General features: G+C 55.4%; 49 protein-coding genes and 2 riboswitches (2 of these 51 only partly in view). Of the genes, 22 read left to right on the top strand and 27 right to left on the bottom strand.

Features of this window, described 5'->3' with window-relative positions; translation table 11 throughout:
- The 3 genes from M2418_RS21660 to M2418_RS21650 all read left to right on the top strand — a co-directional run.
- Positions 1 to 491, top strand: the 3' end of a protein-coding gene (locus tag M2418_RS21660) for an aldehyde dehydrogenase family protein (protein WP_192490503.1). It extends 943 nt beyond the left edge of the window; only the last 491 of its 1,434 coding nucleotides appear in the window; the start codon falls outside the window, past its left edge; the stop codon is at positions 489 to 491.
- Positions 492 to 656: 165 nt separating this feature from the next.
- The gene (locus M2418_RS21655) at positions 657 to 1,631 is read left to right on the top strand and encodes a threonine/serine dehydratase (RefSeq protein ID WP_259149025.1); all 975 of its coding nucleotides are present in this window, start codon (positions 657 to 659) and stop codon (positions 1,629 to 1,631) included.
- A gap of 227 nt (positions 1,632 to 1,858) precedes the next feature.
- The gene (locus tag M2418_RS21650; RefSeq protein ID WP_192490505.1) at positions 1,859 to 2,002 is read left to right on the top strand and encodes a hypothetical protein; all 144 of its coding nucleotides are present in this window, start codon (positions 1,859 to 1,861) and stop codon (positions 2,000 to 2,002) included.
- Between the two features lie 76 nt (positions 2,003 to 2,078).
- On the opposite strand, the gene M2418_RS21645 is transcribed toward M2418_RS21650, so the two are convergent.
- Positions 2,079 to 3,257 carry a M20 aminoacylase family protein gene (locus M2418_RS21645; protein ID WP_259149024.1) on the bottom strand — a complete coding sequence of 393 codons (1,179 nt, stop codon included), beginning with the start codon at positions 3,255 to 3,257 and terminating at the stop codon, positions 2,079 to 2,081.
- A 622-nt stretch (positions 3,258 to 3,879) separates the two neighbouring features.
- On the opposite strand from M2418_RS21645, the gene M2418_RS21640 reads away from it, so the two are divergent.
- Complete coding sequence (locus tag M2418_RS21640; protein WP_259149023.1) at positions 3,880 to 12,363, top strand: GH36-type glycosyl hydrolase domain-containing protein; 8,484 nt, start codon at positions 3,880 to 3,882, stop codon at positions 12,361 to 12,363.
- Positions 12,364 to 12,612: 249 nt separating this feature from the next.
- Here the strand turns inward: M2418_RS21640 and M2418_RS21635 are convergent, their stop codons facing one another.
- Entirely contained in the window at positions 12,613 to 14,373 is a 1,761-nt protein-coding gene (locus M2418_RS21635; RefSeq protein ID WP_259149021.1) for a glucan ABC transporter ATP-binding protein/ permease, read from the bottom strand.
- A 324-nt stretch (positions 14,374 to 14,697) separates the two neighbouring features.
- Between M2418_RS21635 and M2418_RS21630 the strand changes: the two genes are divergently transcribed.
- From M2418_RS21630 to M2418_RS21615, 4 genes are all read left to right on the top strand, one after another.
- Entirely contained in the window at positions 14,698 to 15,435 is a 738-nt protein-coding gene (locus tag M2418_RS21630; RefSeq protein ID WP_259149020.1) for a LuxR family transcriptional regulator, read from the top strand.
- A gap of 126 nt (positions 15,436 to 15,561) precedes the next feature.
- Complete coding sequence (gene pyc, locus M2418_RS21625) at positions 15,562 to 19,023, top strand: pyruvate carboxylase (protein ID WP_259149019.1); 3,462 nt, start codon at positions 15,562 to 15,564, stop codon at positions 19,021 to 19,023.
- 122 nt (positions 19,024 to 19,145) lie between these two features.
- Entirely contained in the window at positions 19,146 to 19,952 is an 807-nt protein-coding gene (locus M2418_RS21620; RefSeq protein ID WP_259149017.1) for a DeoR/GlpR family DNA-binding transcription regulator, read from the top strand.
- An 11-nt stretch (positions 19,953 to 19,963) separates the two neighbouring features.
- Positions 19,964 to 21,154, top strand: a complete 1,191-nt coding sequence (locus tag M2418_RS21615) for an MFS transporter (protein WP_259149016.1) — start codon at positions 19,964 to 19,966, stop codon at positions 21,152 to 21,154.
- 32 nt (positions 21,155 to 21,186) lie between these two features.
- Here M2418_RS21615 and M2418_RS21610 read toward each other — a convergent pair whose 3' ends face one another.
- Positions 21,187 to 21,483, bottom strand: coding sequence for a hypothetical protein (locus tag M2418_RS21610; protein WP_259149015.1), 297 nt, complete (start codon positions 21,481 to 21,483; stop codon positions 21,187 to 21,189).
- Here M2418_RS21610 and ispG point away from each other — a divergent pair.
- Together ispG and M2418_RS21600 are read left to right on the top strand one after the other, a co-directional pair.
- Positions 21,470 to 22,720 carry a flavodoxin-dependent (E)-4-hydroxy-3-methylbut-2-enyl-diphosphate synthase gene (gene ispG / locus M2418_RS21605; RefSeq protein ID WP_192490512.1) on the top strand — a complete coding sequence of 417 codons (1,251 nt, stop codon included), beginning with the start codon at positions 21,470 to 21,472 and terminating at the stop codon, positions 22,718 to 22,720. The two genes, M2418_RS21610 and ispG, sit on opposite strands and share 14 nt — an antisense overlap.
- Before the next feature lie 68 nt (positions 22,721 to 22,788).
- Positions 22,789 to 23,457: an OmpA family protein gene (locus M2418_RS21600; RefSeq protein WP_259149014.1), complete on the top strand. Its 669-nt coding sequence runs from the start codon at positions 22,789 to 22,791 to the stop codon at positions 23,455 to 23,457.
- Between the two features lie 55 nt (positions 23,458 to 23,512).
- Here the strand turns inward: M2418_RS21600 and hisC are convergent, their stop codons facing one another.
- Together hisC and M2418_RS21590 are read right to left on the bottom strand one after the other, a co-directional pair.
- A complete protein-coding gene (gene hisC, locus M2418_RS21595) occupies positions 23,513 to 24,577 on the bottom strand; it encodes a histidinol-phosphate transaminase (protein WP_259149013.1) in 1,065 nt (354 codons plus the stop codon).
- Position 24,578: 1 nt separating this feature from the next.
- Complete coding sequence (locus M2418_RS21590; protein ID WP_259149012.1) at positions 24,579 to 25,493, bottom strand: polyprenyl synthetase family protein; 915 nt, start codon at positions 25,491 to 25,493, stop codon at positions 24,579 to 24,581.
- Between the two features lie 200 nt (positions 25,494 to 25,693).
- On the opposite strand from M2418_RS21590, the gene mtgA reads away from it, so the two are divergent.
- A complete protein-coding gene (gene mtgA, locus M2418_RS21585) occupies positions 25,694 to 26,377 on the top strand; it encodes a monofunctional biosynthetic peptidoglycan transglycosylase (protein WP_259149085.1) in 684 nt (227 codons plus the stop codon).
- An 8-nt stretch (positions 26,378 to 26,385) separates the two neighbouring features.
- Here mtgA and M2418_RS21580 read toward each other — a convergent pair whose 3' ends face one another.
- Positions 26,386 to 27,408 carry an aldose epimerase family protein gene (locus M2418_RS21580; RefSeq protein ID WP_259149011.1) on the bottom strand — a complete coding sequence of 341 codons (1,023 nt, stop codon included), beginning with the start codon at positions 27,406 to 27,408 and terminating at the stop codon, positions 26,386 to 26,388.
- Positions 27,409 to 27,482: 74 nt separating this feature from the next.
- Entirely contained in the window at positions 27,483 to 28,400 is a 918-nt protein-coding gene (gene metA, locus M2418_RS21575; protein ID WP_250984201.1) for a homoserine O-succinyltransferase, read from the bottom strand.
- Between the two features lie 100 nt (positions 28,401 to 28,500).
- A riboswitch (SAM riboswitch) is annotated at positions 28,501 to 28,577 on the bottom strand.
- A gap of 89 nt (positions 28,578 to 28,666) precedes the next feature.
- On the opposite strand from metA, the gene M2418_RS21570 reads away from it, so the two are divergent.
- From M2418_RS21570 to M2418_RS21540, 7 genes are all read left to right on the top strand, one after another.
- Positions 28,667 to 29,320, top strand: coding sequence for a thiamine diphosphokinase (locus tag M2418_RS21570; RefSeq protein WP_259149010.1), 654 nt, complete (start codon positions 28,667 to 28,669; stop codon positions 29,318 to 29,320).
- A gap of 3 nt (positions 29,321 to 29,323) precedes the next feature.
- A complete protein-coding gene (locus tag M2418_RS21565) occupies positions 29,324 to 31,150 on the top strand; it encodes an ABC-F family ATP-binding cassette domain-containing protein (RefSeq protein ID WP_259149009.1) in 1,827 nt (608 codons plus the stop codon).
- Between the two features lie 96 nt (positions 31,151 to 31,246).
- Positions 31,247 to 31,639, top strand: a complete 393-nt coding sequence (locus tag M2418_RS21560; RefSeq protein WP_192490520.1) for a VOC family protein — start codon at positions 31,247 to 31,249, stop codon at positions 31,637 to 31,639.
- Between the two features lie 75 nt (positions 31,640 to 31,714).
- Positions 31,715 to 31,823: riboswitch (TPP riboswitch) on the top strand.
- Positions 31,824 to 31,864: 41 nt separating this feature from the next.
- Positions 31,865 to 32,887: a thiamine ABC transporter substrate binding subunit gene (gene thiB / locus M2418_RS21555; protein WP_259149007.1), complete on the top strand. Its 1,023-nt coding sequence runs from the start codon at positions 31,865 to 31,867 to the stop codon at positions 32,885 to 32,887.
- A 31-nt stretch (positions 32,888 to 32,918) separates the two neighbouring features.
- Positions 32,919 to 34,544 carry a thiamine/thiamine pyrophosphate ABC transporter permease ThiP gene (gene thiP, locus M2418_RS21550; RefSeq protein WP_259149006.1) on the top strand — a complete coding sequence of 542 codons (1,626 nt, stop codon included), beginning with the start codon at positions 32,919 to 32,921 and terminating at the stop codon, positions 34,542 to 34,544.
- The gene (gene thiQ / locus M2418_RS21545; protein ID WP_259149004.1) at positions 34,541 to 35,260 is read left to right on the top strand and encodes a thiamine ABC transporter ATP-binding protein; all 720 of its coding nucleotides are present in this window, start codon (positions 34,541 to 34,543) and stop codon (positions 35,258 to 35,260) included. The genes thiP and thiQ overlap by 4 nt, the downstream gene beginning before the upstream one ends.
- A 374-nt stretch (positions 35,261 to 35,634) precedes the next feature.
- A complete protein-coding gene (locus tag M2418_RS21540) occupies positions 35,635 to 37,059 on the top strand; it encodes a M48 family metalloprotease (RefSeq protein WP_246788154.1) in 1,425 nt (474 codons plus the stop codon).
- 87 nt (positions 37,060 to 37,146) lie between these two features.
- Here the strand turns inward: M2418_RS21540 and leuC are convergent, their stop codons facing one another.
- The 17 genes from leuC to rplU form a co-directional block, all read right to left on the bottom strand.
- Positions 37,147 to 38,556, bottom strand: coding sequence for a 3-isopropylmalate dehydratase large subunit (gene leuC, locus M2418_RS21535; protein WP_259149003.1), 1,410 nt, complete (start codon positions 38,554 to 38,556; stop codon positions 37,147 to 37,149).
- Positions 38,557 to 38,817: 261 nt separating this feature from the next.
- On the bottom strand, positions 38,818 to 39,633 hold the full coding sequence (locus M2418_RS21530) for an amino acid ABC transporter permease (RefSeq protein ID WP_250984194.1): 816 nt from the start codon (positions 39,631 to 39,633) through the stop codon (positions 38,818 to 38,820).
- 49 nt (positions 39,634 to 39,682) lie between these two features.
- On the bottom strand, positions 39,683 to 40,480 hold the full coding sequence (locus M2418_RS21525) for a transporter substrate-binding domain-containing protein (RefSeq protein ID WP_259149002.1): 798 nt from the start codon (positions 40,478 to 40,480) through the stop codon (positions 39,683 to 39,685).
- Positions 40,481 to 40,584: 104 nt separating this feature from the next.
- Positions 40,585 to 41,100 (bottom strand): RNA pyrophosphohydrolase, encoded by a 516-nt coding sequence (locus tag M2418_RS21520; RefSeq protein ID WP_259149001.1) that lies wholly within the window; start codon positions 41,098 to 41,100, stop codon positions 40,585 to 40,587.
- Between the two features lie 47 nt (positions 41,101 to 41,147).
- Positions 41,148 to 42,344 (bottom strand): divergent polysaccharide deacetylase family protein, encoded by a 1,197-nt coding sequence (locus M2418_RS21515; protein ID WP_250984191.1) that lies wholly within the window; start codon positions 42,342 to 42,344, stop codon positions 41,148 to 41,150.
- 65 nt (positions 42,345 to 42,409) lie between these two features.
- Complete coding sequence (locus M2418_RS21510) at positions 42,410 to 43,738, bottom strand: S41 family peptidase (protein ID WP_250984190.1); 1,329 nt, start codon at positions 43,736 to 43,738, stop codon at positions 42,410 to 42,412.
- Positions 43,728 to 45,152, bottom strand: coding sequence for a murein hydrolase activator EnvC (locus M2418_RS21505; protein WP_259149000.1), 1,425 nt, complete (start codon positions 45,150 to 45,152; stop codon positions 43,728 to 43,730). The genes M2418_RS21510 and M2418_RS21505 overlap by 11 nt, the downstream gene beginning before the upstream one ends.
- A 101-nt stretch (positions 45,153 to 45,253) precedes the next feature.
- On the bottom strand, positions 45,254 to 45,736 hold the full coding sequence (gene rlmH, locus M2418_RS21500; RefSeq protein WP_250984188.1) for a 23S rRNA (pseudouridine(1915)-N(3))-methyltransferase RlmH: 483 nt from the start codon (positions 45,734 to 45,736) through the stop codon (positions 45,254 to 45,256).
- Between the two features lie 162 nt (positions 45,737 to 45,898).
- Positions 45,899 to 46,327 carry a ribosome silencing factor gene (gene rsfS, locus M2418_RS21495; RefSeq protein ID WP_246788134.1) on the bottom strand — a complete coding sequence of 143 codons (429 nt, stop codon included), beginning with the start codon at positions 46,325 to 46,327 and terminating at the stop codon, positions 45,899 to 45,901.
- 101 nt (positions 46,328 to 46,428) lie between these two features.
- Entirely contained in the window at positions 46,429 to 47,082 is a 654-nt protein-coding gene (locus M2418_RS21490) for a nicotinate-nucleotide adenylyltransferase (protein WP_259148999.1), read from the bottom strand.
- A complete protein-coding gene (locus M2418_RS21485) occupies positions 47,057 to 48,343 on the bottom strand; it encodes a glutamate-5-semialdehyde dehydrogenase (protein WP_259148998.1) in 1,287 nt (428 codons plus the stop codon). Before M2418_RS21485 ends, M2418_RS21490 begins: the two co-directional genes overlap by 26 nt.
- Entirely contained in the window at positions 48,336 to 49,505 is a 1,170-nt protein-coding gene (gene proB / locus M2418_RS21480) for a glutamate 5-kinase (protein ID WP_259148997.1), read from the bottom strand. The genes M2418_RS21485 and proB overlap by 8 nt, the downstream gene beginning before the upstream one ends.
- A complete protein-coding gene (gene obgE, locus M2418_RS21475) occupies positions 49,502 to 50,572 on the bottom strand; it encodes a GTPase ObgE (RefSeq protein ID WP_259148996.1) in 1,071 nt (356 codons plus the stop codon). Before obgE ends, proB begins: the two co-directional genes overlap by 4 nt.
- 145 nt (positions 50,573 to 50,717) lie before the next feature.
- The gene (locus tag M2418_RS21470) at positions 50,718 to 51,311 is read right to left on the bottom strand and encodes a GNAT family N-acetyltransferase (protein ID WP_250984185.1); all 594 of its coding nucleotides are present in this window, start codon (positions 51,309 to 51,311) and stop codon (positions 50,718 to 50,720) included.
- The gene (locus M2418_RS21465; protein ID WP_259148995.1) at positions 51,308 to 51,943 is read right to left on the bottom strand and encodes a GNAT family N-acetyltransferase; all 636 of its coding nucleotides are present in this window, start codon (positions 51,941 to 51,943) and stop codon (positions 51,308 to 51,310) included. The genes M2418_RS21470 and M2418_RS21465 overlap by 4 nt, the downstream gene beginning before the upstream one ends.
- A 128-nt stretch (positions 51,944 to 52,071) precedes the next feature.
- Positions 52,072 to 52,341 (bottom strand): 50S ribosomal protein L27, encoded by a 270-nt coding sequence (rpmA, locus tag M2418_RS21460; protein ID WP_250984184.1) that lies wholly within the window; start codon positions 52,339 to 52,341, stop codon positions 52,072 to 52,074.
- A gap of 41 nt (positions 52,342 to 52,382) precedes the next feature.
- A complete protein-coding gene (gene rplU, locus M2418_RS21455) occupies positions 52,383 to 52,697 on the bottom strand; it encodes a 50S ribosomal protein L21 (RefSeq protein WP_192490541.1) in 315 nt (104 codons plus the stop codon).
- 333 nt (positions 52,698 to 53,030) lie between these two features.
- Between rplU and M2418_RS21450 the strand changes: the two genes are divergently transcribed.
- Positions 53,031 to 53,471: a metallopeptidase family protein gene (locus M2418_RS21450; protein ID WP_192490542.1), complete on the top strand. Its 441-nt coding sequence runs from the start codon at positions 53,031 to 53,033 to the stop codon at positions 53,469 to 53,471.
- A gap of 65 nt (positions 53,472 to 53,536) precedes the next feature.
- Here the strand turns inward: M2418_RS21450 and M2418_RS21445 are convergent, their stop codons facing one another.
- Complete coding sequence (locus M2418_RS21445; protein ID WP_259148994.1) at positions 53,537 to 53,743, bottom strand: DUF1737 domain-containing protein; 207 nt, start codon at positions 53,741 to 53,743, stop codon at positions 53,537 to 53,539.
- Positions 53,740 to 54,651: a CoA ester lyase gene (locus tag M2418_RS21440; protein WP_259148992.1), complete on the bottom strand. Its 912-nt coding sequence runs from the start codon at positions 54,649 to 54,651 to the stop codon at positions 53,740 to 53,742. The genes M2418_RS21445 and M2418_RS21440 overlap by 4 nt, the downstream gene beginning before the upstream one ends.
- Before the next feature lie 111 nt (positions 54,652 to 54,762).
- On the opposite strand from M2418_RS21440, the gene M2418_RS21435 reads away from it, so the two are divergent.
- The 3 genes from M2418_RS21435 (at position 54,763) to leuB (ending at position 57,112) form a co-directional block, all read left to right on the top strand.
- Positions 54,763 to 54,999, top strand: coding sequence for a hypothetical protein (locus M2418_RS21435; RefSeq protein ID WP_192490545.1), 237 nt, complete (start codon positions 54,763 to 54,765; stop codon positions 54,997 to 54,999).
- A gap of 166 nt (positions 55,000 to 55,165) precedes the next feature.
- Positions 55,166 to 55,771: a 3-isopropylmalate dehydratase small subunit gene (leuD, locus tag M2418_RS21430; protein WP_259148991.1), complete on the top strand. Its 606-nt coding sequence runs from the start codon at positions 55,166 to 55,168 to the stop codon at positions 55,769 to 55,771.
- A gap of 228 nt (positions 55,772 to 55,999) precedes the next feature.
- Positions 56,000 to 57,112, top strand: coding sequence for a 3-isopropylmalate dehydrogenase (gene leuB, locus M2418_RS21425; protein WP_259148990.1), 1,113 nt, complete (start codon positions 56,000 to 56,002; stop codon positions 57,110 to 57,112).
- A 58-nt stretch (positions 57,113 to 57,170) separates the two neighbouring features.
- Here the strand turns inward: leuB and M2418_RS21420 are convergent, their stop codons facing one another.
- Positions 57,171 to 57,671, bottom strand: partial view of a cytochrome-c peroxidase gene (locus tag M2418_RS21420; RefSeq protein ID WP_259148989.1) — the 3' portion only. 693 nt of this gene lie beyond the right edge of the window; only the last 501 of its 1,194 coding nucleotides appear in the window; the start codon falls outside the window, past its right edge — the gene reads right to left on this strand; the stop codon is at positions 57,171 to 57,173.

Below are 57,671 nucleotides of genomic sequence, written 5' to 3'. Positions count from 1 at the left end.
AGGACACCCATGTTGGTCCGGTTGTTGATGAAAAGCAGCTCAAGCAGGACACCGATTACATTGAAATCGGCAAGAAGGAAGGCGCAAAGCTGGCCTTCGGTGGCGAAGTGCTCAAGCGCGACACCCCCGGCTTCTTCCTGCAGCCTGCACTGTTCACCGAAGCGACCAACGACATGCGTATTTCGCAGGAGGAAATCTTCGGACCGGTTGCTGCAGTTATCCGCGTCAAGAACTACGACGAAGCGCTGGCTGTTGCCAACGACACGCCGTTTGGTCTGGCATCCGGGATCGCCACCACCAGCCTGAAGCACGCCACCCACTTCAAGCGCAATGCTGAAGCTGGTATGGTCATGGTCAACCTGCCAACCGCAGGCGTGGACTTCCACGTTCCGTTCGGTGGACGCAAGGCATCGTCCTTTGGTCCTCGCGAACAGGGCAAGTACGCTTCGGAATTCTTCACCACTGTGAAGACCGCTTACACTCTGGCCTGATCCGCCAACGAATTATGAGACAAGACGATCCCCGGCCAAGCGCCGGGGATTTTCGTTTGGCCACCTGAAACGCATCATCCTTTTGCGGTTTGACTGGCCGCAAAACCGTCTTATGGTTTTGCCGACCTACCCCGTACCCCATCCCCGCCTGAAAGGATCTCTCGCATGACCAGTATTGCAATGATTGAAGCCGCACGTCAGCGTATTGGAGATCAGGCGCGCCGCACACCATTGCTCTCCTCACCCTTTCTAGATGAGATTGCCGGGCGAAAAATCCTTGTGAAGGCGGAATGTTTGCAGCGAACCGGCTCTTTCAAATTCCGCGGAGGATGGTCCGCCGTTTCAGCATTGGATCCGGATGTTCGAAGCCGCGGCGTTATTGCCTTTTCCTCTGGTAATCACGCGCAGGGTGTTGCTCATGCCGCAGCGCTGCATGGTGTACCCTCCGTCATCATCATGCCGGCAGATGCTCCGAAGATAAAAAGAAACAATACCAGAGCATTTGGCGCAGAAGTGGTACTGTTTGACCGTGCCAAGGATGATCGTGATGCGCTTGGCGCCCGTCTGGCCAGTGAGCGCCAACTGACGTTGATCAAACCCTTCGATGAACCTCAGGTCATTGCGGGCCAAGGCACCGTTGGTCTGGAAATCGCAGAACAGGCGGCAGAACTGGGCATTCAAAAAGCTGACGTCCTGATCCCTTGCGGTGGCGGTGGCCTGACCTCCGGCATTGCACTTGCATTGGAGGCCAAGGCGCCGGGCCTGACCGCCCGCCCCTGCGAACCCGAAGACTTCGATGACACGACCCGCTCTTTGAAAAGCGGTCAGATCGAAAGAAATGGCAGATTGGCCGGTTCACTCTGCGATGCCATCATCACACCGCAACCGGGCAACATCACCTTTCCAATCCTGAAAGCCCTGTGTGGTGAGGGAATCGTGGTTACTGAAGAAGAAGCTTTGCAAGCCATGGTCTTGGCATTCACACGTCTCAAAATCGTGCTGGAGCCCGGTGGTTCCGTGGCACTTGCCGCCGCACTTTTTCGCGGCAATGCACTTTCTGGTGACGAAGTTATTGTTGTCGCGTCAGGCGGCAATGTCGAGCCGGACGTCATGCGCGACGCACTCTCCCGGTACGCCTGATGGATCGGGCAGCCTTAAACTTTATGCCAAATGAGCCAGCGACGGAACCGACTGGGCCAAGCGGCGTTCTTTAGACGGAGACGAGGACAGGCTTTGCTCGATCAAGGCCAAAAACATCAGTATTTTTCCGAAGGGGCCGCATGGTTGAAAATTTATCTCTACACAATTGGTAGAGATAAGATTAATCTTTGTTAACAGTCGGCAAAGCCACAATGGAGGAAACCGCGATGACCTATATGAAGGCAGAGAAAGTCAAAACTTTTTCGACATCGTCTACACCCCGTAGCACTTGGAGCACCACGCTCAACAGTGCACTTGTCGGCGCAAGCTTCCTGTTTGTCGCAGCTGTGGTCTGCGGACTGTTCGCCTAATAGTTTTTTAAAAAAATCCTCCCATATAAAAAAGGCCGGTTGTTAAACTGGCCTTTTTATTGTCCGCAAAATCGCTTCACGCCTTGAGGTAATCCTCGACAAGTTCTGCCCAGAACGCGGTGCCAATTGGCAGGATGTCATCATTGAAGTCATATTTCGGGTGGTGAAGCGGCGGATCGTTTTCAGTGCGTGCACTGCCCAGGAAGAAATATGCACCCGGTCGCTTTTCCAGCATATAGGCAAAATCCTCAGCCCCCATGGAGGGGCGCGGCATCTCGGCTACATTGTCATCGCCGGCAAAACGCCGAGCCAGATCAAAAATATAATCCGTTTCAACCTTGTGATTGATGGTGGCGTTATAACCACGCTGATAGTCGATATCGACACTCATGCCGTAGCTTGCGGCCTGTCCTTCTGCGATCAGTCGAATGCGCTTTTCCAGCTCATCACGTACACCAGGATCGAAGGAACGAATGGTCAGCGACATCTGCGATGTCTCGGGAATGACGTTGCTGGCAACACCGGCATGGAACGCCCCAACCGTCACGACGGCCGGCAGCTGCGGATGAATGTTGCGCGACACGATGGTCTGCAACGCCATGATGATGCTTGCACCCGCCACGATCGGATCTGAAGCATCCTGGGGCTCGGCTCCATGCCCTCCATAACCCTTTACGGTGATGGTGCATTCATCGACAGCCGCCAGCAGCGGTCCTTCACGCAGGATAAAATTGCCAAAAGGTTGGCCGGGATCATTGTGCAGGCCAAATACCGCATCACAGGGGAATTTTTCGAACAGGCCGTCCTCAATCATGATACGGGCCCCGCCGAAATTTTCCTCGGCGGGCTGGAAAATCAGGTGCACTACGCCGTCGAAATTGCGGCGCTCGGCAATGATCTTGGCCGCGCCCAACAACATTGCCGTATGACCATCGTGTCCGCAGGCATGCATCACACCGGGATGCTCGCTCTTATACTCGGCACCGGTTTCCTCGTGAATCGGCAGCGCGTCAATATCCGCCCGAATACCGACAGAACGCGTGGAACTGCCATTGCGAAGAGTGGCGACAACACCTGTACCGGCCAGACCGCGCGTTACCTCATAGCCCAGAGCCACCAGCTGTTCCGCGACAAAATCCGAGGTCTTGAATTCCGAAAGCCCGATTTCAGGAAACCGGTGCAAATGCTGTCGCGTGGCAACCACGTCGGGCATGTGGTTTGCAAATTTTTGCGAAACGAAGAATTGGCGCGTCATGATCTGCTTCCGGTTTATTCAGTCTTACGAACATGTGCTTGGACAATCGAGATCCGACACACTGAAGGATGAAGCTTTAGCAGCATCCGGACAGGCTTGTAAGGCCTCCACATGGTCCGTGAATATCACCAAAGCAGCGGGGCAAAAATGACTTTGCGGCCCCGACTATGTTTTGTCATGCAAAGGGGCCAATGCCATTGAAATGATTCAACTCTTGCATCCAAACGCAACAGGTGGCATGGAACTGTAAATGGTCCGGTTTGGTCTTTTGCTACAGGCGGTTAAATGCCCTTACGAGTGAAATGATGATCACGAAGGTAAAACCGGAAAACCATGTTGGCTTGGGGGGAGTTCGCCAGATCGCACGCGATTGCTGGGGCAGTTTGTCCTGAAGAATGCGCTTGCCTCAAACGACTGATATTCAACGATTTCCGACACTGCGACCCAAAAATGCCACTATCATGGGAAAGCAGAGTTGTAGTGAATTAATGACTGGCTGAACAAATAATCCATATTTTCGTTCAGACTGTAGACTGGCCTGCCCAAGCAACGCCGAAAGTCCTTTTTGGTGTTGCGAAGCGGGTAAACAATTAAATCTTTCATCACACAGAATTACGAGCCGATGTCCTTCCATATCACGCCGAAAGCCGCCGCCCGTGAAGCCGAGAGCAAGCAGATCGATCACAACGATTCGATCCGCTCTGACTATCTTGCTATGGAGGAGCTGAATGCATATGGCGCCTCTCTGTCGCGGGACGGTGCAAGTGACCTCCCTGGGTTCATGAGCTTCGATTTCTTCGCCCGCCACCGGGAGAATGAAAAGGAGATTTTACGCGTCTATCGCGCAACAGCGGCCGATGTGGAGAATGGCGCAACGATCACGCCAGCCGCCGAATGGCTGTTGGACAATCACTACGTCATCGAGGAAGCCATTCAGGAAGTTCGGCGCGATTTCCCGCGACGCTTCTATCGCCAGCTTCCAACCATGCAGATCGGTGATGTCACTATTCCACGCGTCATGGCGCTGGCATGGCTTTATGTTGCCCACACGCACAGCACGGTTTCCCGTGAAAGCCTGACGGCACTGGTTGAAGGTTACCAGACCACAAATACCCTGCAGATCGGCGAGCTGTGGGCACTTCCGTCCATCCTGCGTTTTGTGCTTATCGAAAACCTGCGCCGCATCGCGTTTCGCGTCGACCGCTCGCGTCGTATGCGCCAGAAGGCCAATGAGGTTGCCGACGAGATCATTCGCCTGAATGACCCGGAAGCATCCGTCGAGGTTCTAAAACGCATCGACAGTTTCGCTGAAGATCGCACCTTCGCGACCCAGTTCCTGTATCGCCTGCGCAACGGTTCGCAGAGCTCAGGTTTCGCCGTTTCCTGGCTGGAAGAGCGCCTGATCAGCGCCGGTACAGACGCCGAAGAAGTGATGATGGCGGAGCATAACCGCCTCGCCTCTGGCAACGTGACGATGGGCAACATCGTCAAGAGCCTGCGTGAAATCGACGATACCGAATGGTCTGTATGGTTTGAAGAGGTCAGCCATATCGACAAGGTGCTGCGTGAGCACACGGATTACAGCGTTCTGGATTTCGGTTCGCGCAACACCTACCGCAACACGATCGAGCTACTGGCGCGCCGCTCCGGCAAGACAGAAGTAGAAGTCGCGCAGCTGGCGGTCGACATGGTCACCGCAGCGGAACAGGCCAATGAACACCATCCGCATGTTCCTAACGTCGGCACATTCCTGGTTGGACGCCGCCGCAAGGAGTTGGAGGAAGCCATTGGCTATCGCCCGCTGATTGCCCAGCATGTCGTTCGTTCGGTGCGCAAATTCCATTGGATGGCAGTTGCGGTTCCAGTTGTTCTGCTGACAGTGCTTGCCATGACCGTGGCCGGTTGGCTGCTGGGTCGCGCCGGCATGGAATGGTACGTCATTCTTGCATTCCTGCTGATGTTTTCTCTGCCAGCATCCGAAGGTGCAACGGGACTGTTCAACACGTTGGTCACGCTGTTCGTCAAGCCATTCCGACTTGTCGGATACGAGTTCAAGGAAGGCATTCCGCAGGATGCCCGTACGCTTGTTGCGGTTCCCTGTCTGATTACCAACCGCGATAGCGTCGATGAACTCGTGCGTAACCTCGAAGTCCATTACCTCGCCAACCCGCATGGCGCGATTTCCTTTGCGCTGATCAGCGACTGGCGTGACGCTAAGACCGAGGAAATGGCCGGCGACCAAGAAGTTCTGGATTATGCCCGCAAGGAAATAGCGCGTCTCAATACGCGTTACCCATACAGTGACGGCCAGCGTTTCCACATTTTCCACCGCCGTCGTCTCTACAATCCGTCCGAAGGCGTATGGATGGGTTGGGAGCGCAAGCGCGGGAAACTGCACGAACTGAATCTGCTTCTGCGCGGCGACAAGGACACCAGCTTTATCGCAGGTCTCGAAAATGTACCGCTCGATGTCCGTTACGTCATGACGCTTGATGCCGACACACGCCTGATGCGTGAGGCAGTTACCAAGCTTGTCGGAAAGATGCACCACCCGATCAACCGCCCGATTCACGATCCAGAAACCGGACGTGTCATCTACGGTTACGGCCTTCTGCAACCGCGCGTGACGCCATCCCTGACCACCGGCAAAGACGCTTCGGTGTTCCAGCGCGTCTATTCGATCAACCGTGGTATCGACCCTTACGTCTTTACCGTGTCGGACGTCTATCAGGACTTGACCGCCGAAGGCACCTTTACCGGCAAGGGCCTTTACGACATTGACGCGTTTGAAACCGCCCTTAAAGGTCAGGTGGATGAAAACGCCGTTCTCAGCCACGACCTTCTCGAAGGTTCGTTTGCGCGCTGCGCCCTGATTACCGACGTTGAGCTGGTCGAAGATTTCCCGACCCGTTACGAAGTGGAAGTATCGCGCCAGCATCGCTGGGCACGTGGCGACTGGCAGCTGCTGCCTTACATTCTCGAAGCCAAGCGTGGTGTGACAGCCATTGGCCGCTGGAAGATGATCGACAACCTGCGTCGCTCGCTGACGCCAATCGCTTGGTTCTTCGCATCTGTTCTCGGCTGGTACTTCATGGACCCGCTCGGCGCGCTGATCTGGCAGATCCTGCTGATCTTCTCGCTGTTTGTGGCTCCGACCCTTTCCATTCTTTCGGGTATTGTGCCGCCAAGCACCGACATCATTCCGCGTGCGCATTTCCATACGCTTTGGTCTGAAATCCGCGCCACCAATGCGCAGGTTGCGCTGCGTATCGTGTTTATTGCTGATTCCGCCTGCATGATGACCGACGCGATTGGTCGCTCGCTCTACCGCCTGTTCGTTAGCCACAAGCTGATGCTGGAATGGAAAACGGCGGCAAGCGTGCAATCCAGCGCGCAGGGCAGTATTGCCGACTATTACCGCACCATGTGGCATGCACCGGTTATCGCGCTTTTGGGTCTGTTGTTTGCAGCCCTGCCGGGCGACAATGCTTTCCTCGTCGGCATTCCATTTGCTGTGCTGTGGGTATTGTCTCCAGTCGTCGCCTGGTATGTCAGCCAGTCGGCTGAAACCGAAGACCGTCTATTTGTGGCCGATCACGTCTCTGACGAACTGCGTAAGATCGCGCGTCGGACATGGCGTTATTACGAAGAGTTTGTCACCCCTGAACAAAACCACCTGCCGCCGGACAACTTTCAGGAAACTCCGCAGCCGTTGATTGCCGAGAGGACGTCTCCGACCAATATCGGCGTTTATCTGCTCTCGGTGATTTCGGCCCGTCATTTCGGTTGGATCAGCTTTGCAGACACCATCGACCGGATGGAAAAAACCATCACCACGGTCGAAAGCATGGAGAAATACCGCGGCCACCTGCTTAACTGGTACCACACCGATACGCTGGCGCCTCTTGGCCCGCATTATATTTCGGCGGTGGACAGCGGCAACCTTGCGGGCCATCTGATTGCAGTGTCGTCTGCGTGCCGTGAATGGTGCGAAGCGCCATCCGCTCACCTTCAGGGCAACCTCGATGGTATTGGCGACGTCGCTGGTATTCTTCAGGAATGCCTCAAGTCCCTGCCAGACGATCGCAAGAACTTGCGACCGCTGCACCGCCGTCTCGAAGAGCGCATCACCGGCTTTGCCAATGCTCTGGCATCGGTCAAGCGCGAACACGAGTTTGCATCGATCCGCGTCATCAATCTTGCTGTGCTGGCACGTGACATCCAGAAACTCGCTTTCAACCTTGATCACGAGGTCGATTCCACACAGAGCGCCGAAGTCACCCATTGGGCGGCACTTCTGGTCAATGTCTGTGAAGCACATATCTCTGACAGCGCCTTCGACCTGACCAATATTGAACCGGTACGTCAGCGACTGGCTGCTCTGCGTGACCGCGCGCGCTCCCTCGCCTTCTCGATGGACTTTACCTTCCTTTATCGCAAGGATCGTCGTCTTCTTTCGATTGGTTACCGCGCAGATAGCAAGGAATTGGACGAAGCCTGCTACGACCTTCTGGCGTCCGAATGCCGCCTGACCAGCCTCTTCGCCATTGCCAAGGGCGACCTGCCAACCGAACACTGGTACCGTCTTGGCCGTCAGGTCGTGCCGGTTGGTGCGCAGGGCGCGCTGGTATCTTGGTCGGGTTCCATGTTCGAATACCTGATGCCGCCACTGGTCATGCAGGAGCGTCAGGGTGGCATTCTCAACCAGACCAACAATCTGGTGGTTGTTGAACAGATGAACCACGGTCGCCGCCTCGGCACGCCATGGGGCATTTCTGAAGCGGCCTTTAACGCCCGCGACCACCAGATGAACTACCAGTACACCAACTTTGGTGTGCCGAGCCTCGGCCTCAAACGTGGTCTTGGCCAGAACGCGGTGATCGCACCTTATGCGTCGATCCTCGCGAGCCAGTACAATCCGGAAGCAGCGCTCGAAAACCTCGAGAAGCTGCGTAAACTCGGCGCACTTGGCCAATATGGTTTCCACGACGCCGTGGACTTTACGCCAACCCGCGTGCCAGATGGCAAGACCTGCGCCGTGGTTTACAACTACTATGCCCACCACCACGGCATGTCGATTGCAGCCATTGCCAACGTGGTGTTTGACGGCCGTCTGCGTGAACTTTTCCATTCCGATCCGGTTATCGAAGCCGCGGAACTGCTGTTGCAGGAAAAGGCACCGCGCGAAATCCCTGTCATGAGCGCCAAATACGAGCCGGAAACACCCGGCAAGGAACAGGCAGATCTCCTGCGCTCGGAAGTGCGCACCGTGACAGACCCGGCCATCAAGGACCGCGAAGTCGTGTTCCTGTCCAACGGTCACTATTCGACCATGCTGACCGCCACCGGTTCGGGTTACTCCCGCTGGAACGGCCTTGGCATATCCCGCTGGAAAGCCGATCCGACCGAAGACCGTTGGGGCACCTTCATCTTCCTACGCGACACGACGACAGGCGAATGGTGGAGCGCCACCACGGAACCAAGAGTAGCCGAGGGTGAAAAGACCAAGGTCGTGTTCAGCGATGACAAGGCCGAGTTCCACAAGACTACAGGCGACCTGACCAGCACCGTCGAGTGCATTGTCGCCACCGAGCATGATGCCGAAGGGCGCCGTGTAACATTGCTGAACGTTGGTTCGGAAGACCGTTACATCGAAGTGACGTCCTATATGGAGCCGGTCATTGGTGCAGAAGACGATGACAACGCACACCCTGTCTTCTCACGCATGTTCCTGCAAACCGAAATCGGCCGTCGTGGCGACGTCATTCGGGCATGGCGAAATAAACGCACCCCGAATGAACCGGGCACCGTTATCGCGCACTTGACAGCCGACACCACCGGTACATCGCGTCCGACAGAATTCGAAACCGATCGCAGACGCTTCATCGGCCGCGGCCGCACGCTTGCGGAAGCAGCAGCCTTTGATTCCGGCGCAAGCCTTTCAGGTTCGGACGGCGTTACGCTCGATCCAATCCTGTCTCTGCGCCGTGTTGTCCGCGTTCCGGCCGGCAAGAAAGTCAGCATCATCTTCTGGACGATTGCTGGACCAAGCCGCGAAGAAGTCGATAAGGCGATTGACCGCTACCGTCACCCGGATGCGTTTGCCCACGAGCTTGTTCATGCGTGGACAAGAACCCAGGTGCAGATGCGCCACGTTGGCGTTACCTCGCAGCAGGCTGCCGCTTTCCAGCATCTCGGCCGTTATCTGGTCTATCCAGACATGCACATGCGCATCGATGCGGCGACTGTCCAAAACACGCTCGCATCACAACGCAAGCTCTGGCCATTGTCCATTTCGGGCGATTATCCGATCTTCAGCCTGCGCATCAATGACGACATGGACATGGAAATTGCGCGTGAGGCGCTCAGTGCCCATGAATATCTACGTTCGCGCGGTGTGCTGTTCGATCTGGTAATCGTTAATGAACGCGCCACCTCTTACGCGCAGGACATGCAGCACGCGCTGGATGTCATTTCCGAAGGACAGCGCCGTATCAACCCGGCGGATGGCGGCAAACCGCATGTCTTCTCCGTCCGCAAGGATTTGACGGATGAGGAAACATGGGCAGCCTTGCTGGCTGCGTCGCGCGTCGTCCTGCACGCCCGCAATGGCAAGATTGTCGATCAGGTCAACCGTGCAGTGTCGCTATTTGCAGCGCACCGCACACCGGATGGCAGCGACAGCATTGTTCCACTGCCCGCCGAGCAGTTCCCGGCAGCCCAAGCCGTGGACGACAAGGGCGATCTGGATTTCTGGAACGGCTTTGGCGGCTTCAACAAGGTTGGTGACGAATACATCGTGCGTCTGCGCGGCGGTCAGTCGACGCCGCAGCCGTGGATCAATGTGATCTCCAATGAAAACTTCGGTTTCCACATTTCAGCGGAAGGCGCAGGATTTAGCTGGAGCCGCAATTCGCGCGACTATCAGCTGACACCATGGTCGAATGATCCGGTCAGCAACCGTCCGGGCGAGGCATTTTATGTGACTGATCTGGACAGTAGCAAACTGCACAGCCCGCTCGCCACGCTGTCACGCAATCAGGAGCTTGTCTTTGAAGCCCGCCACGGCTTTGGCGTTTCAAGCTTCACGGTTGAAGACAATGGTCTGGCGCTTGGCCTGACGCAAACGGTAGACCGCAAGCATCCGGTCAAGCTGTCACGCTTGACCATCAAGAACACCGGCGGCGAAACTCGCCGCCTGCGGACCTATGGTTATGTTGAATGGGTGCTTGGCAATAATCGCCAGAAAACCGCACCGTTCATCCTCAGTTCGCATGACGAAGAAACCGGTGCACTGCTGGCAACCAATGCCTACAGCATTGACTATAGCGGCAACTTCGCCGTCTTTGCGTCAGACAGCAGCAAAGCCGGCTACTCGACCAGCAGACGCGAGTTCATCGGTCGCCATGGCAGTGTTGTCAAACCAAAGAGTGCCGCAGCAGGTGCAAACCTTTCCGGCAGCATTGAGCAGGATGGTGATCCGTGCGCAGCACTGAGCCAGGATCTGACACTGGCGCCGGGCGAAGAAAAGAGTGTCCTGTTCTATCTTGGCGACGCCGACAGTGCTGACGCTGCCAAGGCACTGGTAAAAGATATTCGCGCGACGGATTTTGACGCAACCGTCAAAGCAAACCGCGATTTCTGGAATGACTTTACCGGCCGCCTGCAGGTTGAAACGCCAGACAAGGCGTTTAACCACATGGTCAATCGCTGGCTGCCCTATCAGGCCCTGTCTTGCCGTCTGATGGCACGCACCGCCTTTTACCAGTCGAGCGGCGCATTTGGTTTCCGTGACCAGCTGCAGGATACACTTGCCTTCCTCATCCAGCAGCCGGAACTGGCCAGAGGCCAGATCATTCGTGCAGCTGGCCGCCAGTTCGCGGAAGGCGACGTTCAACACTGGTGGCTGCCAAACAGCGGCGCGGGTGTACGGACACTGATCTCGGACGACGTTGTCTGGCTTGGCTTCGCCATCAATCAGTATCTGGCGGCAACGGGCGACACCGCTATCCTTGAGGAACAGATCCCGTTCCTGAAAGGCCAGCAGCTTCTGCCGGGTCAGCACGACGCATTCTTTGAGCCTGAAGTTTCGAGCGAAACGGTAAGCCTCTATGAACACGCGGCGCTGGCGCTTGATCTGGCAATTGCCCGCACCGGCGAAAACGGTCTGCCACTCATTTTGGGCGGCGACTGGAACGATGGCATGAACCGTGTTGGCACCAGCGGACGCGGCACCAGCGTGTGGCTTGGCTGGTTCCTGGCCGGTACGTTGCGTGACTTCATCGGTGTTGCCGAACAGCGCGGCGACCATAAACGCGCCAAAGCGTGGAAAACCCATCGCGATCGACTGCGTTCAGCACTCGAAACAGCCGGTTGGGACGGTAGCTACTACCGTCGTGGATATTACGACGACGGTACGCCACTCGGCTCCTCTGAAAGCGACGAATGCCGTATCGATTCTCTTGGACAGAGCTGGAGTGTTCTGTCCGGTGAAGGTGAAGATGCCCGTTCGCAGCAAGCCATGAATGCCGTGCTTGAGCAGCTGGTGGATAGTGAAAAAGGCATCATTCGCCTGTTCACACCACCGCTTTCCAAAACCGATCAGGATCCCGGTTATATCAAGGCCTATCCGGCCGGTGTGCGTGAGAATGGTGGCCAGTATACCCACGCAGCCACCTGGGTTGTGATGGCGCTGGCCAAACTTGGTCGCACGCAGGATGCATGGAAATGCTTCTCGCTGCTGAATCCGGTCAACCATGCGACCGATGCCACCTCGGCGGAACACTATCGCGTTGAGCCTTATGTCGTAGCAGCTGACGTGTACGGCGAAGGCGCTCTTGCCGGTCGTGGTGGCTGGAGCTGGTACACTGGCTCTGCCGGTTGGCTCTACCGCGCAGCCGTCGAGAGCATTCTCGGCCTGAAACGTGAAAATGGCGAGCTTCACATCAATCCTGCTATTCCGCAGGAATGGGATGGCTTCTCTGCCGACATCAACGTCGATGGCAAGGTCCGCAAAATCACGGTTAAGCGCTCCGGCGATACTGTGACTGTCTCGGTGGATGGCAAGCCACTGGACGCCGCAAAGCGTACAATCAAGCTCGGCTAAGTCTCCTCCCCGAACCGACACCGGTTCGGGATGAGGACGAACCTCAGACGATAACCGCCACCTGCAAGGGTGGCGGTTCTTTTTTGTCTGCAGTCTGCGTATTTCAAATGAGGGGCGCTCAATACCAGCCAGCAATACGAAGGTTCTGGCCGACCAGACAGCCTATGATGGACGGCACAAAAAAACCTCCGTTCGCAAACGGAGGTTTTCAGATTAATGACAATCGACAGATGACTGAGGTTCAACCCATCAGGTCAAGGCAGGAGCCGTTTGGCGATTGCCTTCTTCCGCCAGGATGCCACTGGTGCGCAGAAGCGATGCAAAGCGGCCGTCACGGGCACTCAGCTCATCAAACGTACCCATTTCAATGATGCGTCCGTGATCCAGGAACAGCACGAGGTCAGCGTCCCGCACGGTCGAAAGACGGTGGGCAATAATGAAGGTGGTGCGGTTCTTGCGCAGCGTATCGACTGCCGCCTTGACGCGAGCTTCTGTTTCAACGTCAAGCGCACTGGTCGCCTCGTCAAGAACCAGAATAGGCGCATTCTTCAAGATGGCCCGTGCGATCGCAACACGTTGGCGTTCACCACCCGACAGACGGTTACCGCGCTCACCAACATGGGTGTCATATCCCTCCAAACGACCAACGATAAAATCGGTCGCCGCAGCCGCTGTCGCAGCTTCAGCAATCTCGGCATCCGTTGCATCCATGCGGCCAAGACCAATATTGTCACGGATACTGCGGTTGAGAAGACCGGCATCCTGGAACACAGTGGCAATGTTGTTGCGCAAGGATTTGCGCGTCACCGTCGAGATGTCGATATTATCGATGAGGATTTTGCCCTGACCGGGATCATATACACGCTGCAACAGGTTGATGAGCGTGGTTTTACCGGCACCGGTTGGCCCGACAATGGCAATTGTCTGCCCCGCTTGCGCAATAAATGAGACGTTGCGAACGCCCTGCGTGGTATTGACAAAATCAAAGGACACATCGCGGAATTCCACCGTGCCTGCCGCATGGCCAAGATCCTTGGCATCCAGTGGTTCTTCACGGTCCTTCACGCTGTCTTCCAGCGTGAAGAAGTCTTCGAGCTTGGAGCGGGCTTCGAAAATCTGTGTCGCAAAGGCACGCATTTGATCAAGACGACCAATCAGAAGGTTGGCAAAACCGATAAAGGCAATGACATCCCCAACGCGCAGTTCGCCGCTGCGAACCAGAAGTGTACCGATAATCAGAATAATCATCATCGATACGGTGGATGCCGTGCGGTTCAACGCACTGGCCAGCGCCCACCAGTCTAGAACAGGATACTGTGCGCTCAACAGGCGCTCGGTAAAGCCCTTCAGTGCCTTTGTCTCTGCTTCAATCCGGTTATAGCTGTGCAGCACGGAGACGTTGCTGATCGAATCGCTGACATGCGAAAAAACCGTGTGGTAGTGTTTTTCCACAGCAGCCTGACCATTCTTGGTCCGCTGCATGACCATTCTGCCGATGATCCAGTAAACCACACCCAGCGCAATCAGCACGAAGCTAAGACGCAGATCCATGGAAATGGCTGTCGGGATAAGCAGCAGAAGGGCAACGGCCGTTGCCAGGTGCGTGCGCATGAATTCCAGCCACAGGCCAAACAGGGTTTCACTGGCGCGCAGAAGCGTGTGCAGCGCATTGGAAGTACCACGTTGCTGGTGCCAGGAAAGCGGCATGGAAATGATGCGCCCGAAGGCTTCTGTCAGCAGGGTAGCGCGCCGTCCATGCGCCAGCCGATCGGCCTCACGCGCCACAAGCACATAGGCAATGGTGTTGAAAACACCAAAGGCCGCCCAGATCATCAGGATGCCGGTTGCATCACTGCCGCTCGAAATCGCATCAATAATGCGACCGAACAGAATAGGCTCGGCAATGCTGATTGCCGCCAGGATGACGTTGGCGATCACAACGATCCCGACGCGCAAACGGTTTTCTGCGAGATAACGAAGGGCTCTTGCGTAAACCTGAAACAGTGTCAATTTCGTATCCAATCCTCATGAAGCCGGCTTCAAACTCCGGTATTCATTTTTCGCCTTCGGGTGCACGCGCAAATCGCACGCGAAGTTCAAAAAAAGTCCCTGTGCTGAACTATCAAATAAACCGCACAACTCATAGCATTTGATGGTTCAATGGTTTGTATTTCCTGGAGAGCATGGCAAGATTTAGCCGTTGTGTTTTAGGTATTGATAACCAAATGGGGTGAAACCTGACCGCGGTCTAACCTGCGTAACATGACGTCACCAAAAAACGGTTCGGGTCCATAGTTATGTAGGATTTATGCCAATTTCGGGACGTGCATCGTCATGCGTCATATAAATGAGTTTCTTTTCATCTGCTCGGAAGCCGACACGAGAGAAGAACTTCTGACTGGTTTCGGACGCCTTCTGGAACAGTATAACTTCAAGTTTTTCATATTTTTCAAGCGTTCGCAGGACGATGTGGACGATCTTGGCACTCCTCTCGGCGAAAAATTGCCTGAGGGCTGGCGCGATTATTATCACAGCCGCAAATACCCGCTGATCGATCCGACACGCAAAATGCTGGCCTCTTCCCATCGTCCGTTCAGATGGCAGAATAGCGTTGGCCCGTTCAAGCCAACCGCATATCGCAAGCGTATTGCCAGATTGTTTCAAGATAGTGCCCGTTACGGCATGACCGACGGATATGTCTTCCCGATCCACGGCCGTGGCGGCTTGTTGGGCAGCGTCTGGATTGCAGGCGAACCGGGCGACATGGCACCTTCGGAATTGGCACTTTTTGATGCCGCTACCCGCGCCACCTTCTGGCGCCTTCTGGAACTGTCACAGGACGATGCTGCAACGCTGGACATGCCGCTGCCACCGGAAATTCGTCTCACCCAGAGAGAGATGGATATTCTGATTCTGCTGTCAAAGGGCATGACGTCCCCAGAAATGGGCAAAGAGTTGTCGATCTCCAGCCATACCGTCGACTGGTATATCAACGGCATTCAGCGGAAGCTCCATGCCCGCAATCGCCAACATGCCATCGCTCTGGCATTCCGCTACGGACTTATTTCCTGATCTCAACCGATTGGTCTTCCGTCGAGCGAACGCTTTGGCGCTGAATAGCCCTTCCCAAGACAGGGTTTTGCTGCTTAATTTCGCGCTGCAACATATATGCATCCGCGACGATTTTGGGAGACCGTCTTGAAGATATCGAAAATTCTTGTAGCGAACCGATCCGAGATAGCGATCCGTGTATTCCGTGCAGCCAACGAGTTGGGAATAAAAACGGTGGCGATCTGGGCTGAGGAAGACAAACTTTCGCTGCACAGGTTCAAGGCGGATGAAAGCTATCAGGTTGGTCGCGGCCCGCATCTGGCCAAGGACATGGGACCAATCGAAAGCTACCTGTCGATTGAGGAAATCATTCGCGTTGCCAAACTTTCCGGCGCCGATGCCATCCATCCAGGTTATGGCCTCCTGTCCGAAAGTCCAGAGTTTGTAGAGGCCTGTAACGTTGCAGGTGTCGTTTTTATCGGTCCTACCGCCGACACGATGCGCCAGCTTGGCAACAAAGTAGCGGCCCGTAATCTGGCAATTTCGGTTGGCGTTCCCGTCGTACCGGCAACCGACCCGCTGCCTGAAGACATGGCCGAGGTCGAGCGTATGGCCGAACAGATCGGTTATCCAGTAATGCTGAAAGCCTCCTGGGGCGGGGGCGGACGCGGCATGCGCGCCATCCGCAAAAAGGAAGATCTGGCGCGTGAGGTTATGGAAGCCAAGCGCGAAGCCAAGGCTGCCTTTGGCAAGGACGAAGTTTACCTGGAGAAGCTGGTCGAGCGTGCACGCCACGTTGAAAGCCAGGTGCTTGGCGATACACACGGCAATGTCGTGCATCTATTTGAGCGTGATTGCTCCATTCAGCGCCGTAACCAGAAAGTCGTCGAGCGCGCTCCTGCTCCTTACCTTTCGGAAGAACAGCGTCAGGAACTGGCCAATTACTCGCTGAAAATTGCCGCTGCCACCAATTACATCGGCGCGGGCACCGTCGAGTACCTGATGGATTCCGACACCGGAAAATTCTACTTCATCGAAGTTAACCCGCGCATTCAGGTGGAACACACGGTTACCGAAGTTGTGACCGGTATCGATATCGTCAAGGCGCAGATTCATATTCTCGAAGGTGAAGCGATCGGCACGCCCGAATCGGGCGTACCAAAGCAGGCTGACATTCGTCTCAATGGTCACGCACTGCAGTGCCGTATCACCACCGAAGATCCGGAACACAACTTCATTCCTGACTACGGCCGTATCACCGCCTATCGTTCGGCAGCCGGCTTCGGCATTCGTCTGGATGGCGGCACGGCTTACACCGGCGCTATCATCACCCGTTATTACGACCCGCTGCTGGTCAAGGTAACAGCATCAGGCGGAACACCACAGGAAGCCATCAGCCGCATGGACCGCGCGCTGCGCGAGTTCCGTATTCGCGGCGTTGCAACCAACCTGACCTTCCTTGAAGCCATCATCGGCCATGAAAAGTTCCGCAACAACACCTACACGACACGTTTCATCGACTCGACACCAGAGCTGTTCCAACAGGTCAAACGGCAGGACCGTGCCACCAAACTGTTGACCTATCTGGCTGATGTGACCGTCAACGGCCACCCGGAAACCAAGGGTCGCGCCACACCATCGGACAAAGCTGCCAAGCCGATTGTACCTTACATCGACAAGGCCATTCCCGACGGCACGAAGCAACTGCTGGACAAGCTAGGGCCGAAAGGTTTTGCCGAGTGGATGCGCAATGAAAAGCGCGTTCTCGTCACTGACACCACCATGCGCGATGGCCACCAGTCGCTGCTGGCCACCCGTGTGCGCACCCATGACATTGCCAGCGTTGCCAATGTTTACGCCAAGGCACTGCCGCAACTGCTGTCTCTGGAATGCTGGGGCGGCGCGACATTTGACGTATCGATGCGCTTCCTGACGGAAGATCCTTGGGAACGCCTGTCGCTGATCCGTGAGGGCGCACCGAACCTCTTGCTTCAAATGCTGCTGCGCGGTGCCAATGGCGTTGGTTACAAGAATTACCCGGACAATGTCGTCAAATATTTCGTGCGTCAGGCTGCCAAGGGTGGCGTAGACCTGTTCCGTGTGTTCGACTGCCTCAACTGGGTTGAGAACATGCGCGTCTCGATGGATGCCATAGCCGAAGAAAACAAGCTGTGTGAAGCAACCATCTGCTACACGGGCGATATCCTGAATTCGGCGCGCCCGAAATATGACCTGAAATATTATACCAACCTTGCAGGCGAACTCGAAAAGGCTGGCGCCCATATTATCGCCGTCAAGGACATGGCCGGCCTGCTGAAGCCAGCAGCCGCAAAGGTTCTGTTTACCGCGCTGCGTGAAGCAACATCCCTGCCAATTCACTTCCATACCCATGACACGTCAGGCATTTCGGCTGCGACCGTTCTTGCCGCTGTCGATGCAGGTGTGGACGCGGTGGATGCAGCCATGGATGCGCTTTCCGGCAACACATCCCAGCCTTGCCTGGGTTCAATTGTCGAAGCCCTCTCCGGCACCGAGCGTGATACCGGCCTTGATCCGGAATGGATCAGACGTATTTCCTTCTATTGGGAAGCGGTACGCGGCCAGTACGCAGCCTTTGAAAGCGACCTTAAGGGACCAGCTTCCGAAGTCTACCTGCACGAAATGCCCGGTGGACAGTTCACAAATCTCAAGGAACAGGCCCGTTCGCTTGGCCTTGAAAGCCGCTGGCACGAAGTGGCGCAGGCTTATGCTGACGCCAACCGCATGTTCGGTGACATCGTCAAGGTAACGCCTTCGTCCAAGGTTGTCGGTGATATGGCCTTGATGATGGTCAGCCAGGATCTAACGGTTGCGGATGTCGAAAACCCTGACAAGGATATCGCGTTCCCTGAATCTGTTGTCTCCATGCTGAAGGGCGATCTCGGACAATCACCAGGCGGCTGGCCGGAAGGCCTGCAGAAAAAGGCTCTGAAGGGCGACAAGCCCTACACGGTACGTCCCGGTTCACTGCTGGAAGATGCTGATCTGGATGCAGAACGCAAAACCATCGACGCGAAGATCGGTCGCACCGTCAATGACTTCGAATTCGCATCCTATCTGATGTATCCGAAGGTGTTTACGGACTTTGCTTTGGCATCCGAGCAATATGGGCCTGTTTCAGTTCTTCCCACCCACGCCTATTTCTACGGCATGGCAGATGGCGAGGAACTGTTTGCCGATATCGAACGCGGCAAGACATTGGTTATCGTCAATCAGGCGATGAGCGGCACCGACGACAAGGGCATGGTCACCGTGTTCTTCGAAATCAACGGTCAGCCACGCCGCATCAAGGTGCCAGATCGTGCCCATGGCGCATCCGGCTCTGCTGTCCGTCGCAAGGCCGAGCCAGCCAATGGCGCACATCTGGGCGCACCAATGCCAGGCGTCATCTCTCGCGTCTTCGTCAACCAGGGCCAGACGATCAAGGCCGGTGATGTATTGCTGTCAATCGAAGCCATGAAGATGGAAACAGCACTGCACGCAGAAAAGGACGGCACAATCGCTGAAGTTCTGGTGCGCGCAGGCGATCAGATCGACGCCAAGGACCTGCTGGTCATCTACGGCGAGTAACAGAATTGCCACTCATGACGCTTCAACATCATGCCCGCTGAAAAGCGGGCATTTTTGTTCTTGCTGTTTTAACTCAATCGATTTATGCGTGTTTTTGCACGTTTATTCACGATTGATAATCAATGTCCAAAACAGAGCATTTTGTAAGCGAAAGACAGGCCTTCATTCTCTCGGAACTCGAGACGAAAGGTCGTGTCATTGCGCAGGAACTCGCCCAGACCTTCAGCACCTCGGAGGACACCATCCGCCGTGACCTGCGTGAGATGGCCGCCCGCGGTGAATGCGAACGCGTTTATGGCGGTGCGTTAAAGACAACGGGTATCACCACGCCACTGCAGACACGGCTGACCGAAAAAACCGATCGCAAAGCGCTTCTCGCACAAACGGTCGTCTCCCTGCTCAGCGAGGGGATGGTTGTCTTTATCGATGCCGGCTCGACAAATCTCGCGGTCGCACGTCAGATACCGCAGGATTTGCGTCTGACGGCAATTACCAACACACCCATCATTGCCGCAGAACTTGCCAGTAAATCTGGTGTTGATCTTATTGTGATTGGCGGCAAGGTCGACGCCAATGTCGGCGCCTCCATTGACGCCACGGCCCTGCGGCAGCTGGAACAGGTACGTCCTGATCTGTGTATTCTCGGCGCCTGCGGCGTGACTCTGGAACATGGCCTTGCTGCAGACATTTACGAGGATGCGGTTTTCAAGCGCTTGGCATGCCAGGCAAGTGCAAAAATATTGGCCGCCATTACCCGTGAAAAACTTGGCCACAAGGCCGCCTTCAATGTGTGTGATCTCGGTGATCCGCTGTCGCTCATTCTCGAACATCAGGCAAATCCGGTCTTCAGCGATGCGTTGATCGCTCGCGGCATTGAAATTCACTTGGCCGCATCCGCTTCATTACAACCCGTAATCCCCAATTCCTGAGGATAACTCCGATGTCTGGCTCTGCCATGAACACCACCTTGCCCGTCCGCACGCCCTATATGACGAGAACCCGACTGGCCATTTCTCTGCTGTTCCTGATGAACGGTTTCATGATGGGTTCCTGGGCACCAATGATCCCGGAATTTGCCCACCGGCTTTCCTTGAGTGAAAGCCAGCTCGGTCTTGTCATCTTGATGTTCGGCGTCGGATCACTGCTGATGATGCCAGTGGCAGGCGCAAAAATCGCCCGTTACGGCTCCAGAAAAGTGTCACTGACAGCCGCCGTTGCGTTTCTGCCGACCCTTCTGCTGATCACTCTCACCAACAACGTCTGGAGCGGTGTGGCTGCAGTGGTGTTGTTCGGTGGTCTTACGGGCGCCATGGACGTGGCGATGAATGCCAACGCTGTCGCAACAGAGCGCAGCATGCGCCGCTCGATCATGTCGTCTTGCCATGCCTTCTGGAGCCTTGGCGGCTTGCTCGGTGCTGGTCTTGGCGGCTTGCTCATCAAACAGATCGGCGTTTATGGCCATGCTATAACCCTGACGGTGGTCGCCGCAATCCTGCTGACAATCGCATGGCCACGTGTTCTTGCCGATCCTCCGCATCCTGAACAACACCACGAAAAGCTTCGCTTGCCGATGACACCACTACCTTGGATCATTGGTATCATGGCGCTGTTTTCCATGGTGCCGGAAGGTGCGATCCTTGACTGGGGTGCACTTTATCTGCGCAATGAACTTGGCGCTTCGGTCACCGCCTCGGGTTTTGCCTTCGCCGCATTCTCCATGACAATGGCCATCATGCGTTTCGCCGGCGATCTGGTGCGTGACCGGTTCGGTGCCGTAAACACCTTGCGTGTCTGCTCGGTGATCTCGATTATCGGCCTGTTGATTGCTGGCGTCGCCACCAACCCGGTTATCGCTATCACCGGCTTTGCCATCGCCGGCATCGGTATTTCCAACATGGTGCCAATTGCCTTCTCGGCGGCTGGCAACATGCCCGGCCTCGCACCGGGAATTGGCCTCTCGGTTGTCACGACCATGGGGTATTCCGGTATTCTGGTTGCTCCGTCTGCCATCGGCTTCATTGCCGAGCATATCGGGCTTGGAACAGTATTCATCGGCCTGCCGGTACTGCACGTTATCGTACTGCTTCTCTCAAGGCTGGCCCGCCACGCAGATGGTGCCAGCGGCCACTGACCGGTTTCAACCGCAAAAAAATGTCCGCCACATCAACTGGCGGACATATCGACACCGTTTAAGACGCCTTTTTTTTTCATGACCTCAATCAAAGATTGCAGCGCAGGAAAATCTGCAGCCTTTATGTATTTCATTTTTTGTGATTGATGATAATTCCTGACAATGATCATCAAAGCGCCTGAAATAGGCGACAAATCAGCACTTCCTGGCGGCAGGTAATGCCACTCAAAGCAAAACGTGATAGGTATAATATTGACAAGGCACGCGCCTTGATCCACCTGAATAGGCGCATTTGTCGCGAGCGTAGAGATAACGATGTCATCACCCACTGATTTTGATCCCAAGCCACGCCGTGCCTCGGTTGCCGTCGATGTGGGGGGCGTCATCGTCGGTGGCGGAGCGCCTGTTGTTGTGCAGTCGATGACCAACACCGATACGGCCGACATTGACGCAACTGTTGCGCAGGTTGCCGCGCTTTATCGCGCTGGCTCTGAAATCGTTCGCATCACCGTTGACCGTGATGAAAGCGCTGCCGCTGTACCGAAAGTACGCGACCGGCTGTTGCGCCTTGGTCTTGATGTACCGCTGGTTGGCGACTTCCATTACATTGGCCACAAACTGCTGGCGGATCATCCCGCCTGTGCAGAGGCGCTTGCGAAATACCGCATCAATCCCGGCAATGTCGGCTTCAAAGACAAAAAGGACAAGCAGTTCGGCGATATCGTCGAAATGGCGATCCGTTATGACAAGCCGGTTCGAATCGGCGTCAACTGGGGGTCTCTCGATCAGGAACTGCTGACCACATTGATGGACAAGAACCAGGCTGAAGGTTTTCCTCTGTCTGCCCGTCAGGTCACCCGCGAAGCCATCGTTCAATCGGCATTGATTTCCGCCGAGCTGGCCGAAGATATTGGCTTGCCACGCAATCGCATCATCCTGTCGGCCAAGGTCAGTCAAGTGCAGGACCTGATTGCCGTCTACTCCATGCTGTCAGAGCGTTCTGACCACGCCCTGCATCTCGGCCTGACCGAAGCGGGCATGGGCTCCAAGGGCATTGTCGCCTCGTCTGCGGCCATGGGTTATGTGCTGCAACACGGCATTGGTGACACGATCCGCGTTTCTCTGACGCCGGAACCCAATGGCGACCGTACCCGTGAAGTGCAGGTTGCGCAGGAACTCCTGCAGGTCATGGGCTTCCGTCAGTTCATTCCTGTTGTTGCGGCGTGTCCTGGCTGTGGTCGCACGACCTCGACGGTGTTCCAGGAACTGGCGCAAAACATCCAGAACGACATCCGAAAAAACATGCCGATCTGGAAGGAAAAATATCCCGGCGTCGAGGGTCTCAACGTTGCGGTCATGGGCTGCATCGTCAACGGCCCGGGCGAAAGCAAACATGCCGATATCGGTATTTCCTTGCCCGGCACCGGTGAAACTCCGGCCGCTCCGGTCTTCATTGATGGTCAGAAAGCCCTGACCTTGCGTGGTCCAGATATTGCAGCAGATTTCGAAGCGCTGGTCATCGACTACATTGAAAAGCGGTTTGGACACAAACACGCAGCAGAATAATCAACACCCGCCGGGATTTTGCCCGATTCGTGGTATTTCAGGTCCATCAATCAAGGAGCCATGATTCGATGATCAAAAAGTTTGCAATCCTTGCGCTTGCCGCAACATTCCTTTCAGCCTGCACCACGACGGACCCCTATACTGGCGAACAGAAGATGTCCAACATGGCAGGCGGCGCCGGTATCGGTGCTGTTGCAGGTGCGCTTGGCGGTCTGGCTGTGGGCGGCGGATCTGGCAAGTCCGGCCGTAATGCCATCCTGCTGGGCGCAGGTATTGGCGCGCTGGCTGGCGGTATGGTCGGCAACTACATGGACAACCAGGAGGCAGAACTGCGTCAGCAGCTTCAGGGCACCGGCGTTTCAGTGACCCGTCGTGGTGACAGCATCGTTCTCAATATGCCATCCAACATCACTTTCGCAACCGATCAAGATCAGGTGATCCCACCGTTCTACGACACACTGAACTCGGTCGCCATTGTTCTGAACAAGTTCAACCGCACGCTGATCGATATCAATGGCCATACCGATTCCACCGGTAGCCTTGCCCATAACCAGGGTCTGTCTGAGCGCCGTGCCGCGTCTGTCGCCAACTACATCGGCGCGCGTGGCGTAGACCAGCGCCGCATTTCGACACTGGGTTACGGCCCGTCGCAGCCGGTGGCATCGAATGCATCGCCAGAAGGCCGCGCGCAGAACCGCCGCGTTGAAGTGCTGATCTCTCCGCTCACCCAGAGTTGATAGAATTCACATACAAACTAATTGAAAAACGCCGCTTTATGCGGCGTTTTTTGTGTCAGACAGATGCAAAAACCTGATCCAGCGCCGTGATCAGTGCCTGGCACTGCTCTTGCGTGCCAATGGAAATACGCAGGAAATCCGAAATACGTGGCTTGTCGAAATGGCGCACCAAAACGGCACGTTCACGCAAAGCAAGAGCAAGTGCCTTGCCCGCCCATCCATCCTTGCGGGCAAAGATGAAATTGGCCTGCGATGGCAAAATATCAAAACCACGTTCGCGCAGTGCCTGTTCCAGCCCCTGGCGATTGTCGATCAGCTTCTGGCGGTGGTCCATGAACCAGACATCGTCCTCGATCGAGGCAACAGCCGCGACCTGCGCCAGCCGGTCGAGCGGATAGGAATTGAAGCTGTCTTTCAAGCGTTCCAATGCGTCGATAAGCGGGCGCTGCGCAATTGCATAACCGACCCGCATCCCAGCCAGCGAACGAGACTTGGAAAAGGTCCTGATAACGATCAGATTGTCATGGTCGCGGACAAGCGGAACGGCCGTTTCACCGCCAAAATCAATATAGGCTTCGTCAATCGCCACCACCTGATCGGCATGGGCGCTGACCAGTTTTTTGATATCGGCAAGCGGCAATCCGATACCGGTCGGCGCATTGGGGTTTGGCAGAATGATCGCACCACATTCACCTTCGTAATCCTCCAGACGGATCTGGAAGTTGTCGTCCAGCGGCACGGTTGTGGTTTTAACGTCGAAAAACCGGCTGTAGGTCGGATAAAAGCTGTAGGTGATGTCAGGGTAAAGCAGCGGCTTGTCATGTTTCAGAAGGCCTGCAAAGATAAATGCCAGAACCTCATCCGAGCCGTTGCCGACAAAAACTTCATCCGGCGACACACCATGATAGGCGGCAATCGTCTCTCTCAGCTTTTTGGCTGAAGGATCAGGATAGAGCCGCAAATCATCCGTCGCAGCATCCTTGATGGCTTCCACGACACGCGGAGAAGGCCCCCACGGGTTTTCATTGGTGTTGAGTTTGACCAGATTGGCGATGGCTGGCTGCTCTCCCGCCACATACGGATGAAGCGATGCAACAATAGGAGACCAGAATTTGCTCATCTCAACTCTTTCTTTCCGCGATAAACCGCGCCGCCGCGGTTAGAATATCGGCACGTTCGCCGTAAGGCTCCAGAAGCTGTGAGGCCTCATCAACCAGTTCACCCAGACGCTGTTCAGCCCACGCCTGCCCACGCAGAGCAACCAATGTACCCTTGCCACGTGCCGCGTCCTTGCCAGTTGCCTTGCCCATGGTTGCGGCATCGGCCGTCAGGTCAAGAAGATCGTCAGCCAACTGGAACGCAAGTCCAACGCGCTCGCCGAAGGTTCTGAGCCGCTGACGCGTCTCGGCATCAGCGCCAGTAATGATCGCACCGGCCTCACAGGCAAAACGCAACAATGCTCCGGTTTTCATGGCCTGCAGGGTGATGATACCCTGCTCGTCCGGCGCCTGTTTTTCAGCCGCCAGATCAAACGCCTGCCCACCGGCCATGCCACCGATACCGGCTGCTCGTGCAAGCGCCAGTACAAGAGCCGTTTTGGAAGCGTCCGGCAGCGGAGTTTCTGGTGCTGCAATAATGTCGAATGCGATTGTCAGCAGGCTGTCGCCAGCCAGAATGGCGGTCGCCTCATCAAACTTGCGATGCACGGTTGGCTGTCCGCGGCGCAGATCATCATCATCCATCGCCGGAAGGTCGTCATGGACAAGAGAATAGCAATGCAGGCATTCCAGCGCCGAGCCGACACGCAAGGCCGCCAGCGCGTTGCCACCCAGCATCTTGCTGCTCTCGATCACCAGAAACGGCCGCAAACGTTTGCCACCATTCAGTACGCCATAACGCATCGCTTCCAGCAGGTTGTCCGGTCTGGTGATTTCATCGCTGCGATGGGCTGGGGAAAGAACGTTATCCAGCAGATTTTCCACCTGCTGCGCGTTTTCACGCAATGCGCGTTCGAATAAGGTTGTTTCTGGCTTCATGGGCGCTCTTTGCCATGAGAAGTTAACACAGGCAATGAAAATCAGGCTTTTTGCAGCATCTGCAAGGCTTGATCGCATCTTGCCAATGTGAAACGGTTCGGCGAACAAAAAGGCACAGGTTTGAAAGATTGGCAGTCGCACCTGAAAACCAGAATGATGACGTTGTACTGTCGCAGGATGACGATGCGCAGGATACATCCATGCTGAAGGGAAGCAGTCTCAGGCAGCGTCTGATCATGGCGATCTTAATCTTCCTTGCCCTGCCCTATTTTCTCATTCTGGTTTACGCACTGCCATTCATGCGACCGGTCTCTACGCTGATGCTTGCCGATCTGGTGACGTTACAGGGCTATGACCGGCAATGGGTATCGATCGATGACATCTCACCAAATGTCGTTCGGTCCGTCATGATGTCGGAGGACGGCCAGTTCTGTTTCCATGGCGGTGTTGACTGGAAGCAGATGAGCGGAGTGATCGAGGGCACATTGCAGGGTGATACCACGCGTGGTGCCAGCACTATTCCCATGCAGACCGCAAAGAACCTGTTCTTGTGGAATGGTCGTTTCTTCGTTCGTAAAATTCTGGAAATTCCATTGGCCATGACCGCCGACTTCGTCTGGTCGAAACGGCGGATGATGGAAATATATCTGAACGTCGCCGAATGGGGACCGGGTATTTACGGCATCGAAGCGGCGGCCCGTTATCACTTCAAGACATCAGCCTCCAAGCTCAGCACCAGACAGGCGGCACTTCTGGCCGTCAGCCTGCCGAACCCAATCGAACGTGTAGCCTCCAAACCGGGACGTGGCACGCAGCGGCTGGCGACGCTCAATGAGCGCCGCGCCCGTGCATCCGGCGGCTATGTCGGATGTGTTCTCGATTGACTGGCTGATCAGCCGCGCGTGAAGATATAATCGGTTTCCTGACGCAGAATCTCGCCTGGACGCAAGATGCCGTTCGGAAAATCGGGATGATTCACGGCATCCGGCCAAATCTGTGTTTCAAGGCAGAAGCCAGCAAAGGCACCGTAATGACGGCCATCGAGACCGGGAACGGCTGTGTTGAGCTTGAAGCCGGAATAGAACTGCACGCCCGGCTCCGTGGTGTGCACCTCAAGTGCAACGCCGGAAGCAGGTGCAAACACCCGTGCCACCTTGCGCTTTTCGCGGCGCTCAGGCGACAGGCAGAAATTATGATCGTACAGAACCTGCTCGCCATTGTCCTCACGCTTCATCGGCGTGGATGAGCGCAGGTCAAATGCAGTGCCTTCAACAGCACGAATTTCACCGGTCGGGATCTGCCGTTCATCCGTCGGTAGATAGTGGTGAGCCGCAATCATGATCTCGTGATCGAGTGCAGTGTCTGCACCATCCAGATTGAAATAGGAATGCTGGCAGATATTGGCGATTGTTGGCTGGTCAGTGGTTGTCTCATAGAGAACCGAAAGCACACCACCTTCACGGATTGTGTAGGTCACGTTTACCGTGCAATTGCCGGGATAACCGGCACGGCCATCGGGATCAATGATCTGCAGCACGACGTGGCTTGGGCCATGTTCCATGATCAGCCAGTTGCTTTTACCGATACCATCACTGCCGCCATGGATATGGGTGACGCCTTTTTCGTTCAGTTCAAGCTGGTATTCTTTGCCGTCAATCGAGAAACGCCCGCTATCGATACGGTTGGAGTTACGGCCGGGCGTTGCACCGAAATAAGAGGAATATTGCGGATAGTCCTCAAACTTATCAAAGCCGAGAACCAACGGTGGCTGATGGCCATCGAGGCGCAGATCCTGAATGACTGCGCCCCAGGTGATAATATTGGCGGTCAAACCGCCTGCCGAAATAGTGACGCGCTCCACTTTTTCGCCGGTGGGCGTTACGCCGAAGTTTTCCCGTGCGGCACCATTCGTCATTATATCGACCTCCGTTTGCAAGAATTACGGGCCAGACGTTGCGTCATTTCCCGTCGCTTCGCAATCAGCAAATTTCACTTTCCGATTTCGTTCAGATCGTAATAGGTCGTCTGATAGATTTCATTGATCCAGTTGCCGAAAAACAGATGGGCATGGCTGCGCCAACGGTTCTGCGGGGTGATATCAGGATCATTGTGCGGGAAGTAGTTATGCGGCACCTTGATCGGTATACCGGCATTCACATCCCGGAAATACTCATCGGAAAGCGATGTGGAATCATATTCCACATGGTTGAACATGTAGAGACGGTTGCCCTTCTTTTCATGCACCAGGCAGACACCCATCTCCTCCGACTCCATCAGGATTTCAAGCTCGGGATGCTTTTCAATGTCCTCGCGACGGACTTCGGTCCAGCGTGAAACCGGCACCTGGAAATCGTCGGAAAAACCGTTCAGATAGATGGACGACGGGCAAAGATTGCGGTGACGATAAACACCAAACGCCTTTTCCTTGAGCGGATGTTTTGGCACGCCATGGAAATGGTAGATGGCCGCCATCGCGCCCCAGCAGACGTTCAGGGTTGAATGGACATTGGTCTGCGTCCACTCAAAAATCTTCTGCATCTCGTCCCAGTAGGTCACATCCTCGTAAGCAATGGTCTCGACCGGTGCGCCGGTAATGATGAAACCGTCAAACTTGCGATGCTTGACCTCTTCCCAGGTCTCATAGAACGACAAGAGATGCTCTTCAGAGGTGTTCTTGGCACGGTGTCCGCCAATACGCACCAGCGAAAACTCGACCTGCAAAGGGGATGCGCCGACTAGGCGCGCCATCTGGATTTCAGTTTTGATCTTGTTCGGCATGAGGTTCAAAAGCCCGATCTGCAACGGGCGGATATCCTGACGAACAGCCGCCGTTTCGGTCATCACCCGCACACCCTCATTGATGAGGGTTTCAAAAGCAGGCAGCGTATCGGGTATTTTGATGGGCATATTAGAACACTCTCATCCGGCGGGTAACCAAGGCAGACAGCCCGGACAAACCGCACAAAACAAAAAAACCGGCAACGAAATCGCAACCGGTTCTTGGAAAATCCACGTTTCCTCGACCCTTTAGCAACTTCTTTAAAGTGGCTGCAAGCCGGTCGGCAAATCACCACTAGAAGATTACATAATCCCGCATGCCACGAAAATCAATATAGCCGCATTTGCAGGCGCTGGCCGTTCCCTTCTGCGAACATTTGGGCTATTGGCGGGGCATGGAAAAAACGGGCTTTACAATTCTGCTGGGCGGCAACCTGTCGGTAACCGAGCGCGTGCGCAAAGCCGCAGACGGAACACGCGTCATCGCAGCTGATAATGGCATGCGCCATGCGCAGCCGCTGTCGCTGACACCGGAATTGTGGGTGGGAGATTTTGATTCCACCGACACCGCTCTTCTCACCAAATGGCCGGATGTGGAGCGTCACACCTTTCCCGCAAGCAAGGCCGCAACAGACGGCGAGATCGCTGTCTCGCAGGCGATTGAGCGTGGCGCCCAAAGCCTCGTTCTGATTGGCGCACTGGGTGGCGACCGAACCGACCATGCCTTTCAGCACATGCTGAATGCCATCAGCCTTAAGGAAAAAGGTTACGATGTCACCCTTCTATCGGGTGAAGAAGAGGCCTACCCCTTGGTATCCGGTGGCGAGAAAGCACTCGACTTACCCGCCGGTTCGCTGTTTTCCGTTCTCGGTTTCAGCGATCTTGACGGCCTTGACATCGAGAACGCCCGTTATCCGTTGAATGACTATTCGCTGACCTTCGGCACATCCCGCACAATTTCCAACGTTGCGGAAGGTCCGGTGCGCTTCTCCCTGAAAAGCGGTAGAGCCATCATCCTTGCCCGCCCTTATGACATGACTGGAGCCTGAGCCTTGGCGCCTCCCATTTTGAAACTTGACGATATCACGCTGACCTTTGGCGTTACACCACTGCTGAACGGTGCCAACCTGCAAGTGGAACCGGGTGACCGTATCTGCCTCGTTGGTCGCAATGGTTCCGGCAAGTCCACGCTGATGAAAATTGCCGCCGGCCTGGTCGAAGCGCAATCCGGCGAGGTGTTCAGACACCCATCCTCGACCATCCGTTATCTTGAGCAGGCACCGGATTTTAGTGGTTACGACACCGTACAGGCCTATGCCGAAGAAGGGCTTGGACCGGGCGATGATCCTTATCGGGTTACATATCTGCTTAACCACCTTGGCCTAACGGGAAAGGAAGACCCCAAAAGCCTGTCCGGTGGTGAAGCCCGTCGTGCGGCGCTTGCTCGCGTCATGGCACCTGAACCCGACATCCTGATGCTGGACGAGCCGACCAACCATCTGGATCTGCCGACAATCGAATGGCTGGAAGACGAACTGCAGAAAAGCCGCAGCGCACTGGTCCTCATTTCGCACGACCGTCGGTTCCTTGAAAAAGTTTCCAACTCCACTGTATGGCTTGATCGCGGTACTTCGCGTCGCCTCAGCCGCGGCTTTGCCCATTTCGAGGAATGGCGCGACAAGGTGCTGGAAGAGGAAGAACTCGAGCAGCACAAACTCGGCAAGGCGATTGAGCGCGAAGAACACTGGATGCGCTATGGTGTAACCGCCCGTCGCAAACGCAATATGCGCCGCGTCGGCGAACTTCAGGCGATGCGCGCTCAACATCGTGGCCACAAGGGACCGCAAGGTTCCGTGCAGACCACAGCTGTCGATACCCGTGAATCCGGCAAACTGGTGATCGAGGCCGACAGCATTACCAAGTCCTATGGTGATCGCACCATCGTGGCACCCTTCTCACTGCGCGTGCATCGTGGCGACTGTATTGGTCTGGTTGGGCCAAACGGAGCAGGCAAGACCACGCTTTTGAAAATGCTGACCGGACAGCTGCAACCAGATAGCGGCACGGTCAAACTTGGCACCAATCTCGACATCGCCACGCTCGATCAGAAGCGTGAAGAACTGAACCCGAATGACACGCTAGCGCACTATCTGACTGACGGACGTGGTGAAAACCTGCTGGTCAATGGCGAACTGAAGCACGTAACCGGCTATATGAAGGATTTTCTGTTTCAGCCGGAACAGGCCCGCACACCGATCAGGAATCTCTCCGGTGGTGAACGTGCTCGTTTGATGCTGGCGCGTATTCTCGCCCGCCCGACCAACCTTCTCATCCTCGATGAACCGACCAACGACCTCGACATCGAGACGCTTGATCTGTTGCAAGAAGTGGTCGCCGGATTTGTCGGCACCGTCATTCTCGTCAGCCACGACCGTGACTTCCTCGACAGAACAGTGACCTCGACCATTGCGCCAGCCAACCCCGATGCGCCGGATGGCCGCTGGATCGAATATGCCGGCGGTTATTCCGACATGATGTCACAACGCAAGGGCGCGGCCGAGGAAAAGCGCAGGGCGGAAAAGCAGGAAAAGGCAAAAAGCACCTCCTCTTCAGCTGCGTCGGATGATGCACCAAAGGCCAAGGGTAAATTGTCCTTCAAGCAGAAGTTCGCTCTGGAGAACCTGCCCAAGGAAATGGAAAAGGCCCAGATCGAAATCGCCAAGCGCGAAGAAAAGATGGCCGACCCCAACCTCTTCACCAAAGACCCCACAGCTTTTGGCAAGCTTGCCGACGAAATGGAAAAGCTGCGACACAAGCTGGTCACCATGGAAGAAGAGTGGTTGGAGCTTGAAATGCTGCGTGAGGAACTGGAAGGCTAAAATTCCTTCCACCATACCGGAACCTCTATTCTTCATCCGTCTTTGACAGGGAAGCGATTTTACGTTTTCCTTGGCAAAGATGGAGGAGTTCAGAAAATGCGTATGATTTTCGTCAATCTGCCTGTTCGCAATATCGAAACGACAAAAGCTTTCTTCACCGCACTCGGCTTCAGCTTCAATCCCGAATATTCGGACGAGAGGACGCTGTGCATGATCGTGGAGCAGAACATTTTCGTCATGTTGCTTCAGGAAGAGCGTTTCCGTGATTTCATCAACGGCGATATTGCCGACGCCACCCGCACGACCGAAGTGTTGACCTGCCTGACGGCAGAAAGCCGCGAAGACATCGACAGGATGATTGCCACAGCATTGTCCTCCGGCGGCCGCGAATGGAAACCGATTCAGGATCATGGCTTCATGTATGCCGGAAGTTTTCAGGATCCCGACGGTCATGTCTGGGAACTGGTCCATATGACCGGGCAGTCCTGACACCATCGGATCAAACACCGACTGTTGCCATGACTGGCTATCTTGCCAAGTGATGACAGTAAGATTACACCTTGCCTTGCTCTAACGGGGTGCTTTGTCTTTGTGGACAAGGCTGAGAGGCTTCCGCCAACCCGAAGAACCTGATCCGGTTAACACCGGCGGAGGGATTAGACGGCTCATTATCAGCGCCCTATTCCCGTTCAACATATGAAAGAGGAGGCGCGGATGCGCAGCATTTTGAACAATTCCCTGATTGCCAAGGCACTGGTGCTTGCGGCATTTGCCGTGCCCGGCGCAGCATTTGCAGCCGACAAGGCACTGACGGTCTACACCTATGAAAGCTTCGTGTCCGAGTGGGGTCCTGGCCCCAAGGTCAAGGAAGCATTTGAGAAAAATTGCCAGTGCACTGTCAATTTTGTCGGTGTTGCCGATGGCGTTGCGCTTTTGACGCGCCTCAAGATGGAAGGTGAAACATCCAACGCCGATGTCGTTCTGGGGCTCGACACCAACCTTGTTGCTGAAGCCAAGGAAACCGGCCTGTTCGAGGCAAGCGGCATCGATACGTCAGCTGCCAAGATTCCAGGCGACTTCAAGGATGATATCTTTGTTCCCTACGACTACGGCCACTTCGCCATCATCTATGACACCCAGACCATCAAGAACCCGCCACAGAGCCTGAAGGATCTGGTCGAAGGTGATCCTTCCCAGAAGATTGCAATTCAGGACCCGCGCACCTCTACCCCCGGCCTTGGCCTGCTCCTGTGGGTGAAGTCCGTTTATGGTGATCAGGCACCGGAAGCCTGGGCAAAGCTCAATAACCGTATTTTGACGGTCACGCCGGGCTGGTCTGAAGCCTATGGCCTGTTCACCAAGGGAGAAGTGCCAATGGTGCTGTCCTACACGACCTCACCTGCCTACCACATGGTCGCAGAAAACACAGACCGCTATCAGGCAGCCAGCTTCGCGGAAGGTCATTACATTCAGATCGAGGTGGCCGGCCTGTTGAAAAATGCCCCAGAGAAAGACCTTGCCAAGTCATTCCTCTCCTTCATGCTGACACCGGGCTTCCAGGACGCCATACCGGAAAACAACTGGATGATGCCGGCTGCGGCAACCAGCGCACCGCTGCCCGAGGCGTTTTCCAAACTTGTTGTTCCCACCAAGACATTCCTGATGTCACCTGAGGAAGTGGCCAAGAACCGCAAGGCATGGATTGATGAGTGGCTGACAGCCATGAGCATCAACTAACCTTTGCAAATCGGAAATTCGGGCCAGCGCCATGATTTCAAAGGCCGAACAACGGCAATCGATAGGCACGGGAATGGCGGCTTTTGCCGCTGTTCTCGCATTCATTGGCCTTGGCACATTTGCCCTTCTGTCTTTTGATGCAGGTGCTGCAAGCGATGAGCTGTTCGGTACCTACACCTGGCGTATCCTGCGCTTCACCCTCTATCAAGCAACGTTATCGACCGGACTATCGATCCTTTTTGCGCTGCCTGTCGCACTGGCTTTGGCAAGACAAACTGCGTTTCCCGGTCGTATCTGGATTATCCGCCTTATGGCCGTTCCCATGGGGCTACCGGTTATCGTCGGTGCGCTTGGCCTTATTGCCATCTGGGGAAGACAGGGCTTCCTGAACACCACACTGACATCACTCGGTGTTGAACAACCTTTCAGCATTTACGGCCTGTCAGGAATTCTGCTGGCACATGTCTTCTTTAACCTGCCGCTTGCTACCCGTTTGCTGCTGGCCGGGCTGGAGCGTATTCCCGGTGAATATTGGCGTATGGCGGCAAGCCTTGGCATGCCATCCTGGTCCATTTTCCGATTCATTGAATGGCCGGCGCTGATAAAACTGGTTCCCGGTGTCGCCGGGCTGATTTTTATGCTTTGCGCCACCAGTTTCACCCTTGTGCTGATGTTGGGCGGCGGGCCTGCGGCGACAACGCTTGAAGTGGCGATCTATCAATCGCTGCGCTTTGATTTCGATCCTCCACGCGCCATTGCTCTTGCTACTCTGCAAATCGTCATGACCGGGTTGTTGCTCGCCTTATTAAGCTGGCTGCCCAGACCTGACGACGAGGGTTTGAGCCACGGCCGAGCAATCCAGCGCTATGATGGAAAACGGCTTCAGGTACGGCTGCGCGACGGTATTCTAATTATCGCCGCTGTGGTTTTTATGGTGGCACCCATGCTTAGTATCGCCATATCCGGCTCGACCGCCAACTTATCACGCCTGTTGGCGGCCGATGTGTTCTGGCGGGCAGCCGGAACCAGCCTGTCCATTGCGCTGGTTTCAGCCAGTATTGCCATTGGCATTTCCGTCGCCCTCATCAACGCGCGCTCGACGATCCGTGGCAACCGCAAGGCAAACCTGACACTACGTCTTATGGCCTCCACGATGTCCGGTGGCGCATCCATGGTGCTGCTGGTGCCACCAGTGGTGCTGGGGAGTGGCTGGTTCCTGCTGTTACGGCCGCTTGGCGACATCACGCTGTTTGCACCGGCGCTGGTTGCCTGCATCAACATGCTGATGGCGTTGCCCTTCGTTATGCGGGTACTTGAACCGGCGTTCCAGACCCACCAGGCGCGAACTGGAAGACTGTCAGCCAGTCTCGGCATGCATGGTTTTGCCAGATTGCGTTACCTCCATTGGCCAATCCTGCGTAAACCCCTGGCAACGGCCTTCAGCTTTGCAATGGCGCTGTCACTTGGCGATCTTGGCGCAATCGCCCTGTTCGGCTCGCAGAACTTTATCACGCTGCCTTGGCTGGTTTACAGCAATATGGGCAGCTATCGCACCAATGACGCCGATGGGTATGCGCTGATCCTGGGTGTGATCTGCCTGATATTGGCCATGGGCGGAGCAGGCACCGCACAAACCCGCAAGGAGCAAACCCAATGACTGAACCCGCTCCTTCCGGCATTCGTTTTAATGATGTAGCGCTGAAACTTGGATCGCAGGAGTTTTCCTTTGATTGCCAGTTGCCGCAGGGCACGATCACGGCAATTACCGGCCCATCCGGCTCAGGGAAATCAACCCTGTTGAATCTGGTCGCTGGTTTTGAAACACCAGATGCCGGCACTATCATGATTGACGGGCAGGTCGTCACACACCTAGCCCCGGCCGAGCGACCGGTCTCGGTGATCTTTCAGGACAACAACCTGTTTTCGCACCTTGATGTGTTCACCAATATAGCGCTCGGCATCAATCCTTCGCTGAAACTTTCCGCGCAAGAGCGGCAGTCCGTTTCAAATGCCCTGCAGCGTGTCGGTCTTGCGGGCTTTGAAAAGCGTCTGCCGCCAAATCTGTCGGGTGGAGAACGGCAACGCGTTGCCATGGCACGGGCTCTGGTGCGCCACCGCTCGGTTCTGTTGCTGGATGAGCCCTTTGCCGCTCTTGATCCCGGTTTGCGCGCCGGGATGGCTGAATTGCTGTCCAGTTTGCATCAGGAAACCGGCAACACTGTATTGCTGGTCACCCACAAACCCGAGGAAGTACAACAGTTGGCCAAACATGTCGTGTTCATGGATAAGGGGAAAATCCTGTTCCAGGGCACCCCGGAGATTTTTTCCGAGAACGGGAACATCCCCCAAATTCGTACGTTCCTGAGGGGATAGCTGCGGCACACGCCGTTCGCCACAATTTCGACGCGGGCAAGTGGCAATCGGCTTAGTACGGCTTCAACAGGGGATTGAGTTTATTTGATCGTCTATTTGCTAATTTACTTTGGTTGCCTGATGAGCCATGCAAGATGGTCAAGAATATTGAAAAGATTCGTCATCGATAATAGCACACCACAAGGCGTGACAATTTGTGTCCATTGATGGACAGTATTCGCACAATAAACTAGCAGTGCGTAACATCAGGGGCATAGGAACTGACTGACAAGATGACGATTTCCATAATAGCAAGGCCGGCAAGGACATCTGATCCGCGCGCGCAGCGTTATGGCAAACTTGTGCGCTCTGTTGCCGGCCTGACAATTGCTGCGATGACGCTCAGTGCATGCCAGTCGCTGTTCAGCCAATCCTACCAGGCAAGTGTTCGCCCGTCGGACAACCCGCAGACTGTTGAAGAAGTTCAGAAAAATGACCCGCGTGCCCAAATGGGAGCACGCGAACACCCGCGTATTGTTGCAAGTTATGGCGGTGAATACCGCGATGAAAAAACCGAAAGGCTGGTTGCCCGCATTACCGGCGCGTTGACGGCCGTTTCGGAAAATCCGCAGCAATCCTACCGCATTACCATTCTCAATTCCCCGGCGATCAACGCATTCGCGCTGCCCGGTGGCTATCTTTATGTGACACGCGGACTGTTGGCGCTCGCCAACGACGCGTCGGAAGTTGCCGCCGTTCTGTCGCACGAAATGGCCCACGTCACTGCCAACCACGGCATTGAACGCCAGCGCCGAGAAGAGGCGGAGGTGATTGCCAGCCGTGTTGTGGCGGAAGTGCTGTCCAGTGATCTGGCTGGAAAACAGGCATTGGCGCGCGGCAAGCTGCGATTGGCAGCATTTTCTCGCCAGCAGGAGTTGCAGGCAGACGTCATTGGTGTACGCATGCTGGGTGAGGCGGGGTATGACCCCTATGCCGCAGCGCGCTTCCTCGATTCCATGGCCGCTTATGCCCGTTACACATCAGTTGAGCCGGATAGCGACCAGAGCCTCGACTTCCTTTCCAGCCACCCCAATGCGCCACAGCGCGTTGAATTGGCACGTCGCCATGCCCGCGCATTTGGGCAGGAAGGTAGCGTCGGAGATCGCGGTCGTGAATGGTATCTGAACGGCATTGACGGCCTGCTTTATGGCGACAGTCCGCAAGAAGGCTATGTACGTGGCCAGACATTCCTGCATGGCAGCCTTGGCATTCGTTTCGATGTGCCGGAAGGTTTCCAAATCGACAACAAGGTTGAAGCCGTTCTTGCAACCGGCCCCGGCGAAATGGCCATCCGTTTTGATGGTGTGGCAGATGCCAAGCAGACCGATCTTGCCAATTACCTGACCAGCGGCTGGGTGGCCGGGCTTTTGCCGAATACCGTGCGCAAAACGCAAGTCAACGGTCTAGAGGCGGCAACTGCACGCGCCACAGCTGAAAAATGGGATTTCGACGTCACTGTCATCAGGCAGGGTCAGCAGATTTTCCGCTTCCTGACCGCTGTGCCGAAGGGCAATCCACAGCTTGATACGGTCGCCAACGTCTTGCGTACCAGCTTCCGGCAGATGACCAGTGCAGAAATCGCCTCCCTGAAGCCATTGCGCGTGCGCGTGGTAACGGCAAAGCCAGGCGAAACCATAGCCACTATGGCGGCGCGCATGATGGGCACGGACCGCAAACTAGATCTGTTCAAGATGATCAATGCGATGGGCGCTGGCGCAGTGTTGCAGCCCGGACAGCGCGTGAAGATCATCGCGGAATAACCGGCGAATTACGCCTTCTATCCGAACAAAAAGCCCTCAGGAAACTTCGTTTCCTGAGGGCTTTATCATATTCGGCAGTCTTAAATCTTATTTCCACTCACGCACGTCAACGAAGTGGCCAGCGATGGCAGCGGCAGCGGCCATGGCAGGCGACACAAGGTGCGTACGGCTCTTGTAGCCCTGACGTCCCTCGAAGTTACGGTTCGAGGTCGACGCACAACGCTCACCCGGCTGCAGGCGATCATCATTCATCGCAAGACACATCGAACAGCCAGGTTCGCGCCATTCAAAACCGGCGTCGAGGAAGATCTTGTCGAGACCTTCGGCTTCCGCCTGTTCCTTTACTAAACCGGAACCCGGAACAATCATAGCCGAGACGGTTGGTGCAACCTTGCGACCATCGACCATCACGGCAGCAGCCCTTAGATCTTCGATACGTCCGTTGGTGCACGAACCGATAAAGACCCGGTCAATGGCAACGTCAGTCATTTTGGTGCCCGGCTGCAAGCCCATATATGCCAGCGCACGCCACTTGGAGTTACGCTTGTTTTCGTCAGCGATGTCATCCGGGTTTGGAACAGTGCCCTGAACCGAAACAACGTCTTCGGGCGACGAACCCCATGAAACGATCGGCGGTAGATTGGCGCCATCGAGAACAACGATCTTGTCGTAATGTGCGCCTTCGTCAGACTTCAGAGTCTTCCAGTAGGAAATTGCCTGTTCCAGCGTTTCACCCTGCGGTGCACGTGGCTTGCCTTTGATATACTCGAAGGTCGTTTCGTCCGGAGCAATCAGGCCCGCACGTGCGCCGCCTTCGATTGTCATGTTGCAGACCGTCATACGGCCTTCCATTGACAGCGACTGAATGGCTTCGCCTGCAAATTCAATCACGTGACCGGTACCACCGGCTGTGCCGATTTCACCGATGATGGCGAGGATGATATCCTTGGCTGTTACGCCTTCCGGCACCTTGCCATCGACACGCACCAGCATGTTCTTGGCCTTCTTCTGGATCAGCGTCTGGGTCGCCAGAACGTGTTCCACTTCCGAAGTGCCAATACCGTGCGCCAAGGCGCCAAACGCGCCATGCGTCGATGTGTGGCTGTCACCGCACACAATCGTCATGCCGGGCAGGGTAAAGCCCTGTTCAGGACCGACGATGTGAACGATACCCTGACGTTTGTCGCGCTCGGAATAATATTCAACACCGAATTCCTTGGCATTTTGTGCCAGCGCTTCAACCTGAATACGGCTTTCTTCGTTCTTGATGCCTTCAAGACGGTCAGCAGTGGTTGGAACATTGTGGTCGACCACGGCCAGTGTGCGGGTTGGCGAATGAACGGGACGACCCGCCATACGCAGACCTTCAAAGGCCTGCGGCGACGTCACCTCGTGAACAAGGTGACGGTCGATGTAGAGAAGACAGGTTCCGTTCGGATCACTATTAACGACGTGATCATCCCAGATTTTATCATAGAGGGTGCGGGGTGCGCTCATGGCTTTATCCATCGGATATTGAAAAAGGGAAATGGGCTTCGCAAAAAGGCTGACAGCCTTGAAGGGCTATCAGGCGAGCGTAAGTCGGCTATTGAGCGCCCCGGACAAGCGCGCGAAGAAACGTGCCGGCAGACGCTTATGATCCTGCAGCACGAAAATATTTTGCGCGAGACATCCGAATTTCGATCCCATGGCCATTTCATTAGCAGATTGCTGCCTGCGCTTCAATATCAATGACACGCAGGAACACGGGGGCTCGCCTTATCCAGCCGGAGCCCGCCGCATGGCCTTTTCAATACGCCTGAGAACAAGCGACAAACCAACCGTGAGGATCAGGTATATATAGGCAACGATCGAGTACGTTTCGAAGAAACGAAACGAGCCAGCTGCGTAGACCTTGGCCATCTGGGTTATGTCGGCAACGCCAAGCACCGACACCAACGAACTGTCCTTCACCATCGATACAAAGTCGTTGGAAAGTGGCGGAAAAACCGTCCTGACCGCCTGCGGCAGAATGATCAGCCGAAACCGTTGGTAACGATTAAGCCCAAGAGCCTTTGCGGCCTCAATCTGTCCTTCGTCAACGGACTGAATGCCAGCGCGAAAAATTTCCGCGAGAAACGATGCGTAACCAATCGTAAGCGCGATAATCGCCCGCCAGACCAGCGAGAAGTCACGCACCAGAACCGGCTCCAACCAGCCTGCCGACACAAGCGGCGTAGTCACCCAGTTGTAGAGACTGACAAGACCCGGCGCCCCGACAAAAGCAATATAGAACAGCAAGACGAGGATGGGGATGCCGCGGATAACTTCAATGTAAAAGCGCGCAATCTGCCGCAGCACCACATTGTCCGACAGACCGAGTAGCGCAATGCCGAGGCCAAACACGACAGCAAGAAAAAAAGCTGCGAGCGTCACGAAGATGGTGATACCGATGCCTTTGACAACGGTGGAAAAAACCTGCGCGTAAAGGTCTGTGGCAATGATTGTCACAGCCAGTCCGGCACCGATCACGACCAATGCAACGAGCCACCACGGAAAGTCCTTCTCCGTGGTGCTGTGTTTGATAAAACTCATCGTGACAATTTCCGATAAACGGAAATCAGCATGCAGGCGATGATTTCACTCATTCGCCAAGCTTGTAGTCGAGGAACCACTTCTTATCGAGCGCGGTAATGGTGCCGTCTGCCTTGAGGGCCGCGATACCTGCATTGATCGGTGCGACGAGGTCCGAGCCCTTTTTGAAGATGAAGCCAAAATCATCGCCACCCAAAGGCGCACCAATCAGCTTCAAGGTGCCGTTGGACGCGGCTACGTAACCATTGCCGGCAACTCCATCGGTCAGGACCAGATCAACGTCGCCGGTCTTGAGCGCCTGTACGCTGGCACCGAAGGTTTCCAGCAGCTTGATACGCGGGTTCTGCTCGTTGCCGTCGAGAACATCATAAACGGCGGTGTAAAATGGGGTTGTTCCAGCCTGCGCGCCAACAAGGCCTTTGTCGAAGCCAGCAAAGCTCTTGGCATCGGTAAAGCGGTTTTCATCAGCCCGCACCAGCATGAACATTTCCGAGCGCATGTAGGGGTCGGAGAAGTCGACCTTTTCCTTGCGGTCATCCTTGATGCTGATGCCGGTCATGCCGATGTCATATTGGCCATCCGAAACCACCTGGATCATCGCGTCCCAAGAGATGTTCTGATATTCGACCTTGAAGTTCAAACGCTTGGCAAGCTCGGCAACCGCATCATATTCCCAGCCGATAGCCTTGCCAGACTTAGGATCGACAAACTGCAGCGGCGGGTAAGCATTTTCCGTGACCACGACCACCGTACGCCCTTTAAGGTCGGGAAGATCGGCAGCAAAACCCGTGAAAGGGGCAACAATTGCGGCCATGATGCCGGCAAGCAGCGTACGTCTGAAAAACATGTCTTTCTCCTGTGGCGGGAGCGGTGAAAATGTCACATTTCAAGCCGCAAAGACAAGAAACAAATTGGCTTGAAACATGCGGCTTTTAAAACGATCCGGTTAAATCAGGCCTGCGGAGAGAGGTGCCGGAATTCGGCGATAACCTGCTCGTACACACCGCGTTTGAACGGCACGATAAGGTCCGGCAGGCTTTCCATCGGCTTCCAGCTCCAGGCATCGAATTCCGGATGATTGCCGGTTGGTGGCGGATTGATCTCGATCTCGCTTTCGTCGCCGTCAAAACGGAAAGCAAACCAGCGCTGCGCCTGCCCACGGAATTTTCCTTTGAGACCAATGCCAAGAAGATGAGGCGGCAGGTCGTAATGTATCCAGTCGCGCGCTTCGGCGAGCAGGGTGATGCTACGCATGCCGGTTTCTTCATAAAGCTCGCGAATGGCAGCATTCAACGGCTTTTCGCCATCATCAATGCCGCCCTGAGGCATTTGCCACAGCTGGTTGGAGCCATCATATTCCGAGTTCTTTTCAGGGATACGTCGTCCGGCCCAAACCAGCCCTTGCGCATTCAGCACCATAATCCCGGCGCAGGGACGGTAAGGCAAATCTTCAGGCTTGATTGTCATGAACAGTCCTCACGGAAAACGGCATCCGATAGCCGCAGCAGCGATCTTTACTGTCCCGGCCTGTCAGAAACAAGCGCCGAAACCGCAACGATCTCAATGCCGCGTGATGTCGCTTCGGAGACCCAGTCGGACACCGCGGTAATGCTCTCATCAAAGGCCGAGGCAACGCCAATCGCCGAGCCGTTGCGACGCGCCAGACGTTCAAGATCATCAAGCCGTGTCATGATGGATGAACGGTTCACCTGTTCGTCGATCTGTATATCGCCAAACGCGTGCGGCATTGCCAAAGCTTTGGCGACCGCGCCGGTCTGGGATTGCGCCGAAGAACCATCATCAAGGAACAGCAGCCCGCGCTCGCTGACGTCACGCAAAACAGGTTCCAGCATCTTGGCATCAGCCATGTAGCGGCCGCCAAGGTAATTCATCACACCGGTATAGTTGGTGATCTTGGCCATGGAACGGTGTAGGCGCTCCATATTGATCTTCTGGCTGTCGCCAACCAGCAAGGTATCAGGACCGGGATTGTTACCGGGATAACCGAACGGTTCAAAAGGAACCTGCAGCAGAATTTCATGCCCCTCACGCCGCGCCTCCTGCATCCAGCGCTGCAAGCTGTTGCCGCTGGCTGCAAAGGCAAGCGTGATTTCCGGTGGCAATGTTCTGATAGCGTTCTGGGTGCCGGTCTGGCTAAGGCCAAGTCCGCCAATCACAATGGCAATACGTGTACCACGCGCGCCAGACCATGGACGGGCATATTGTTCCAGCGAACGCAAACCATCGGCTCCTGTTTTCGGCAATTTGCCAAATGCAGAATCCTCCAGCAGATCTTCGTTCGGCATGGTCGCCATACGTGGATTCTGACCATAGGTCTGACCGGTCATCAAAACCGGACCGTCACCGTCCCGGGGGCGGGGCGAAAACACCGATACGACATTGCCGTCCTCGGTGGTTTCCTGGCGCACATTTGCGCCGGACCGGCCACTGCTGACGGGAAGTCCGGCCGTTTCGTTTTCCGTTTTGGTTTGAGGCGACGGAGTTCTTTCCGCCTGCGCAACGTCAGGCGATGATTGTGGATCGAGGCCTGATTTTGCCAGATTGTCAGGAGCAATCACTGTGTAAACAGACAATCCCAGAACCGCGCATAGCGCAACGGTACCGGCAAGAGCAGCAACAGAAAAACGCCGGCTTTTGCCGGCGCTTTCCTTACGATCTTGCCCCAAGGGTTTGCGCAGTTCAGATACCAAAACGCGGCCTATCCCGATTGTTGTATGCAGGGGTAGGGAAAGCGCCGGAAAACCGGCGCCCCTTATTACTGCTTGGTTACGACAGCTTTTTCAGGGTTTGGCGGGAAAGACGGGTCGGTCTTGTCGCCGCGCAGCAGATCAAGCGCGTAGTTCAGCTGAATGTCGTCCTTGGCTTCCGGCGGCACATAGGCAGCAGAACCCGAACCTTCGTCCGTTTCGCTCTGGCCCTGAATGTGACCCGGCAGGCTGGATTCACCTTCGGAGCGAATGCGGCCTTGAAGCTCTGGCGGCAGCGGTTGGTCGACCTTGATATCAGGTTCGATACCTGTGCCCTGAATGGACTTGCCCGATGGCGTGTAATAGAGCGCCGTGGTCAGACGAAGCGCACCGGTTTCACCCAGCGGGATGATCGTCTGGACAGAGCCCTTGCCGAACGAGCGAGTGCCGACAACGGTGGCACGACGCAGATCCTGCAGAGCACCGGCAACGATTTCCGAAGCAGACGCCGAACCACCGTTCACCAGAACGATAACCGGCTTGCCGTCCGTCAGATCGCCCGCGGTTGCGTTGAAGCGACGGGTTTCTTCCGGGTTACGGCCGCGGGTCGAAACCACTTCACCTCTTTCAAGGAAGGCATCCGATACGTTGATCGCCTGATCAAGCAGGCCGCCCGGGTTGAGGCGAAGGTCGAGAACATAACCCTTCAACTTGTCAGCAGGTACCTCGGCCTTGATTTTTTTGATCGCGGCTTCGAGATCGTCATAAGTCTTTTCAGTGAATGAGATCACCCGCAGATAACCAACATTGTCACCTTCAACACGCGACTTGACGGCACGTACGGCAATGATGTCGCGCATAACGGTGATATCAAGCGGCTTGTCAGCACCCTGACGAATGATCGTCAGCTTGATCGGTGTCTTGACCTCACCGCGCATCTTTTCAACGGCCTGCTCGAGCTTGAGACCGCGAACCGGCTGACCATCGATTTCCGAAATGAAGTCGCCAGCCAAGATGCCAGCCTTGGAGGCAGGCGTATCATCGATTGGTGTGATAACCTTGACCAGTTCATTTTCCATGGTCACTTCGATACCGAGGCCACCAAACTCACCCTTGGTCTGGCTACGCATATCGGTAGCATCCTGCGCATTGAGGAAGCTTGAATGCGGATCAAGAGAGCTGAGCATGCCATTGATGGCGTTCTCAACCAGCTTCTTGTCATCCGGTGGCGTTACATATTGTGCACGCACGCGCTCGAATACGTCGCCGAAAATCGACAATTCCTTATAGGTAGACGGCCCAGCGGCCTGCGCCGGGATGCTCGCAGAATAAATGACACTCATCGCCGTGGCACCCATGAGTCCACCGATGAGCAGAAGCGAAACCTTACGAATCATTGTGCGCCCTTCCGGTATTTTTTGCGGTCCACCAAGGTTGGGAATCAACCGGCACACCGTCTTTTCTGAATTCTATGTAAAGCGTTGGCCTATCAGTTTCCAGCGCCAATGCTGCTGCACTGGCCACTCTTTTTGCTCCCATGGAAGCAATGGGTTCACCGGAAAACACGAACATACCCTGACGGGTTCTTATCGCATCCATTCCGGTCAGTACCAGATGGTACCCGTCACCTGTATTGAGAATAATCATTCGGCCATAGCTGCGGAATTCTCCAGCAAAAACAACATACCCGTCTGCGGGGGCTGTTACCAGTGCGCCGGGACCGGTTGCGATCACAACACCGCGAGAGGTATGGCCAGTTCCATCGGCATCGCCAAACTTTCTCAGCACATCGCCCGTTACCGGCATATCCAGTTTGGCCTTCAGACTTGCAAACGGATATGCGGGCGCAATACGGTTTTTATCGGGCATGCCAGCATCGGCATTTGCCCTTTCACGCTCGCGCTCATCTTCCGACAAACGACGAACCCGCTCCTCTTCGGCGCGCATCTTTTCCTGGGCTTCACGGACGGAGAATATCTCGTTTTCCAATGAGGCAACAAGGCTTTCAAGACTGGTTGCCTTAGAGGCAAGTTCTTCAGAGCGTTTGCGTTCCGCTTCAAGGTCCGCAGCCGTGCGCGTTCCCTGCCTGTCATTTTCAGCGAGCAACAGGTCGAGGCGCTTTTCTTCCTCGAGCTTTGCCGTCATCATGGCGGTCAGGTCAATCTTCTCACTGGCGATGGCCTTGCGCACATCCGTCAATGCCTTGAGGTCCGCGACCAGCTTGTCTGTCTCATGCCGCACACCGGGAACCACAGCTCCAAGTAAAATGGCGCTACGCACGGATGCGAGAGCGTCTTCAGGCGAAACAAGCAGGGCAGGCGGCGGATTACGCCCCATACGTTGCAGAGCAGCCAACACTTCAGCCAAGACACCCCGACGCTCACGAAGCGACGCCTTCACGCCGTCTTCTTGCACACCAAGTTTGGCCAGCCGGTCTTCACCCTCTTCAATCTTGCGTTCAAGATCTTTTCTACGCGACGCAGAATCGATCAATTCCTGGCGGATACGACTGCTGTCCTGATTGAGAGACGCAATGCTTTCTTCCAGCTGTCGAGCCTTGTCTTCGGAAAGACCGATACTATCGACCAGCTCTTGCAAGTCCTCGCGATTACGATCACGCCGCGCTTCAAGGTCATTCAGGGCGTCTGGCTGCGCGGTCTGCCCATTCTGTTCGGTCGGTGCAGCCTGGGTCGGAAAGGGCGCAGCCACCGGCTCTTGCGCGTACACACCCTGCGCAAGCACAAAAAGAGAGACAGCCAAGGCTGCTCCCGCAGAGGTCACGCATCTGGTGTGGGCGCTTTTCCGGTTCATGCCGCTTTCTGGAAAATCAAAATCAAGCGATTAACATACTCTGCTTCGCAATCGCCAGCCAACAACATCCTTTTATTCAGGCAACACAATGGCGTGATTCCTTATACCCTGTGGTAAGGATGCCCCGAAAGAATGGTAACGGCGCGATAAAGCTGCTCGGCAATCAGGATTCGAACAAGCTGGTGTGGCCAGGTCAGTTTCCCGAGACATAAAACAGCTGAGGCTTTTTCATAAAGGGCAGGATCGAGACCATCTGCACCACCGATGGCAATGACAAGATCACGTTTGCCACCATCACGCAGATTGCCGATGGCATCTGCAAAGGCCGGGCTATCAAGTGCCTTGCCGCGCTCATCCAGCAAGATAAGCGCTGCCCCGTCGGTCAAATGTTTCTCAAGCAGTGCCGCTTCTTCGCGTTTTCTGGTCTCGGCATTCGATGCACGGCTTTCAGCCACCTCGATCACCCGTGAAAACTCAAGACCGATGGCCGGACCACTTTTGGCAAAACGGTCTAGATAACGCGACGCAAGATCCTTCTCAGGACCGGATTTGAGCCGCCCGACTGCAAAAATCGCAATCCGCATTCCTGCTCCACATTGGTTGATGATCAACGGTAGCAAGGGTCAGAACGCTGAACAATGACATGACCGCGGAATTTTTTCCGGCCAGACGCCCATCGTCCGGCCGCGCTTGACGACACTCAAGAATGCTCCTGGTCTGAAATCCAGTTCAGAGGGAGCTTTCGTTCAGTGCAGTGTTTCTTCCTCGATATCCGGCGTCGCCCACATCTTTTCGATGTTGTAAAACACACGAATTTCCGGACGGAACACATGCACGATAATGTCACCCGTGTCGATCAGAACCCAATCACCGGTTTCCAGCCCTTCTACGCGGGAGTTACGGAAACCATCATCCTTGAGGTCTGAAATAAGGTGCTCACAGATAGCCGAGACATGCCTGCTCGATCGCCCGGAAACTACAACCATGTAGTCAGCGAGCGCCGATTTCCCGGCAATATTCAAGGTAACGATATCTTCTGCCTTGGAGTCATCGAGGCTGGCGATGACGGTTTCGAGGGCACGTCTGGCGGCATCGGCGCCACTGTCATGACCCTTCGGGATAGCAACGGATGCTCTTCCCTTAGCGTGTACTGTTGTCAGAGGTTGTCCTTTCATAATGACAAAACAAGCACAAAACGAACCGATTCTTTTTTCGATCCGTTACATGAAGGTGGCATCAAAGCCACCGGTTTTCAAGGGATCGCTTAAATCACCTTTTATCTCTTCACTGAATTGCGCAGAGCCGTCGAACTTAAGGTCGAGCGGGGACCATGGACAAAGGTCCAGGCTGGGGCGTTTTTGGTCCACAATACGCCGGCGTCATCTTCATCGACACGCGCATGACTGTAAGCCTGCGCCATCGTGGATGACAAATAGGACAGGGTCGCTCCCGGTCTATCAATAACTGCAATTGGAAATGTCTCGGCGATTTCCCGCCATTTCTGCCAGCGGTGGAAGCTCTTTAAATTGTCTGCCCCCATGATCCAGATGAACCGGACTCCCGGGTTTCTAGCCTTGATCTTCTTGAGCGTATTGGCGGTATAACTGACCCCGAATGACTTCTCAAAGGCCGTGATCTTGATACGTGGATCATGAACCAGATGTTCACACGCCTGGATGCGCGCGGAAAGCGGGGCAAGTTCCTTGTGGTTTTTAAGTGGATTGCCCGGCGTCACCATCCACCACAGTTGATCCAGCCCCAAACGGCGCAACGCGATTTCTGCGACCAGCGCATGCCCACCATGTGGTGGATTGAACGACCCACCAAACAGCCCCACCACCATGCCGCGCTCCACATGCGGCATGGTCAGGTAATGCCGGTTGACAGGGTCTGCCATCAAAACGTCAGGTCCGTATCTGGCCGGTGCCATGCACGCGATATTTGAATGACGTCAACTGCTCCACCCCAACCGGACCACGCGCATGCATCTTGCCGGTCGCGATACCGATTTCCGCACCCATGCCGAATTCTCCGCCATCCGCAAATTGCGTTGAGGCATTGTGCAGCAGAATGGCTGAGTCGATCTCGTTGAAGAAGCGTTCAACAACCGCGCCATCTTCGGCAATGACCGCTTCCGTATGGTTGGAGGAATAGGTGCTGATATGCTCGATCGCGCCGGAAATTCCGTCCACCAGACGGACCGAAATGATCGCATCCAGATATTCGGTGCGCCAGTCTTCCTCGGTCGCGGCCTTCACACCGGAAATGGCCTTTTCAACGGCTTCGGAACCGCGAACTTCACAACCCGCATCAAGAAGAACCTTGACCAGCGGCTCCAGATGCGTGGAAGCAACAGCCTTATCGATAAGCAGGGTTTCAGCGGCACCGCAGATACCGGTCCGGCGCATCTTGGCGTTGAGAACAATCTTTTCGGCCATTGCAAGGTCAGCGGATTTGTCCACGTAGATGTGGCAAATGCCTTCGAGATGCGCAAAAACCGGCACGCGGGCCTCCGTCTGCACCCGCGAGACAAGGCTTTTTCCGCCGCGCGGGACAATGACGTCCACGGTGCCATTCAGGCCGCCAAGCAAGGCACCGACCGCTGCACGATCGGCAACGGGGACCAGTTGAATGGCATGTTCCGGCAGGTTGGCAATTTTCAAACCTTCAACGAGGCAGGCATGAATTGCTTGCGACGAATGTAAGGAGTCCGAACCACCGCGCAAGATGACCGCGTTGCCCGCCTTGAGGCAAAGCGCGCCAGCGTCCGCAGTCACATTGGGTCGGCTTTCGTAAATCACGCCGATAACACCAAGCGGGGTCCGCACGCGTTCGATCTGTAAGCCATTGGGGCGATCCCACGCGGCAATGACCTGACCGACCGGGTCAGCAAGTGCCGCAATGGCGCGAATGCCTTCTGCGACCGAAGCAATACGGGTTTCATCAAGGGTCAGGCGGTCAATAAAGGAGGCAGCAAGGCCCACCTTTTTACCAGCCGCCAGGTCTATCGCATTGGCCTGAAGAATCTTGTCTTTCGATGCCTCGATCGCAGACGCCATAGCCAGCAACGCACGGTTCTTTTGATCCGTCGACGCCACTGAAAGAGGTCGCGCAGCAGCTTTCGCCTGAAGACCGATCGTATTCATCAGTCCGTCAATATCATGGCTACGGCTCACGGCCTGCTCAGGCATGGATTTCATCCTTCTTTACGGCTGATACGGTCACACTTGCGCCGGTCATAACGAGATCGTCGCGATGGATCATGGCGGAACGTCCGACATAACCCAGAATAGCTTCAATTTCCGAGGACTTGTGCCCAGTAATCTGGCGGGCCTCTTCGGCATCGTAACCGGCAAGACCACGCGCGATTTCACGCCCGTCCACGCCGATGATGGCCACGGCATCGCCGCGCCCGAAATTGCCGCTCACCCGCCGCACGCCGGCTGGCAAAAGGCTTTTTCCGGCATAAAGCGCAGTCTGTGCACCGGCATCGACATGCACTTCACCGACAGGCTGCAATTGTCCGGCAATCCAGGTTTTGCGCGCGGTGACAGGTGTGCCTGACGGCGCAAACCACGAGGACCGCGCACCCTCGTCAATCGCACGAAGGGGATTAAGGGTCTTGCCGGACGCGATAATCATGCCGCAACCGGCAGCCGTCGCAATCTTGCCAGCATCAATCTTGGTGCGCATGCCGCCACGCGACAGTTCCGACGCAGCGCCACCTGCCATTGCCTCAATTTCAGGCGTGATCGTTGCAATACTGTCGAGAAACTTGGCGTCGGGATCAAGATGCGGGGGCGCCGTATAAAGCCCGTCAATATCCGATAACAGCACCAGAAGGTCGGCTCCGGTCATCGTCGCAACCCGAGCTGCAAGACGGTCATTGTCGCCATAACGGATTTCGGTTGTCGCAACCGTATCGTTTTCATTGATGATCGGAATGGAGCCGATCTTCAGAAGCTGGTTGATGGTCGCGCGGGCGTTGAGATAACGCCTGCGCTCCTCTGTGTCAGACAGCGTCAGCAGGATTTGTCCAGCAATAATGTCATGCCGCGAAAGGCTCTCAGACCAGGCGCGGGCCAGAGCAATCTGGCCAACTGCTGCCGCTGCCTGGCTTTCTTCCAGCTTCAATGCGCCGGATGGGAGACCAAGGACAGTACGCCCAAGCGCAATCGCACCCGAAGACACCACCTGAACATCAGCGCCCTTTGCCTTCAAAGCGGCGATGTCTTCGCAAATCGCGTCCAGCCAGTCTTTTTTCAGACCGCTCTTACGGTCAACAAGCAGAGCCGAACCGATCTTGATAACGATGCGGTGGTGGCTGGAAACAGGTTTGCGCTTTGCGCTCATAACCGGTCGTCTCCGTCATCCTCACCGCTTCTGTCCTCGATCGGCATGGAACGGTCTGGCAGCGCAGTTTCACCGCCTGCTGCAGAAACAATAATGTCACGCAGCGCACGCAACACTTCCGTCATGCCGGCATGGGTCGCTGCCGAAATCAGAAGTGGCGGATGTCCACACGCCTTTTCCAACTCTTTGGCTTTTTTCTTCAGTTCTTTTTCGTCGAGAACGTCGATCTGTGAAAGGGCGACAATTTCCGCCTTGTCGGTCAGACCACCGCCATAGGCCTCAAGCTCGGCCTTGACCGTCTTGTAAGCTTGGCCAACCTTTTCTTCCTGCGCAGAAACCAGATGCAGCAATACGCGCGTCCGCTCGACGTGACCGAGAAAACGGTCGCCGATACCAACGCCCTCATGCGCACCTTCGATCAGGCCCGGAATGTCAGCCAGCACGAATTCGCGGCCATCGATGGTCGCAACGCCAAGGTTGGGATGCAGCGTGGTAAATGGGTAGTTGGCAATCTTCGGGCGCGCGCGGGTAACCGTGGCGAGGAAAGTGGACTTTCCTGCATTCGGCAAACCAACCAGACCGGCATCGGCAATCAGCTTGAGACGCAGCCAAACGGTTTTTTCTTCACCGGCCAAACCAGGATTTGCCCAGGTCGGTGCCTGGTTGGTCGAGGATTTGAAATAGGCGTTGCCGAAACCACCGTTACCACCGGCGGCCAGACGGAAACGCTGGCCTTCCTTGGTCAGGTCGGCAATCAGCGTTTCATTGTCTTCTTCAAAAATCTGCGTACCAACCGGCACTTTCAGCGTCACGTCAGAACCCTTGGCGCCGGTACGGGTCTTGCCCATGCCATGCTGGCCGATCGACGCTTTGAAGTGCTGCTGAAAGCGGAAATCGATCAGCGTGTTAAGGCCGTTGACCACTTCCACCCAGACATCGCCACCACGTCCGCCGTCACCGCCATCCGGTCCGCCGAACTCGATGAACTTTTCGCGCCGGAACGATACAGCGCCTGCGCCGCCATCACCGGACTTGATATAGACTTTTGCTTCATCGAGAAATTTCATTGTAGTGCCGTTCTGTCAGCCGTTTACGCAACATTGCTTTTGTCGCTTGGAATATAGGCGCTTTGCCCGCACGTCAAAGATTATCGTGACGGGCGGCGCCATGTAAAACAAGGCCGGCTTCGCACGAAACCGGCCTCGTGTATGGTTATCGCGGTCGTGAAGGCACGAAATCCTCTGCCGTCAACACGGTATCCAGATGCGCAACCATTGCCGCGCGCGAGACCGCATAGGTCTCATGGCAGCCGGTAATCCGGAAACCCAGCTTCTCCTGAACCCGCAGCGAACCGGGGTTATCCGCAAACACACCAGAATGCATGGTCGCATTCGGCATGCGGCGGAAGAACCTTTCAACAACACCGCTAACCGCCTCGGTCATGTAACCCTTGCCCCAATAGAAGCGATTGAGCCAGTAACCAAGATGCCATTCGCCATGGCGAAACTCGACGGAAACGACGCCGATCAGGGTATCGTCATCGCGGGTGATGGCAAAATCCCAATCCGGTAACGTGCCTGATGTTCGCAGGATAAGCCATTCCAAAGCATCCTGCCGGTAATAAGGGGCAGGAACTCTGGCCAGCATGCGTGTTACTGCAAAATCACTCAAGGATTCTGCAATGCTGCCGGCATCGGCAAGCCGTTGCGGCCGCAGTACGAGACGACGTGTTTCAATGGTCGGGCAGGGACCGGGAGGTGGCAGAGTATCAACCTGCCTGCTGCGCAACAATTCAGCATTGGTCATCGCATATCCCCCCAGCTTCTGAGAGAAACCCAGGTCTTGCGATCCAGCCGGAACCATTCGACAGGCACCATGCCGCCCAAAGCCAGCGAACCGACCATGCCGGAGCTCTGGAACTGGAAACCGCACTTCTGGATAACGCGGCGCGATGCGACATTTGTGACCCGGCAGCGTGCATCGATGAAGTCGATGTCACGGGTGCGGAACGCCATGTCAATCAGGACATGTGCAGCTTCGGTCGTATAACCATTATTCCAGTAGGGTTCGCCTAGCCAATAGCCAAGCTCGACCGTACCGGGATCATCAGGGTCAGGCTCCAGACCGCAGCACCCCATAAACTCGCCATTGTCCATGCGGGTAATCGCATAGACGCACTTGCCAATCTCGCCAGCTTTCGTACGTCGCACAAAATCAGCGGCATCTTTGGCCGTATATGGGAGCGGCATACGCGACACCATGGTCGCAATATTGGCGTTGTTGGCGAGATGGGCAAGGGCGTCAATGTCTTCTTCGTGTGGCGCGCGCAAAACGAGCCGTTGCGATAATAAGACAGGGCAATCGGTCCTCGACCGCTGCGGCCTCAGCCGTTCCTGGGGCGACCGCTCTTGGTCAGCCCTGATCAATTCATCCTGCATGGTTCAGTCCTCCTGTTGGGATAAAGAAAAAGGGGAGATGGGTGGTGCCCCATCTCCCCTGTTTTCTGACTGAACCTAAAGCGTCAGCCGGGTCGATGAGACACCGGCTGCATATAACGCTTACCGGCTTATTCTGCGGCTTCCGCTTTCGGTGCCACAGACACGTATACGCGGCCGTTAGCCTTCGTGCGGAAGGATACGTTACCGGCGGTCAGCGCAAAAATCGTGTGGTCCTTGCCGAGGCCAACGTTGGTGCCCGGATGCCACTGCGTGCCGCGCTGGCGCAGGATAATGTTGCCTGGAATGACGGCTTCGCCGCCGAACTTCTTTACGCCAAGGCGCTTGGAATTCGAATCGCGACCGTTACGCGATGAACCGCCAGCTTTTTTGTGTGCCATTGGAGTGCTCCTTTAAAACCTAGTTTCCCGTGACGCGCCGATTAGGCAGCAACGATGTCCGTGATACGAACAACAGTGTGATGCTGACGATGACCGCGAATACGCTTCGAGTTCTGACGACGACGCTTCTTGAAGGACAGAACTTTCTTGCCGCGGTTGTGTTCAACAACTTCAGCCTTGACGGTCGCGCCCTTTACGAAGGGTGCACCGAACTTTGCGTCGGCGCCTTCGCCGATAACGAGAACTTCGGTGAATTCTACAGTGTCACCAGCTTCGACTTCCAGCTTTTCGATGGTAAGTACGTCGTTGGCGGCCACGCGGTACTGCTTACCGCCGGTCTTGATGACTGCGAACATTTTTTATCCTTTCATGTTCGTTCCGGCTCTGATCACTTGAAACCAAGTGTCCGGCCGTCTTTTTATCAGTCGGAGTAGTGAAAACCCTGAGCCAAATGGCGTCAAAATCTTCACCGGTGAAACCTGCCCGAAAAGGCAGAACAAAACAGAAGACGCACTACGCCCCTTCAATTCGCGTGCCGGGATACTTGAGCGCCCTTGATCTGTCAAGGCACAAACCACGCAAAATCCCTTGTCAGCCATGCCATTTGCGATGATTTTTCATGTTCTTGCAAACGGCTCTCGAAATTTCTGCTTCAACTGTTTATATGATGGCCATAGCAAGGAGTAAAAATGGCCCGCATTGACCAGACCGACGATTGGCGGGACCGCCATGCACCAACAATTTCCAGTTTTGAGTCATTGGCCATCGAGGCGTACGGCCACCTGCCGGAAGAATTCCGCGGACTGACCAACAATCTCATTATCGAAATTTCCGATTTCCCGACCGATGAAGTTTTCGAGGATATGGCGCTCGAAACCCCGTTCGACCTCTTGGGATTGTTTGAGGGTAGGGGCATTACCGAACGTTTCACCATGGAAACGGGTGAAATGCCGAACCGTATCACGCTCTATCGCCGTCCTATCCTGGATTATTGGGCCGAAAACGAAGAGACACTGGGCGACATCATCACCCATGTTCTCATCCACGAAATCGGCCACCATTTCGGTCTGTCCGATGACGACATGGAGCGCATCGAAGAAAGTGCTGAAGCTGCTGCTTCCGAACGCTAAAACACAGATACCCGCATGTGAATGCGGGCACCATCTTCCGGAAATGCTGAAAAAGATAGCCGCGATTATTGCTCGCCGAGCTTCATGTCCGGGTGATAGTCCTTACCCTCAACGGTCTTGGTGACCGGCTGGCCGCAATGCATGACGCCAGTTGCCGCGTTGAAAGCATAGGTCGGTGATCCCGCAAGCTCCCAACCCTTGTTGAGGGCATCGGTGACGCGATGGCAAAACTTTGCATCATCGGGACCGGTGATAAAACGGTAGAGTTTCATAGTCTGTCTGCCTTTCTTGCGTCTATGGCACTGGCCATTTGCAACAGTTTTTCAGCACCCGTTACATGCAGGCGCTCGATCATGCGACCATTCGCGTTGATAATGTTCAGACCAGCCGCCTCGGGCGCAGCAAAAGCAGAAACAATACTGCGTGCTTCCTCCAAAGCGTCTTCTGACGGCGCAAAATGCCGGTTTGCAGCAGCGATCTGCGCCGGATGAATCAGCATCTTGCCATCAAACCCCATGGCACGGCCCTGCTCGCACTCAGCTGCATAACCGTCGAGATCACGGAAATCATTTGACACGCTATCGATGACATCAAGGCCGTAGGCTCTTGCAGCCAGCACGATCTGCATCAGCCAGGAAACCAGATAGGTACGGCCGGGCAGATTGGGCACACCGGTTTCCTTGCGCAGATCGTTGAGGCCGACAACAAAGGCCGAAAGACGCGAGTCTGGTGTGTGTGCTGCCTCGGCGACGGCAGCCGCATTCAAAACACCGCGCGGTGTTTCAATCATGGCCCAGATGCGCATGTTCTCCGCGCCATCTCTTTCGGTCAGAATATCAGAGATGTCATGAACGTCAGACGGCTGGTCGACCTTGGGCAACAAGATCGCATCGGGCACGCAACGCAAAACCGTTTCAAGATCTGCACGGCCGAACGTACTGTCAAAGGCATTGATGCGGATGATCGTTTCGCGCCCGACAAGTGGGGTCTTGTCAAAAAAACGCTCCAAAGCTTCGCGTCCCTGCTGCTTGGCATCAACAGCCACAGAATCTTCGAGATCGAAAATCACCGCATCGCAGTCGAGATCAGGTAGTTTTTCAAGCGCACGTTCATTGATTGCGGGCACACAAAGTACCGAACGGCGCGGACGAGCAATATTTTCAGGCTCAAATTTGGTCATGCCGCACTTGTGTCAAGGTTTTATGGCATCCGCAAGCACACTTCGCGTCGAATCCTCTTGCAAGCAAGGCAAACAACGCCCACATTGCTGATGAACGAAAGGTTTTGAATTATGCAAGGCATCCGCACTTTAATCATAGCGGCTTCCAGCATCGCAATTTTGGCGCTGGCCGCCGTTTTCACGGCTTCTCTTACTGTGGCATTTGTTGGCGTGCTCGCGCTCATCAGCCTTACTCGCGCAGTAACTGCCCGACTGAAACCGGCACCTATTCCGGTCAAGACCCGCAATCAGAGCCAGCGTGACATGCGCGTCTGGAACGACGGCAAGGGCACAATCATCGACCTTTGATGATATGAAAGCGAACTGGAAAAGCAGCGGCGTTCCGCTGCTTTGAAGTGGCGTATGCCCGTTGAGCTGTTTTCCCTTCAAATCTTGCGGGAATTGCTTTATTGGCGACATCATCATGCGCAAAGCCCGATTTTGCTTTGCAAATACAGCCAAGCTGGAGCGATAGATGGACAAGTTCACCAAGCTAACGGGTGTTGCCGCCCCCATGCCGGTCGTTAACATCGATACGGACATGATTATCCCGAAGGATTACCTCAAGACCATCAAGCGTACCGGTCTGGGCAAGGGTCTTTTTGCGGAATCCCGTTACCTTGAAGACGGTTCACCAAACCCTGATTTCGTGCTGAACAAGCCAGCCTACCAGAATGCACAGATCCTTGTGGCTGGCGACAATTTCGGTTGCGGTTCGTCGCGTGAGCATGCGCCATGGGCGCTTCTTGACTTCGGCATCCGTTGTGTCATCTCGACCAGCTTTGCCGATATCTTCTACAACAACTGTTTCAAGAACGGCATTCTGCCGATCATCGTCAGCCCGGAAAATCTGGAAAAACTGCTGGACGACGCATCGCGCGGCTCCAACGCCGTTCTCAGCGTCGATCTCGAAAACCAGCAGATCAGTGGTCCTGACGGAGGCACCATCAGCTTCGAAATCGATTCCTTCAAGCGCCATTGCATGCTGAACGGTCTCGATGACATTGGCCTGACGCTGGAACATTCTTCAGCTATCGATACGTTTGAAAAAACCAACGCATCCGTCCGTCCCTGGGCGTAAACAGCTTTACCTGACTATTTAGAGCCGATTTGGAACGAAAATCCGTACCAAATCGGCTTTTGCTTTCCTTGAAATGCCCTCATCCCAAGGATATGAAACCTGGACCCCCGCAGACCGCGTCACGTCTCACGTGAAACACGGTCAGGCGGGATTGAGGTTTTCACGTTGTGCATGCCGTTATCGCAAAACCGGTTACGGTTTTCCGGTATGCGCCAAGGAGAGGTTCCCATGACAGTTCGCACCCTGTTTCTGCTGCCCGGCGACGGCATCGGCCCTGAGGCCATGGCTGAAGTCCGCAAGCTGATCGACCACATGAACAGCGCCCTAAACACAGGCTTCAAGATCGAAGAGGGTCTTGTTGGCGGTTCGGCCTATGACGCCCATGGTGTGGCGATTTCCGATGCAGACATGAAAAAGGCGCTGGCAGCAGACGCCATTCTGTTTGGTGCCGTTGGTGGTCCGAAGTGGGATGGCGTGCCGTACGAGCAGCGTCCGGAAGCAGGCTTGTTGCGCCTTCGCAAGGATCTGGAGCTTTTCGCCAACCTGCGCCCAGCCATCTGCTACCCGGCACTTGCTGCCGCTTCATCGCTGAAGCAGGAATTGGTTGAAGGCCTCGACATTCTCATCGTTCGAGAACTGACCGGTGGCGTCTACTTTGGCGAGCCAAAGCAGATTATCGACTTGGGCAACGGCCAAAAGCGCGGTATCGACACACAAATCTACGACACATTCGAGATTGAGCGTATCGCCAGCGTTGCCTTCGAACTGGCCCGCACCCGTGGCAATCGCGTTTGCTCGATGGAAAAGCGCAACGTCATGAAATCGGGCGTGTTGTGGAACCAGGTTGTGACGGAAACCCACGCTGCGAAGTATAAGGACGTACAGCTGGAGCACATGCTGGCAGATGCCGGCGGCATGCAACTGGTGCGCAAACCAAAACAGTTTGACGTCATCGTTACCGACAACCTGTTCGGCGACATGCTGTCCGACGTCGCGGCCATGCTGACCGGTTCGCTGGGCATGCTGCCATCCGCTTCGCTTGGCGCACCGGATGCCAAGACAGGCAAACGCAAGGCCATGTATGAGCCGGTTCACGGTTCGGCACCGGATATCGCCGGTCAGGGCATTGCCAACCCGATCGCCATGATCGCCTCCTTCGCCATGTGCCTGCGTTATTCATTCAATATGGTCGACGAGGCAACCCAACTGGAAACAGCAATTGCCAACGTGCTGGAAAAGGGCATTCGCACCTCCGACATCATGGATGAAGGTTGCCGTCAGGTTGGCACATCTGAAATGGGTGACGCGGTTCTGGCCGAGTTCAAGACACTGTCTGCCTGATCAAACCCAAAAACTTTAAAGAAGACGGGCAGAGGAGCGTTGTTTCTCTGCCCGTTTGTTATTGAGTGCCCGCATCCTTGGGCAGAAGATGCTCATACTGCTTGTCGGTCAGCGTTTTCATGAACGCCACCAAAGCATCGACGCGATTGTCATCAAGCGCCGGCCCTGCCGTCAACTCTGTCATGGCGATATTTTCAGGGACTTCCGGTGCAGCCCAGACGTCACCGGTTTCCGGATTGATCTGACGGCTTTTTTTCTTGCTATTGTACTTCACGTAAAACAGCACAACGGTGCGCAAATCCTTGAACACGCCATTGTGCATGTAAGGACCGGTTACGGCGACGTTGCGCAGTGTCGGTACCTTGAACTTGCCGCGCTGCGCATCGGCATCTGTCACCGCCGGGTTCTGCGCCAGACCCGTGTCGACTGTACCCACTTTTGAGCCATTGGCTTTGCGCACCGCCGTATTCTCCGGCACGCCAATATTGAAATATTTGTGGTTGGTGAACAGCCCTTTTTCAATACCGTTCGGTCCGTTGACCTCATGGCAGAGATTGCA

This window comes from Rhizobium sp. BIGb0125 (assembly GCF_024810055.1).
Taxonomy (GTDB): Bacteria; Pseudomonadota; Alphaproteobacteria; order Rhizobiales; family Rhizobiaceae; genus Agrobacterium.
This window is presented reverse-complemented; position numbering and strand designations above follow the sequence as displayed.

Bases quoted from the DNA above. Each gene is read 5' to 3' on its own strand.
- leuC (WP_259149003.1), bottom strand. From the start codon at position 38,556: ATGAGCGCACCCCGCACCCTCTATGATAAAATCTGGGATGATCACGTC.
- M2418_RS21450 (WP_192490542.1), top strand. From the start codon at position 53,031: ATGGCCCGCATTGACCAGACCGACGATTGGCGGGACCGCCATGCACCA.
- M2418_RS21630 (WP_259149020.1), top strand. From the start codon at position 14,698: ATGCGTCATATAAATGAGTTTCTTTTCATCTGCTCGGAAGCCGACACG.
- M2418_RS21560 (WP_192490520.1), top strand. From the start codon at position 31,247: ATGCGTATGATTTTCGTCAATCTGCCTGTTCGCAATATCGAAACGACA.
- M2418_RS21470 (WP_250984185.1), bottom strand. From the start codon at position 51,311: ATGACCAATGCTGAATTGTTGCGCAGCAGGCAGGTTGATACTCTGCCA.
- M2418_RS21600 (WP_259149014.1), top strand. From the start codon at position 22,789: ATGATCAAAAAGTTTGCAATCCTTGCGCTTGCCGCAACATTCCTTTCA.
- M2418_RS21485 (WP_259148998.1), bottom strand. From the start codon at position 48,343: ATGCCTGAGCAGGCCGTGAGCCGTAGCCATGATATTGACGGACTGATG.
- M2418_RS21655 (WP_259149025.1), top strand. From the start codon at position 657: ATGACCAGTATTGCAATGATTGAAGCCGCACGTCAGCGTATTGGAGAT.
- obgE (WP_259148996.1), bottom strand. From the start codon at position 50,572: ATGAAATTTCTCGATGAAGCAAAAGTCTATATCAAGTCCGGTGATGGC.
- rplU (WP_192490541.1), bottom strand. From the start codon at position 52,697: ATGTTCGCAGTCATCAAGACCGGCGGTAAGCAGTACCGCGTGGCCGCC.
- M2418_RS21510 (WP_250984190.1), bottom strand. From the start codon at position 43,738: ATGATTCGTAAGGTTTCGCTTCTGCTCATCGGTGGACTCATGGGTGCC.
- M2418_RS21620 (WP_259149017.1), top strand. From the start codon at position 19,146: ATGTCCAAAACAGAGCATTTTGTAAGCGAAAGACAGGCCTTCATTCTC.
- M2418_RS21520 (WP_259149001.1), bottom strand. From the start codon at position 41,100: ATGACAATCAAGCCTGAAGATTTGCCTTACCGTCCCTGCGCCGGGATT.
- thiP (WP_259149006.1), top strand. From the start codon at position 32,919: ATGATTTCAAAGGCCGAACAACGGCAATCGATAGGCACGGGAATGGCG.
- leuD (WP_259148991.1), top strand. From the start codon at position 55,166: ATGGACAAGTTCACCAAGCTAACGGGTGTTGCCGCCCCCATGCCGGTC.
- M2418_RS21445 (WP_259148994.1), bottom strand. From the start codon at position 53,743: ATGAAACTCTACCGTTTTATCACCGGTCCCGATGATGCAAAGTTTTGC.
- M2418_RS21465 (WP_259148995.1), bottom strand. From the start codon at position 51,943: ATGCAGGATGAATTGATCAGGGCTGACCAAGAGCGGTCGCCCCAGGAA.
- ispG (WP_192490512.1), top strand. From the start codon at position 21,470: ATGTCATCACCCACTGATTTTGATCCCAAGCCACGCCGTGCCTCGGTT.
- M2418_RS21435 (WP_192490545.1), top strand. From the start codon at position 54,763: ATGCAAGGCATCCGCACTTTAATCATAGCGGCTTCCAGCATCGCAATT.
- M2418_RS21570 (WP_259149010.1), top strand. From the start codon at position 28,667: ATGGAAAAAACGGGCTTTACAATTCTGCTGGGCGGCAACCTGTCGGTA.
- hisC (WP_259149013.1), bottom strand. From the start codon at position 24,577: ATGAGCAAATTCTGGTCTCCTATTGTTGCATCGCTTCATCCGTATGTG.
- M2418_RS21580 (WP_259149011.1), bottom strand. From the start codon at position 27,408: ATGACGAATGGTGCCGCACGGGAAAACTTCGGCGTAACGCCCACCGGC.
- M2418_RS21615 (WP_259149016.1), top strand. From the start codon at position 19,964: ATGTCTGGCTCTGCCATGAACACCACCTTGCCCGTCCGCACGCCCTAT.
- rpmA (WP_250984184.1), bottom strand. From the start codon at position 52,341: ATGGCACACAAAAAAGCTGGCGGTTCATCGCGTAACGGTCGCGATTCG.
- rsfS (WP_246788134.1), bottom strand. From the start codon at position 46,327: ATGAAAGGACAACCTCTGACAACAGTACACGCTAAGGGAAGAGCATCC.
- leuB (WP_259148990.1), top strand. From the start codon at position 56,000: ATGACAGTTCGCACCCTGTTTCTGCTGCCCGGCGACGGCATCGGCCCT.
- M2418_RS21540 (WP_246788154.1), top strand. From the start codon at position 35,635: ATGACGCTCAGTGCATGCCAGTCGCTGTTCAGCCAATCCTACCAGGCA.
- M2418_RS21530 (WP_250984194.1), bottom strand. From the start codon at position 39,633: ATGAGTTTTATCAAACACAGCACCACGGAGAAGGACTTTCCGTGGTGG.
- M2418_RS21440 (WP_259148992.1), bottom strand. From the start codon at position 54,651: ATGACCAAATTTGAGCCTGAAAATATTGCTCGTCCGCGCCGTTCGGTA.
- M2418_RS21490 (WP_259148999.1), bottom strand. From the start codon at position 47,082: ATGGCACCGGCCAGATACGGACCTGACGTTTTGATGGCAGACCCTGTC.
- thiQ (WP_259149004.1), top strand. From the start codon at position 34,541: ATGACTGAACCCGCTCCTTCCGGCATTCGTTTTAATGATGTAGCGCTG.
- M2418_RS21590 (WP_259149012.1), bottom strand. From the start codon at position 25,493: ATGAAGCCAGAAACAACCTTATTCGAACGCGCATTGCGTGAAAACGCG.
- thiB (WP_259149007.1), top strand. From the start codon at position 31,865: ATGCGCAGCATTTTGAACAATTCCCTGATTGCCAAGGCACTGGTGCTT.
- M2418_RS21640 (WP_259149023.1), top strand. From the start codon at position 3,880: ATGTCCTTCCATATCACGCCGAAAGCCGCCGCCCGTGAAGCCGAGAGC.
- metA (WP_250984201.1), bottom strand. From the start codon at position 28,400: ATGCCCATCAAAATACCCGATACGCTGCCTGCTTTTGAAACCCTCATC.
- mtgA (WP_259149085.1), top strand. From the start codon at position 25,694: ATGCTGAAGGGAAGCAGTCTCAGGCAGCGTCTGATCATGGCGATCTTA.
- M2418_RS21645 (WP_259149024.1), bottom strand. From the start codon at position 3,257: ATGACGCGCCAATTCTTCGTTTCGCAAAAATTTGCAAACCACATGCCC.
- rlmH (WP_250984188.1), bottom strand. From the start codon at position 45,736: ATGCGGATTGCGATTTTTGCAGTCGGGCGGCTCAAATCCGGTCCTGAG.
- M2418_RS21505 (WP_259149000.1), bottom strand. From the start codon at position 45,152: ATGAACCGGAAAAGCGCCCACACCAGATGCGTGACCTCTGCGGGAGCA.
- M2418_RS21650 (WP_192490505.1), top strand. From the start codon at position 1,859: ATGACCTATATGAAGGCAGAGAAAGTCAAAACTTTTTCGACATCGTCT.
- proB (WP_259148997.1), bottom strand. From the start codon at position 49,505: ATGAGCGCAAAGCGCAAACCTGTTTCCAGCCACCACCGCATCGTTATC.
- M2418_RS21525 (WP_259149002.1), bottom strand. From the start codon at position 40,480: ATGTTTTTCAGACGTACGCTGCTTGCCGGCATCATGGCCGCAATTGTT.